Here is a 57671-nt window from a genome sequence, read left to right on the forward strand (position 1 = left end):
TGTAGCAGCGTCGCCAGACGGGGGATCGGTCCGGCCGTTTCCGGGCTGATTTTCATGTCCAGTTTGGCCGCGAAACGTACCGCACGCAGCATCCGCACCGGATCTTCGCGATAACGGGTTTCAGGATCACCGATCAGACGGATGATACCATTTTCCAGGTCGCGCAGGCCGCCGGTGTAATCGCGGACCGTGAAGTCTGCAACACCGTAATACAGGCTGTTAATGGTGAAGTCACGGCGCTGGGCATCATCTTCAATGGTGCCAAAAATATTGTCGCGTAGCAGCATGCCATTAACGGCCTGCTGGGAGACGTTTTTATCGTCAGTCTCTTCATACTGTTCGTGGTGACCACGGAAGGTCGCCACTTCGATGATTTCCGGGCCAAACATGACATGAGCCAGACGGAAACGACGCCCCACCAGACGGCAGTTGCGGAACAGCTTGCGTACCTGATCCGGCGTAGCGTTGGTGGTGATGTCGAAATCTTTAGGTTTTTTATCCAGCAATAAATCACGCACACCGCCGCCAACCAGGAAGGCTTCAAAGCCAGACTTGTTCAGACGGTATAAAACTTTCAGGGCGTTTTCGCTGATATCACGACGAGAAATGTTGTGCTCATCGCGGGGGATAATCGTCATCGCACGGGTTTCACCCGCGTAATCGAATGAGGGGCGCGGTTTCTGTACGTGTTCGGCAGAAGGACGCGGGGCTCGCTGTTCATTGCGGTCGCTGCGCGGGTCGTTATGACGATCACCACGGGTATCGCTGCGTTCGCCACGAGGCGGATAAGATGACGAAGAACGCCGGTTGTTGTTATTGCGGCGTTCGCCTCTGTTCGCGTTGTCTTCCCGGCGGCCGCGATTTTCACGGCGTTGCTCGTTGTCACGGCGTTCGGGGTTTTTTGCCTTCACATTGCCTTCAGCCACAGGAGACGGATCACGACGGGAAGTCTCCTCGCGATGAGGTTCTGCATGAAGCGCGGCTTCGTCATGAACAGCCTTTTCTTCACGAACGACTTTATCTTCACGAACTAGCACCTTACGGCAAAAATTGGCTACTCGGGTAAAAATGGTACACCTCGATAGTGACTGAAAAAAATGGGCGTGACGCAAAAACAGCGGCTAATCATAGCTCACGACAGGCGCTTTGAGAATGCCGAAGTCACATCTGCTGCGCATTAGCGTTCCGGCGCGGTATCGCTGATGGCGTCCAGTGTGTTGTCGCCCAGCGTAATAATAAAGGCAAAGGATAATCCTGCCAGTTTTCCGGCAGCGTTTGTCCTAAAAATTTCAGCGCTTTAATGATAACCGGTCGCGGATCGCCCGCAGGCAGCGCCGGAGCGTGATTCTGCTTGGAAAGCTTATCGCCATCTTCATTCACCGCCAGCGGCAAATGCAGATATCCCGGTTGCGGATAACCCAGATGCCGGTACAGCGAAATCTGGCGCACGGTCGGTTCAATCAGATCCGCACCGCGTACAATGTGATTCACGCCCTGAAAATGGTCATCGACCACTACCGCAAGATTATAGGCAAACAGCCCGTCGCGGCGGCGGATAATAAAATCTTCTTCGGCCAGTTGATGGCTGGCCTGCAAATGCCCCTGAAGGTCATCGTCGAAACCGTACACCGGCAATGTCTGATGCAGGCGGATGGCAGCATTTTCCGGGCTGAGTTTCAGGTCACGGCAGTGGCCGTCATAGGTGCCACCGATCTGCGCAATACGCTGGCGGGTGCAGCTACAGTAATAACTTTTTTGCTGATGGTACAGCCCGTCCAGTACTTCGCGGTAAGCGCGGTGACGTTTTGACTGCCAGACCACTTCACCCTCCCATTCCAGCCCGTAACGTTCCAGCGTTCTCAGGATACGGTCAGCAGAGCCGGGAATCTCACGCGGCGGATCGATATCATCGATGCGCACTAACCAGGTGCCATTTTGCGAGCGGGCATGCAGATAGCTGCCAAGAGCGGCGATCAGGGAACCAAAATGGAGGTCACCGGAAGGTGAAGGGGCGAAACGGCCTGTGTATTTTTTTCGCGGCATAAGAATGGGGGACAGCGTTAAAAGGGAACGCGGTGCATGACGCACCGCGTGGAACCCGGACTTAGCCAGCCATCTGCTTTTCGCGGATTTCTGCCAGAGTCTTACAGTCGATACACAAATCAGCGGTAGGACGGGCTTCAAGACGGCGGATGCCAATCTCAACGCCACAGGAATCGCAATAACCGAAATCCTCGTCTTCCACTTTTTTCAGTGTTTTTTCAATCTTTTTGATCAGCTTACGTTCACGGTCGCGGTTGCGCAGTTCGAGGCTGAATTCTTCTTCCTGAGCGGCACGGTCAACCGGATCAGGGAAGTTTGCGGCTTCGTCCTGCATGTGTGAAACGGTACGATCGACTTCATCCCTGAGCTGATTGCGCCATGCTTCAAGAATCTTTTTGAAGTGAGCCAGCTGAGCGTCGTTCATATACTCTTCGCCCGGCTTCTCTTGATACGGCTGCACCCCAGCGATAGCGAGAATGCTCAAGGACGACGTCTTACGGGTTTGGCCTTCTTGCATGATGCTTCTCCTACATAACACGCACTATGTTCATCCACTTTTCACATTCCGGCATGGCCGCAATGTGCAGGCTTCGAACATTTCGATCCCCAACGGGGGAAAAAATCAGGCCGCTATAAATAACAGAAGGCAACGAGGTTGGCAATTATTCCTCGCAGGTGCTTGACAAGCCTGTGAGGAAAAGCGTATTCGCGACCGGTTTTTTATGCCGCCGACAGGGTATTACAGGGTTATCCGAACGTTTTATGTTCACTGATTGACAGTGTCAGCAGCGGTACTCTTTTTGTGAGGCGGATACCCTCAGCAGAAAGTTCAGCACCGTAGCACATCACTTCAACACCCTTGTTTTGTACATACTTCAGTAAATCGGTATAACGCGGATCAATATGGTGTGCAGCGGATACGCTTTCAATACCTGAATGTAAAACAGCGAAGAAAAGTACTGCCCGCTGCCCTTGCTCTGCCATTGACTGTAACTCGCGTAAATGCTTCTGACCGCGCAGTGTGACTGCATCGGGGAAGAATCCCAGCCCCTCCTGCAACAACGTGACAGATTTCACTTCAATATAGCAGTCAGGTTGATTTTCTGCCTGTAACATCAAGTCTATACGGCTGTTTTCGGCGCCGTATTTTACTTCGGTCATTAATTTACTGTAACCGGATAATTCCGGTATTCGCTGTTCATTGATCGCTTCGCGTACCAGCTGATTGGCCCGCAGCGTATTCACGCAAATCCAGTGTTTTTGTTGGGTTTCGGTCAGTTCCCAGCTGTGCGGATATTTGCGTTTGAGATTGTCCGAAGTGGAATACCAGACGGTGTCGCCGGGTGTTGCACAACCGGTCATCGCGCCGGTGTTGGCGCAATGTAAGGTCAGTTCCGTGCCGTCTGGCGTAATCACGTCGGCGAGAAACCGTTTGTAACGTTTGATCAGCGTGGCAGATTGAAGCGCAGGCTCGAAGTCCATGAAAGTTTCCGTGTGAATGGCTCTTGTGAAAGAGAGTGCTAAAAAAGATCAGCTTTCCTGCGTATCGCACAGCGGCCAGGTTTGCAGGCTGTGGTAACGGGTGCGTCCCCGTTCAAACAGGGATTCGTACAAACTGAATCCGGTAGCGTCCAGTTGCCAGCCGGGCGTGGCCGGAGGAATAGCGACCGGACGGGGCGCGCTGCGATACAGCGACACATGGGGATGAAACGGCAGGGTACTCTGATAACACCCGTTGCGTGCTGCGTGTGATCGCAATACGGAGGCCAGTTGCAACAGCGCATTCGGTGCGCGCTTTGTGCCGATCCACACCACGCCGGACCCCGGCCAGTGGCCGATATCATCCAGTTGCAGGCTGAATTTTTGCGCCTGAATACGCCCGGCAACACTGGTCAGCGCCCGGGCTTTCAGATCACTGATTTCGCCTAAAAATGCCAGCGTAATGTGCAGGCTGGCGGCAGCGACGGGGCGGCCGGTTTCTGGCGGGAAGTTGTCCGCACGCCACGCAATTACCTGCTTTTGCATTTTTGCGGGCAATGATAAGGCGAAAAACAGGCGGCGTTCGGCAGACATAGTGTTTCCTGTGAAGACAAATCACGGCAACATGCCGGATGTGGGGCTAAATGCTACAATGCCCGCCGTTTAAAGTTAACTCTCATGGAGAATTCATTGACTTCTTTGCCGGTCAGCGCCGTACTCGAACCGTTTTTAGCCGCTTTGCAACAGGCGCCGCAAATCCTGCTGCTGGCTCCGACCGGCGCCGGTAAATCGACCTGGCTGCCGTTGCAGTTGCTGAAACAGGCTAACCTGCCGGGCAAGATCCTGTTGCTTGAACCGCGCCGTCTGGCGGCGAAAAACGTCGCCTTTCGCCTGGCACAGCAACTGGGCGAAACGCCGGGGCAGACGGTGGGATATAGCATGCGTGCTGAAAGCAAAACCAGCGCGGCGACCCGCCTTGAAGTGGTGACCGAAGGTATTCTCACCCGCAGGGTACAGGCTGATCCCGAACTGACCGGTGTGTCGATGGTGATCCTCGATGAATTTCATGAGCGCAGTTTGCAGGCCGACCTGGCGCTGGCATTGTTACTCGATGTGCAAAATGCCCTGCGCGACGATTTAAAGATCCTGATAATGTCGGCTACGCTCGACAACCTGCGTTTATCGGATTTGCTGCCGGATGCGCCGGTGATTGAATCCGCAGGCCGCAGTTTCCCGGTGGATCGCCAGTATCTTTCCCTGGCTTCGCATGAACGGCTGGACGAGGGTGTGGCGCGTGTTGTCAGCCGTCTGATGGGCGAAAATCATGGCTCCATGCTGCTGTTTTTGCCGGGTGTAGCGGAAATCACCCGTGTACAAAACCTGCTGACGGGCAGACTGGCGCAGGATGTCGATCTCTGTCCGCTGTACGGCGCGCTGTCATTAGAACAGCAGCAAAAAGCCATTCAGCCTTCGCCTGCCGGACGCCGTAAAGTGGTGCTGGCGACGAACATTGCCGAAACCAGTCTGACCATCGAAGGGATCCGTCTGGTGGTCGACAGCGGCCTGGAGCGCAGCGCCCAATTTGACCCGCGTAGCGGCCTGACACGGCTGGTGACGCAACGAGTCAGCCAGGCCTCGATGACCCAACGTGCGGGTCGTGCAGGGCGTCTGGCGCCGGGCCTCTGCTGGCATTTATTCAGCAAAGATCAGGCTGAACGCGCCAGTCAGCAGGCGGAAGCCGAAATGCTGCAAAGCGACCTGAGCAGCTTCTGGCTGGAGTTATTGCAGTGGGGCTGTCAGGATCCGGCACAGCTACAGTGGCTGGATACGCCGCCCGCTGCCGCGCTGTCTGCCGCAAAAAATCTGTTACAGCAGCTCGGCGCGACCGATGCACAAGGCAAGCTCACCGCTGCCGGGCAACGTATGGCTCAACTCGGCTGCGAGCCGCGACTGGCCGCGATGCTGATTTCTGCCGCCGCACAAAGTCCTGAAGCGCTGGCCACGGCGGCGCTGCTGGCAGCGATGCTCGAAGAACCGCCACGCGGCGGATTGCCGGATATGGATTACTGGTTCAGCCGCCCGCAAGGCAACTGGCAGCGGCGGGCAAAGCAACTGTCGCAGCGCACCGGCGCGAAAAGTGGTGAACCGGATATCGCACTCGCGCCGTGGTTACTGGCGCAGGCGTTCAGTGACCGTATCGCACAGCGGCGCGGCGACGATGGCCGCTATTTACTGGCGAACGGGCTGGGCGCGTCTTTGCCGCAGGATGACGGACTGACCCGTTCGCCGTGGTTAGTTGCCCCGCAGTTATTGCAGGGTAACAACAGCCCGGATGCCCGCATTTTGCTGGCAATGGCTCTGGATATCACGCAACTGCCGTCGCACCTGCCCGCAATTGTGAAAGAGCAGACAGCGGTGGAATGGGATGAAGAAAAAGGCACACTGCGCGCCTGGCGACGCTGGCAGATCGGGCGTCTGGTGCTGAAAGCCAATCCGCTGGCAAAGCCGGACGATGAAGAGCTGCAACAGGCGCTGATCGGCTGGATCCGCACACAAGGTTTGCAGGCGCTGAACTGGTCTGTGGCTGCGGAGCAATTGCGCCTGCGTCTGATCTGCGCCGCAAAATGGCTGCCGGAAGCAGGCTGGCCGGCGGTTGACGAGCAGGCATTGCTCGACAATTTAGAACGCTGGTTACAGCCGTCTTTACAGGGTGTTCGCTCATTAAAATCATTGCAACAGGTTGATTTACATGAGGCTTTGTTAAGGTTGCTTGACTGGCAACAACGTCAGCGTCTGGACAGCGCGTTGCCGACACATTACACCGTACCGACTGGCAGTCGTCTGCCAATCCGTTATCATGCAGACCAGCCCCCGGCACTCTCGGTGAGAATGCAGGAGATGTTCGGCGAACAGTGCAGCCCGCAACTGGCGGAAGGGCGTATTGCGGTGGTGCTGGAACTGCTGTCACCGGCGCAGCGGCCGTTGCAAATCACCGCCGATCTGGCGGCATTCTGGCAGGGTTCGTACCGTGAGGTGCAGAAAGAAATGAAAGGGCGTTACCCGAAACATCCGTGGCCGGACAATCCGGCGGAGGCGCTGCCGACGCGGCGCACCAAAAAGGCTTCTGCGCCATGAAGAAATGTACAGAGAACCCCTTTTTTTCAGACATTTCTTCTGGGCGAAATGTAAAGCGGGGCACAGAGTAAGCGCCTTGCTGCCTGAACTTCAGGCACGAAAATCTATCCTTTTGAAATAACGTGTTTTTTGAAATCAAAAATGAAAATGACTCAGCTAAGCAGAATCATTATGACGAACACAGCAGCGCGTTGGGAGAATGACTAATGTCTGGCGATGATCGCGAGCCGATTGGCCGTAAAGGTAAACCTGCCGGGCGCAAGCCTGCGCGGGCTCGTCCCGTTCGCCGTAGCCGCCGGGATGACGACTACGAAGAATACGAAGAGGAAATCGATGACGAGTATGAGGATGATGATGACGAAGCAGAACGGGGGTCGCGCATGAGTCGTAAAGCCCCGCCACGTAAAGCCAACAAAGGCGGGAAGAAAAGCAAGAAGCGCTGGCTGTTCTGGTTGTTAGTCAAACTGTTTGTCGTCTTCCTGATTTTGCTGGGGATTTACGCGGTTTATCTCAACAAGCAAATTCATGACCGTATTGATGGCGGCAAAGTCTGGCAGTTACCTGCGGCGGTGTATGGCCGTCAGGTCAATCTTGAGCCGGACATGCAAATCAGCAAAGCTGAAATGGTCGGATTGCTGGAAGGCACGCAATATCGCGAAGTCACGCGCATCACCCGCCCGGGCGAGTTTACGGTTCACGCGAATTACATTGATTTGCTGCGCCGCCCGTTTGATTTCCCGGAAGGGAAAGAAGGGCAGGTCAACGCCCGCCTGATGTTTGATGGCAGCAGCCTTTCAGAGATTAAAAACCTGGATAACCAGCGTGATTTCGGGCTGTTTCGCCTTGATCCGCGTCTGATCACCATGTTGCAGGCGTCGAATGCCAACGGGGAACAGCGTCTGTTCGTGCCGCGTTCCGGCTTCCCGGATTTGCTGGTCGATACGCTGCTGGCCACGGAAGACCGCCATTTCTACGAGCATGATGGTATCAACTTCTATTCCATTGGTCGTGCCGTGGTGGCTAACCTGACCGCGGGTCACGCGGTGCAGGGCGGTTCAACACTGACACAACAGCTGGTGAAGAACCTGTTCCTGACCAACGAACGTTCGCTGAGTCGTAAAGCGCGTGAAGCGGTGATGGCCATCCTGCTTGATGCGGATTACAGCAAGGATCGCATTCTCGAGCTGTATCTGAACGAAGTATATCTCGGTCAGAGCGGGTCCGATCAGATCCGCGGTTTCCCGCTGGCGAGCCTGTATTACTTTGGCCGTCCGGTGAATGAACTGAGCCTCGATCAGCAGGCCTTGCTGGTGGGTATGGTAAAAGGTGCCTCGCTGTATAACCCGTGGCGTAACCCGCAGATGGCGTTGCAACGCCGTAATCTGGTGCTGCGTTTACTGGTTGAGCAGAAAGTTATCGATCAGGAACTGTATGACATGCTGAGCGCCCGCCCGCTGGGTGTGCAGCCGAAAGGCGGGGTGATTTCGCCGCAGCCAGCATTTATGCAGATGGTGCGTCAGGAACTGCAGGCCAAACTGGGCGATAAAGTTCAGGACATGTCCGGGGTGAAAATCTTCACCACGCTGGATCCGATTTCTCAGGATGCGGCGGAAAAAGCTGTCGAGGAAGGCATTCCGTTACTGCGTAAGAAAAGCGGTCTGAATGATATCGAGACGGCGATGGTGGTGGTTGACCGCTATACCGGTGAGGTGCGGGCGATGGTCGGCGGCGCGGAAACGCAGTTCGCGGGCTTTAACCGAGCCATGCAGGCGCGACGTCAGGTCGGCTCGCTGGCTAAACCGGCGACCTACCTGACCGCGTTGTCTCAGCCGGATAAATACCGTCTGAATACCATTCTGGCTGACCAGCCGCTGACGCTGAAACTGGCGAACGGCCAGACATGGTCGCCGAAAAACGATGACCATCAGTTCCGGGGCCAGGTTCTGCTGGTGGATGCCCTGGCGCGTTCAATGAACGTCCCGACAGTTAATCTGGGGATGGCCGTTGGCCTCGACAACATCACCAAAACGCTGATTGATTTGGGCATCCCGAAAGAATCGCTGAACCAGACGCCATCCATGCTGCTGGGTGCGATTGCCCTGACGCCGATGGAAGTCGCGCAGGAATACCAGACCATAGCCAGCGGCGGCAATAAAGCGCCACTGTCTGCGGTGCGCTCGGTGATTGCTGAAGACGGCACGGTGCTCTATCAGAGCTTCCCGCAGGCGGTACGGGTGATCCCGCCGCAGGCTGCATATCTGACGTTGTATGCCATGCAACAGGTGGTGCAGGAAGGGACCTCACGCGCCCTGGCGAATAAATTCCCGAAACTGCATCTGGCAGCGAAAACCGGTACCTCGAACGAACTGCGTGACAGCTGGTTTGCCGGCATCGATGGTAACCAGGTGGCGATCACCTGGGTAGGTCGTGATAACAATGGTCCGTCCAAACTGTGGGGGTCCACCGGTGCGCTGGTGCTTTACGGACGCTATCTGGAAAACGGCACACCTCAGCCACTGGATCTGCAAATGCCTGAAGGCATCAGTACGATGAATATTGATGGCAGCGGTAACTTTGTCTGTGGCAACAGCGGTGGCCTGTTGGGCGGAAGTGGTGCAGTGCGTTCAATCCCGGTCTGGACCGATTCGCCTGACGCCATGTGCCAGGCGTCTGTGACTGCTGTTCAGCAACAACAGCAACAGATCCAGCAACAGCAACAAATCCAGCAGCAACAACAATCCGGGCAGCAACAGCCGCAGGATGAGAAGAAAGACAGTAACGGTGTTGCGGGTTGGATCAAGGATATGTTCGGCTCAGGGAATTAATTCCATAAACCTCAAAGGCGCAATGAAAGTTGCGCCTTTTTTATTTGTTATTCTCACTCAAATTAACCCGCCGCGTTTTACATCTTCTGCAAATACGCCACATTCATTCCCGTTTAATTTATAAGAGTTTTTACCCCTGTTTAACATGGGGATATTTTTTATTCGTTCGGGCAATCTATACATTAAATAGGCTTGCAGCCGCGCAAGCATTGAGCATAATATGCGACGGTTATAATAATAATTATCGTTTACATTCCCATTACTCCTCCAGAGATTATGCAATGGTTTCTCAACGTTCGCTTTCAACCTCAGTCCGACAAGGCGCATTCAGGCGCCGGACGCTAGCTTTAACTATCGCCGCTGCGCTCAGCTCTGCCGCGTTTTATGCCGGTGCAGCCACCACCGCGCCTGCGAAAGAAGACACCATCAACGTGACCAGCCAGGCAACGGCTGAAGCGGCACCAGAATCAGCATGGGGGCCGGCGGCCACTATCGCTGCGAAACACAGCGCAACCGGCACGAAAACCGACACGCCGCTGGTGAAGACACCACAATCTGTTTCCGTGGTCACCCGCGAAGAAATGGACATGAAGCAGCCAGGGACCGTGAAAGAGGCGCTGGGCTATACGCCGGGCGTCTTTGCCAGTCGTGGCAGCTCTAACACTATTGACGCCATGGCCATCCGTGGCTTCACCTCGGTCAACACTAACCAGTATCTCGATGGCATCAAACTTCAGGGGGATAACTATTCCGAAGTGTCGATGGATCCGTACATGCTGGAGCGCGTTGAAGTGCTGCGCGGGCCGTCTTCCGTTTTGTACGGTAAGAGCAACCCTGGCGGTGTCGTCAGCATGGTCAGCAAACGCCCGACGACTGAACCGCTGAAAGAAGTGCAGTTCAAAATGGGTACCGATAACCTGTTCCAGACCGGTTTTGATTTCAGCGATGCTATCGATGATGCAGGCGTCTATTCTTACCGTCTGACCGGCGTGGCGCGCAGTCAGGATGCGCAGCAGGAAATGGCAAAAGAGAAACGCTATTCAATCGCGCCGTCTTTCTCATGGCGTCCTGATGATAAAACTGACTTTACCTTCCTGAGCAATTTCCAGAACGATCCGGATGCCGGATTCTACGGATGGTTACCTCGTGAAGGGACTGTGGTGCCGTATTACGACGCCAATGGAAAAGCGCATAAATTACCGACAGACTTCAACGAAGGTGAAGCGGGTAACCGCATGTCCCGTAACCAGAAAATGGTCGGTTACAGCTTCGCCCATCAGTTTGATGATACCTGGACGGTTCGCCAGAACCTGCGTTACACCAAACTCGATACGGAATATAAATCGGTTTACGGCTTCGGCTACCTCGGTAACGGTAACATTACCCGCAGCTATGTTCAGTCCAAAGAGAAGCTGGCGAACTTTGATGTCGATACACAGGCTCAGGCTAAATTCGGCACCGGCGATGTCGGTCACACCGTGCTGGTGGGTGTCGATTACATGCGTATGCGTAATGACATTAATGCCGATTACGGCAGCGCAAGTAATCTGAACCTGGCCAATCCGCAATACGGTAACGGCAATGTTTCGCTCTATTTCCCGTATAAGCTCCTCAACCGTCAGGAACAAACCGGCCTGTACGCGCAGGATCAGGCGGAATGGAACAAGTGGATCCTGACCGTCGGTGGCCGTTACGATTTTGCGAAAAGCTCAACCTACACCCGCACTACCAACAGCGCATCGCAGATTAACGACCAGCAGTTTACCTGGCGTGGTGGTCTGAACTACCTGTTCGACAATGGTATTTCTCCATACTTCAGCTACAGCGAGTCGTTTGAGCCAACGGCAGGCGCGACCAAGCAAGGTCAGCCTTTCGATCCTTCAATGGGTAAGCAGTACGAAGCCGGGATCAAATACATCCCGAACGATCGTCCGGTCAGCCTGACGGCCGCGGTATACCAGCTCACGAAAGACAAAAACCTGACAGCCAATCCGTCTGATGCCGCCTTTAGCGTTCAGTCCGGTGAGATCCGTTCGCGCGGTGTGGAACTGGAAGCCAAAGCCGCGGTGAATGCCAACATCAACGTCACGGCGTCTTACACTTACACCGATGCAAAATACACGCATGACACCAATTTCGAAGGCAAGCGTCCTGTTGAAGTGCCGGCAAATATGGCGTCTTTGTGGGCGGATTACACCTTCCACGAAACCGCGCTCAGTGGTCTGACAGTGGGCTCCGGCGTGCGCTATGTCGGTGCCAGCTCCAGCTTCTACACCGCAAACGGCGTGAATGCATCCAGAGAGAATGAGGCATTCAACGTCTCGTCCTATACGCTGGTCGATGCCACGGTGAAATACGATCTGGGTCGTTTCGGTATGCCGGGTTCTTCTGTTGGTCTGAACATCAACAACCTGCTGGATCGTGAATATGTCGCCAGTTGCTACCGCGATTATGCCTGTTACTGGGGCTCGGATCGTCAGGTGGTCGCAACGGCTACATTCCGCTTCTGATACCCGTCAACGCATCTGCAACCAGAATTATTTAGGGTATCGGTAGCAGTGACGTAGTCAAATCCGGGCACGCTGGTCGTGCCCGTTTCCTGTTCTCAACCAGATGTCGACGTAGAAAATCTTATGCCTGATAACAACGTACATCCTTCTTCCCCGCTGCCAGACAGCGTATTTCGCCTGCAAGATGTCAGCTTTACCGTGCCGGGGAGAACGCTGCTGGCGCCACTGTCGCTGACTTTTCCACAAGGAAAAGTGTGTGGACTGATTGGTCATAACGGGTCGGGAAAGTCGACGTTACTTAAAATGCTCGGGCGGCATCAGTCTGCGACATCCGGAACGATTTATCTCAATGAAACGCCACTGGCACAGTGGGACAGTAAAGCCTTTGCGCGTCAGGTTGCCTACCTGCCGCAGCAGCTTCCTGCCGCAGAAGGTATGACCGTACAGGAACTGGTGGCGATTGGCCGCTATCCCTGGCACGGCGCACTGGGGCGTTTCAAGCCTCAGGACAAAGAAAAGGTTGAAGAAGCTATTGCTCTGGTCGGCCTCAAACCGTTTGCCCGGCGTCTGGTAGACAGCCTCTCCGGCGGCGAACGTCAGCGCGCCTGGCTGGCAATGATGGTGGCGCAGGACAGCCGTTGCCTGCTGCTCGATGAACCAACTTCTGCGCTGGATATTGCCCATCAGAAAGACGTGCTGGCGTTGATCCAGCGTCTGAGCCGTGAAAAAGGCTTAACGGTGATCGCGGTGCTGCATGACCTGAACATGGCCGCACGTTATTGCGATCAGCTGATGGCTTTGCGCGGTGGCGAAATGATTGCACAGGGCGCGCCGCAAGAGATGATGCGCGGCGATGTGCTTGAACAAATTTATGGTATTCCGATGGGTATCCTGCCGCATCCTGCGGGTGGCGCGCCGGTGAGCTTCGTATACTAATATGTCTGATATTTCAAACTTTTCAGGATTAACCCGTCGCCGTCTGTTGCAGATGATGGCGCTTTCCCCGTTGCTGACGTCGCTGCCGACACTGTCGGCAGCGCGTCCTGATCTCAGCCGGATTATTGCCCTTGAATGGTTGCCTGCCGAGTTGCTGATCGCACTCGGCGTGATGCCGCTGGCGATTGCAGATATTCGTAATTACAACACCTGGGTTGTTGAACCGACGCTGGCTCCGGGCGTGATTGATGTCGGTCAGCGTACCGAACCTAATATGGAACTTATTCAGCAACTGAAACCCTCGCTGTTGCTGATCACTTCCGGTTATGGCCCGACCACCCGTCAGCTCGAAACGATCGCGCCGGTGCTGGGCGTTAAAGCCAATGACGGTTCGGCGAAACCGCTAAATCTGGCCATCAGTTCTCTGCATAAACTGGCCGATACCCTCGGGTTACAGCATCGCGCCGAAACGCATTTGCAGTTGTACCGCAACACGCTGACGCAAACCCGCGAGCAACTGAAGCCGGTCGCGCATCAGCCGCTGCTGTTAATCACCTTCATTGATACGCGCCACGTTCTGGTGTTTGGCGTAGGCAGCATGTTCCATGAAGTGATGGGCGAACTCGGGCTGACTAACGCCTGGGCGGGGGAAGGCAGCTTCTGGGGCAGCGTATCGGTGGGCGTTGAGCGCCTGGCCAGCATTAAAAATGCCCGCGTATTGTGTTTCGAACATGACAACACCGACATGATGGATGCCGTGGCGAAAACGCCGCTGTGGAAATCCATGCCGTTCGTACGTGCGGATCAGTTCAGCATCGTGCCCGCCGTGTGGTATTACGGCGCAACCTTCAGCGCGATGCACTTCTGCAAGACGTTAACCCGAACCCTGAGGAAACCGGTATGAATCGCCGTGCGCTCAGCGTTTCGCTGCTCCTGCTGATTCTCCTGACGCTGGCCGCCGGTGCGCTCAGTATCTACAACCTGCATCAGCAACTGCCTTATGCGCAGTGGCGCGGCGCGCTATGGCATCCTGATATCGACAATGTTCAGCAGATGCTTTTTCATTACAGTTTGCTGCCGCGTGTCGTCGTGGCCTTGCTGGCGGGAGCCGGGCTGGGACTGGTCGGTTTGCTGTTCCAGCAGGTGTTGCGCAATCCGCTGGCGGAACCCGCAACACTCGGTGTCTCGGCGGGCGCACAGCTCGGTCTGACGGTGGCCACTTTGTGGGCGCTGCCGGGCGGAATGATCACCCAGCAGTTTGCCGCCATGACGGGCGCGGTGGTTATCGGTGCACTGGTGTTCGGTATTGCCTGGGGCAAACGCATGTCACCGGTCACGCTGATCCTCGCCGGTCTGGTGCTCGGCTTATATTGCAGTGCGGTGAACGGCCTGATCGGCATTTTCAACTATCAGAATCTGCAAAGTTTGTACATGTGGAGCAGTGGTGCGCTGAACCAGCAGGACTGGGATGTGGCGAGTTTCCTGCTGCCACGTGTGATTATCGTCTGGCTGCTGGCATTTTTGTTGCAGCGTCCGATGACGTTGCTGGGGCTGGATGACGGTGTTGCCAAAAATCTCGGCCTCGGGCTGTCAGCGGCGCGTCTTGCTGTGCTGACGCTGGCGATTCTGATGAGTGCGCAACTGGTTAATGCGGTGGGGATTATCGGCTTTATTGGCCTGTTTGCACCGCTTCTGGCAAAAATGTTGGGCGCACGTCGACTGGCTGTACGGCTGGTCATGGCGCCGGTGATCGGTGCGTTGCTGCTTTGGTTTACCGATCAGGTGATGCAAACCATCACCACATTCTGGATGGAAATTCCGACCGGTGCCGCGACGGCGCTGGTGGGTGCGCCGCTGCTGTTATGGCTGCTGCCGCGTCTGCGTAATAACATGGCACCGCCGCCGATGAATCAGGGCGACCACGTGCCTGATGAACGTCAGCATCTGGTGCGCTGGGTGTCACTGGCACTGACCGTGTTGTTCTTCGGCCTGATGGTTGCGCTGATGGCCGGACGTAACGCCACCGGCTGGAGCTGGTCAACCGGTGCCGACCTGCAGGCACTGTTGCCGTGGCGTTTACCGCGCGTGCTGGCAGCGCTGGCGGCAGGCGTGATGCTGGCGTCATCCGGTGTGCTGATTCAAAAACTGACCGGTAATGCAATGGCCAGCCCGGAAGTGCTGGGGATCAGCTCCGGTGCGGCGACGGGTGTGGTGGTGATGATGTTTATCGTGCCGGGCGATGCCTTTGTATGGCTGTTGCCGGCGGGCACGGCCGGTGCGGCGCTGACGCTGCTGGTGATTATGGTCGCCTCGGGGCTGCGAAGTTTTTCGGCCGAACGTATGTTACTGACCGGTATCGCGCTGAGTACCGCATTCACCACGCTGATGACGTTGCTGCTGGCGAGCGGCGATCCGCGCATGGGCGGCTTGCTGACCTGGCTTTCCGGTTCAACCTATTCCGTTTCTGCACAAGCGGCGTGGCGCACGCTGATCCTGGCCGGGGTGCTGATGGTTCTTGTGCCATTCTGCCGCCGCTGGATCAATATTCTGCCACTGGGTAGCGTGACGGCGAAATCGGTCGGAGTGGCGCTGACGCCCACCCGCGTGGCGATCTTACTGCTGGCGGCGGTGATGACGGCAGCGGCGACGCTGACGGTCGGACCGCTGAGTTTTGTCGGGCTGATGGCACCGCATATGGCGCGTATGATGGGATTTCGCAGGGCGATCCCGCAGTGGATGGTCGCCAGCGTGCTGGGCGGGTTGCTGATGGTCTTTGCCGACTGGTGCGGACGTATGATCATCTTCCCGGATCAGATCCCCGCTGGTTTGCTGGCGACGTTTATCGGCGCACCGTACTTTATTTATCTGCTGAGAAAGCAGGCACAATAATAAAAAAGGGCACTCCGGTGAGTGCCCTGAAATCAGCTGATATCGTCTTAAAAATTCACTTTTAAACCGACAGCGGCCTGATAGTTGCTGTAATCATTTTCACCGGCAGAGGCACCCGCCTGACCCCAGACCTGTATGTTTTCTGACGCTTTTCCGCTGAGACCCATCCGCAATCCATAGCGGTTTTCCGGGACATCGCTGCTGAGGGTATCGCCGTTAAAGGTCAGAGAATCTGCATACTGGCCATTTTCCCAATTCACTTCTACATAAGGAACCAGTGCGCTGCTGTCATTGCTGCTACGGTTAGATAAGCGAATAGCCGCGCGACTTTGCAATGCATCATCACTGCCGCCGGTGATACGGCTACCGTTGGTTTCGGTGTGGTTTTCACTGTCATAGCGGTTATAGATAACCTGCGCCTGAGGCTCAACCGTCCATTCACGGGTTGCTGACTGGCCGAAAGCCAGCAGATACCCTGTTTCCAGTGAAGTCTGGATCCCCTGGCTGCGGTAGTTTTCTTTGTCCAACTGGTCGCCCTGAACGCTGTTGTCATACCAGGCATAGTGTGCCCAGCTGTCTACATACCAGCCTTTTTGGTGCTGCGCATCCTGATACCAGGTCGCATAGGTCCCCACGCTATAACCGCTTACTTTACCCGTTGCGCCGTAGTGGTTGCCCTCTGCTTGCGATTGAGTCCTGCTTTCGCCAACACCTGCCATGATGCCTAACTGATACTGGCCACCACTGGCCGTATCGCCGGTAAGAAGCTCAGTTCCCAGTTGCAGTGCGGTACTGTTGATATCCAGGGATAAATCGCCGCCCGCCGCATTAAGCTCAGTCGCATCGCTGTGAATGAACAGCCAGGCCCGCCCGTCCTCACTTTTTTGTGCAGTACCGCGATCATGCTGCTGCAACGTGAACATACGCTGCGCAGCCAGCTGGTTACCGAGATAAGCACCGGTTTCAGGGCGATAGAGCGAAGGTGCCGGTGTCGGGTCCGGCGTCGGCTCAGGCGTGGGGTCAGGAATGGGATCCGGGGTGGGATCAGGAATTGGATCAGGCTCAGGCGTAGGATCGGGATCGGGCGTAGGGTCGGGCTCCGGGGTGGGATCCGGTTCCGGCGCGGTTGCCGAACTCAGATACCAGTCGCCATTCTGGGTATTCTGGAACAGGTTATATTCATATGCCCCGGCAACCGCGCGGTTCGCCAGCGAGAACTGCCCGTCAGAAGTGCCTTCTACACTGATGACTTCCATGCCTTGCAGGCTTTCAGCGCCCATTCCACCGATATTATTGACGGTCAGGAAAGATTGTCCGTAGCTGTTACCTCCGATCACCAGTGTGTCAGTCAGTGATGCATCATCGCCCAGTTCGCTGTTCATCACTACGGTTCCGTTATCGCCCGTATAATCGCCGGTAATGACATAGCGATTACCTACCTGGCCGCCGCCCAGCAACAGTGTGCCGGCATTGTTCATGTTTCCCTGCAACGTTGTTGTGCCAGCGGTGACTGATGCTTTACCGGGCAGGGCGTTATAGGCCATCACCGTTCCGCTGTTATTAATGTCACCCGTAACATTCCCTTGTGAAGCAAACCAGGCACCTTGCGCGACATTTACTTCAGGTGCGGTCAGGGAGCCGGTAGCCTCAACCAGTAATCCGCCGCCGCTATTGATGAGGGCATTTCCCGCCGAGGTGACATTGCCACTCAGGGTCAGTTGTCCGTGGTTAACCAACAATGTTGATTCATCGCTGCCGGTAAGGTTGATATCACCGGACAATGCCCAGTCATTACCGTTCATCGTCAGCGTTTTAAAGCCAGTGCCGGCCGACGTGCCGGTAAAATTGGCATCCTCAGATCCGGTTTCATAAAGCACCAGGGTATTGGTGTCTGCTGTGCTGCTGATAACGTCGCCGTCGAGCACGGATCCGGTGCTAAGTGTCAGGGAATTGCTGCCAGTGCCTGAGAAATTAACCGCTGCTTCTTTCCCTGAGAGGGTGCCGTAATTGGTGATATCGAAACTGGCAGTGTCAGAAATCAGGATGCCTGAATCCAGTTCAGAAGATATCGTGCCCCCGGCCTGGTTGACTATCACCCCATTGGAATTTCCCCTGCCTAACACACCGCCGGTTTTACCTGAGATGAGTCCGGAATTGAGTATCTGGCTTTGCGGATCGCCGTCTGCTGCTGAGTTGAATATCACACCGTAGCCGGTGCTGTTCACCACGCCACCTGCGTTACTGTTATAGTGGCCGCCGTTATAAAAATAAACCGCTGTGCGTGGTTTGCCAGGATTGGACGCTTTTATTGTGCCGCTGTTATTTACGGTTGAAAATTTCTGGAGATAGATAGCATCGGACTGAGATTCAATATAACCAGACTCACTATTATTGACCGTTCCGCTACCTTGCATTCGTACAGCATAATCATTACCGGCAAATTCTGTTCCGGTTGTAGTAATACTTACAGTGTTATTAAGTGTTGAATTATTCCCCTCAAATAAAATACCATTTTTTCCGGTTATTTCAGGCACAATGCTTTCGCTGTCTGACGGTGAAGGCCGTACCATTTCGAAAGTATTCCCGTCACCCGTAACAATGACGGCAGTACCTGTGGGATCGGTAAGGCTTTCTGCAGGCTGGAATAATGTGTCGGTGCCATCGAAAGACGTGGTTGTGAGCAGGGTCGCTCCGCTGTTTGCTTTTACCGGCGCAGAGGCCGCCATTGCCGGAGGAATTCCCTGTGCCAGAAAAAGAGGGAGTGCGGTATAAAGGGCAATTCTGAGTACAGAGATCCGGGATTTAACAGGTATATTCCCTGTCGTCCTGGAAGTTAAATAATTTTTATATACCATGCTGAATACAATTCCTTTGCATCATTCATTTGAAGTGATATTTGAAAAGCCGGAATTGTATCTTTTGGCGGTGGTTAAATAAAATACAGATATTATATATATCACGGGAAGGTATTCCTCCCGTGAATAATAAATTAATTTACATTATTAAAGCTTAGCGAAACAACGACGTGCTGCATCGATGGTGCGCTGAATATCTTCCTGCGTATGGGCGATAGACATAAAACCTGCTTCGAACGCGGAGGGGGCGAGGTAAACACCTTCATCCAACATCAGGTGGAAGAACTTTTTGAAACGTTCAACGTCACATTTCATCACATCCTGATAGCAGGTGACGGTTTCAGCATCGGTAAAGAACAACCCGAACATGCCGCCGACGTGATTCACCGCGAACGGAATATTTTCTTTGCGTGCCGCGTCCAGCAAGCCTTCGGCCAGTTGGGTGGTGCGTTCGGTCAGGGTCTGATGAACGCCCGGCTGTGCGACTTGTGTCAGGCAGGCAATACCGGCAGCCATGGCAATCGGGTTACCGGAAAGTGTTCCTGCCTGATAAACCGGCCCCGTTGGTGCCAGCGCTTCCATCACATCGCGGCGCCCGCCGAATGCGCCCACCGGCATTCCGCCGCCGATGATTTTACCCAGGCATGTGAGGTCAGGCATCACATCATAATAATCCTGCGCACCACCCAGTGCGACACGGAAACCGGTCATGACTTCATCGATGATCAACAGTGCGCCAAATTCATCACAAATTGCCCGCAGACCGGGCAAAAACTCAGGCAATGGCGGTACACAGTTCATATTGCCGGCGACCGGCTCAACAATGATACAGGCGATATCGTCAGGAAATTGTTCGAACGCGGCGCGGACAGAATCCAGATCATTATAGGTACAGGTCAGCGTGTGTTTGGCAAAATCAGCCGGTACGCCTGGTGAGTTTGGCTGGCCGAGGGTCAGCGCGCCGGAACCGGCTTTTACCAGCAGGCAGTCGGCATGGCCATGGTAACAGCCTTCGAATTTGACGATTTTATCGCGATGCGTGAAACCACGCGCCAGACGGATGGCACTCATCGTCGCTTCGGTGCCGGAGTTCACCATGCGCACCATGTCCATGCTGGGCACCAGACCGGTCACCAGTTCGGCCATTTTGACTTCCATCTCGGTCGGTGCCCCAAAGCTCAGACCGCGCTCTGCCGCTTCAATCACCGCATTGCGGATTTCAGCATTGTTATGGCCAAGCACCATCGGTCCCCATGAACCCACGTAGTCGATGTAGGCTTTACCATCAGCATCAAACAGGAAAGCGCCGTCAGCACGCGCGATGAATAAGGGGGTGCCGCCGACGCCGGAGAAGGCACGTACCGGCGAGTTAACACCGCCCGGGATCAGCGCTTGCGCCTGCGTGAACAGACTTTCTGACTTACTCATTATTCGGCTCCTGAATTGCTGGGTTCAATATGTGATGAAATGATTAACGCGCCCATTCTAGTGAACTGAGCGGCGTTATCAAACCGTAAACCGTGCGGCATTTTGTTGCAGATCCTGTCAGGACGGCAATTTGTATGATTAAATCCATTTACCTTCCATAACCTTTTTTGTATTTCGCCTTCCGTGATGAATGAATCAGACACTGAAATTTTAGCGGATTCGCCCGCGCGCGGTCCGCGCAAACGCAGCGAAATCCTGCGCCTTGTATTGCGTCGCGATAAAACGCCGGTCACCATTTTGCTTGTCGCCGCTGTGGTCGGCACGGCCGCCGGTTTACTCGGCGTAGCATTCGAAAAAGCGGTGAACTGGGTGATGGCGGTCCGGCTTTCCGGGCTGGATGTCTTCAGTGATTACTGGATCCTGCTGTGGCCACTGACGTTTGTGTTTTCCGCCGCACTGGCGATGGTCGGGTACTATCTGGTTCGGTGTTATGCGCCCGAGGCGGGCGGTTCAGGGATTCCGGAAATTGAAGGCGCGCTGGAGGAATTAAGGCCGGTACGCTGGTGGCGTGTGATCCCGGTGAAATTTTTCGGCGGCATGGGGACGCTGGGCGCGGGTATGGTGCTGGGAAGGGAAGGGCCAACTGTTCAGATGGGCGCGAATGTCGGGAAAATGATGGTCGATATTTTCCGGCTGCGCAGTGCGGAGGCGCGGCATTCGTTGCTGGCAACCGGTGCGGCGGCCGGTCTTTCGGCCGCATTTAATGCGCCGCTTGCCGGTATTCTGTTTATTCTCGAAGAGATGCGGCTGCAGTTCCGTTACAGCCTGATCTCGATAAAAGCGGTGTTTATCGGCGTGATCATGTCGAGTATCGTTTTCCGTATTTTTAACGGTGACGGCGCGGTGATTGAAGTCGGCAAACTGGCAAGTGCGCCGCTCAACACACTGTGGTTGTATCTGGTGTTAGGCATGGTATTTGGTGTGGTCGGCGTCTGCTTTAACGCCCTTATTTTCCGTACGCAGGATATGTTTGCCCGCGTGCATGGTGGAAATCTGCGTAAAATCCTGCTGATCGGCGGCATGTTGGGAGGATTCTGCGGCCTGCTCGGGCTGGTGCATCAGGAAGCCACCGGGGGCGGATTCGCATTGATCCCGCTGGCGGCGGCAGGAAAATACAGCCTGATGATGTTGCTGGCGATCTTCGTTGTCCGGGTGGTCACGACGCTGTTGTGCTTTGCGTCCGGTGCACCGGGGGGGATTTTTGCCCCGATGCTGGCGCTGGGCACGTTGCTCGGCACCGCATTCGGTACGGCGGCACTGGCGTGGTTCCCGCAATACGGCATTCAGCCTGCCACTTTTGCCATTGCCGGAATGGGCGCGCTATTTGCCGCCAGTGTGCGTGCACCGCTGACCGGTATCGTGCTGGTGCTGGAGATGACCGATAATTATCAGCTGATTTTACCGATGATTATTACCTGCCTGGGGGCGACCCTGCTGGCGCAGTTTTTGGGCGGTAAACCCTTGTATTCCGCCATCCTGACCCGCACCTTACAGAGGCAGGAACGTGAGAATGCCGAAAAAACGCAGGCCGGGGTTACCACTGAAAGCACCAATGAGCAGGACAACGCAGCCAAAAATGCCCATACTTGAAGCATTAACTCAGGTATAAGATAATGAGTATATTATTCAGACAGTCAATCCGGCGGCCTGAACAAATGCGGATTGGGAGTGAGAAATTATGAGTGAAGCATTGTTGAATGAAACAGCCGCGTTGCCGTTACAGTTTACTGAGGCCGCGGCACGTAAGGTGAAAAACCTGATTTCCGATGAGGAAAACCCTAACCTGAAACTGCGTGTGTATATCACCGGGGGCGGTTGTAGCGGTTTCCAGTACGGTTTCACCTTTGACGACAAAATTAATGATGGTGACATGACCATCGAAAAAGCCGGTGTGGCGCTGGTGGTGGACCCGATGAGCCTGCAATATCTGGTCGGCGGTTCGGTGGATTATACCGAAGGGCTGGAAGGTTCACGTTTTGTGGTGACCAATCCGAATGCAAAAACCACCTGTGGTTGTGGTTCCTCTTTCAGCATTTAATTACCCGTTTCAAAGAAAAAGCCCGTTTGCGCATGCAGACGGGCTTTTTTATGCTTAAAACCCCCGTTCAGAAGGGCGCTCAGGTGAGTGAGTATTCACAAGGGGGTTACCATTCAACCGTCACCAGCTTCGAACCGGGGCTAATCCCCGGCACGGCGGTAAGCATTTTTTCGCTGATGTGCGGTTGCATCATCGTCCGGCTGGCGCAGATGACTGAAGTGTGAGTGCGCGCAGCATTAATCTTGCAACTTGGCATGATCGTCAGGCTGACGCCAATCTGGCCGCCCGTCATGCCCGCGACAGCAAACAGCGGGCTCAGTGCGAGCAGCACACTGAGTAAAAGAGCTTTCATTATTGTTATTCCTGCTGGTGTAGATCAACAAAATCAGCCTGGCTGAAAAGGTTATCGGTCTAATTTTCGCGGTCTTTAATCCGAAGTTGTTACGATTCGGAGATAAACCGCTTTTTTGTCGTTGTTCATACCGTTATTTATATTAATTTGCTTGTTTAACAAACAGATAATCGTAAGGCGGGGGTGGCAACGTACGAAGGATGTTACGCCGGATAGAGTAACAGAAGGCGACGAAAAATTATTGATTTCGGTTAATAATACAACAATCCGGGAAGGCGCCTGCGGGTCTGCCCGTTGATACACTTTCATGTTGGTGAGTATTCACCCTTCAGGGATAGCAGCAAGCTGCGGGCAAAGTTGTTGTGCAGCCAGAAGGATACGCGGTCCGGCGCGGCTGAACCAGTCGGGATCCAGGGCGATAACCTGCGCACTGAGCATCGGGCCCCAGTAATCTTCTATCACCTGTTTCTGCGGTTTTCCGCCTGATATAACAATAACCTGAGGATGACGGCTTAAAACCTGTTCCCGGCTGACCTGAGGCCAGGGTACGCGGCTGTCAGCGAAAATATTTTTTGCGCCGCACACGTTAAGCACTTCGCTTTGCATTGTGGTGGCGGCAGCCGTAAACAGCGGCTGGGTGCCGAACTGAATAAAGGCAGAAACCGGTTTTTCGCGGCGATATTTCAGCTTCAGCGCCTGCCATTGCTGACGGAAATCCGCCGCGGCTTGTTTTGCCTTTTCCGGCGAAGGGCTGTACACCGCCAGCTGTTCCAGTGCCTGTACTACCTGTTGAGCATTTTGCGGATCAAGATAGATAACCTGTATCCCCAGCGAAATCAGCTGATCCAGCGGGCGTTGCGGGTTACCGCCCCGCCAGGCGAGGACCAAATCAGGTTTCAGCGTCACAATACGTTCAACGTTGATTCCCTGCCAGTTAGCCACCTGCTCAAGCTTTCTGGCCTGGGGTGGATAATCGGAGTAAGCACTAACTCCGATTATCCGGTCGCCCAGACCGGCGGCAAACGCCAGTTCTGTCAGACTGGGTGCCAGCGTGATCACCCGTTGTGCAGGTGCGGCATTGGCCACCACAGGCAACAGCAGGCCGCTCAGAATGAGGCAGAACCGGCTTATCATTATTCTTCGGAAGCTGCCAGCGCTGTCAGCATCGCATCCACCATCAGAGTGGATTGCTGTGCGGCGACAACCAGGAATTCTTCAAAGCTCAGGTGAGATTCACCATCGGCAACGTCAGAAATCGCGCGAACGACCACGAACGGCGTATCGAAAAGGTGGCAAACGTGACCGATAGCGGCAGCTTCCATTTCGACAGCCGCAACCTGCGGGAAGGTCGCGCGGATACGTGCCAGAGGCGCGGCACCATTGATGAAGGCGTCACCGCTGCAAACCAGGCCGCGGACGGCGTTCAGGTTCAGTTCACGGATGCAGTTCTCTGCCAGTTCAATCAGTGCCGGATCAGCGGTGAACGCAGGCGGACAACCGGCCATCTGGCCCGGTTCGTAACCAAACGCGGTGACATCAGCATCGTGATACCGCACTTCATCAGAGACAACGATATCGCCGACTTTCAGCGTTTTCGCCAGACCGCCGGCGGAACCGGTGTTAATCACCACATCAGGACGGCAATGTTCCAGCAGCAGCGTGGTGCCCATCGCCGCAGACACTTTACCAATGCCGGATTTCAGCAGCGCCACGTCTACGCCGTTTAACTGGCCTGTATAGATTTCGCAGCCCGCACGTTCGATAGTCTGACGGTTGATGATCTTGTCGCGCAGCAGAGTCACTTCCTGCTCCATTGCACCGATAATGCCTACTTTCATATGAATACTCGCAGATGTGTATGGAATGAGCCGCAGCATGTGCGGAATTGTCGGTTTAATCACGAAAACAATGCGCGATAGTCTATCATGGCTAAAGATAAGAAATAATCCGTTTGGGATGCAGGTTATTAATGCAAAAAGTGCGTCGGTTTGATGTGTGAGTGGCTGAAAAGGTGGGAAAACATGTCCGGGATCGATTTTAAAGCGAAATTCAATTTTCAGCGCCCTTTCAGCGCACCGATAGAGGCACGCGATGCCTATGACGTCGTCCGTCAGTTCGAAAGCGATCGCGGACGCATTATCAACTCGGCAGCCATCCGTCGCCTGCAACAGAAGACGCAGGTTTTTCCGCTGGAGAAAAATGCCGCCGTTCGTAGCCGCCTGACCCATTCCCTTGAAGTTCAACAGGTCGGGCGTCACATTGCCAAAGAAATTTTGCATCGTCTGGGCCGGCAGGGAAAACTGGAATATTACGGGCTGGACGAGGTGACGGATCCGTTTGAAAGTGTGGTCGAAATGGCATGTCTGATGCATGACATCGGCAATCCACCGTTCGGTCATTTTGGTGAATCCGCCATCAATAACTGGTTTGCCAGGCGGATGGATACTTCCGGTTGCGGCGAAACGCCGCAGGAAATCGATTCCTGTCTGGTCGCGTGTTTACGCCTGACGTCAGGCGATACTGAACTGAATCAGCTGCGCAGTAAAATCCGCTACGATCTGTCTAATTTTGAAGGCAATGCGCAGGCCATCCGGCTGGTCTTCACTTTGCTGAAACTCAATCTGACCTACAGCCAGACCGCGTGCATTCTGAAATATACCCGCCCTGCGTACTCAATGACCAAACTGGCCTCGCATGATTACCTGATGAAAAAACCGGGTTTTTATCTGGCGGAAGAGCCGTTCATCAATAAACTGCGCAGCGAACTCGGGATGGGTGAATTTAACCGTTTTCCGCTCACCTACATTATGGAAGCGGCCGATGATATTTCTTACTGCATTGCGGATCTGGAAGATGCAGTTGAAAAAAGTATTTTCAGCGTTGAACAGCTTTATCAATATCTGTGTCGCGAGTGGGGCACAATAGAGAAAAATGACTTCTTCGATAAAGTGGTTCGCACCGCTTACGAAAAAATGGATAAAGCGAAAACGTTCCGTAATCCGGTAGATTACTTCTTTATGGAACTGCGTGTTCAGACGGTGAAACAACTGGTGCCCCATGCTGCCCGCAGATTCATTGATCATATAGAAGATATTTATCAGGGCACCTTTAATCATGCATTACTCGAAGATGACAGCCAGGCCAACCGGTTGTTAGAGATTTATAAAGCGGTCGCCTTCAAACAGGTATTCAATCATCACGAAGTGGAGGAGCTGGAATTACAAGGCTATCGGGTGATCAGCGGATTACTGGATATTTACAGCCCGCTGCTGGATATGCCGCTGACCGATTTTACCCGTCTGGTTCAGGAAGACACGCACAAGCAATATCCTATAGAAACCCGTCTGTTGCATAAGGTTTCTGCTAAACATCGTCTGGCTTACAACAATGCTGTGGCGGCTCTGGAAGGGTTACCGGTCGCGGAACATGCCGCGCAGGAGTTTTATTACCGGGCGCGAATGATCCAGGATTATATCAGCGGTATGACTGACCTTTATGCATACGATGAATACAGAAGACTAATGGCGGCTGAGTAATTTTCCCGTCATATTTCGTATGACAGAGGCATTGGCTGTTTTCAGTTATCCGGATCCCTGACTCATGTCAGCTCACCGGGATTTCTGCCCTTGCCGTCTTGCGGTAATACGAATTATTTAGGGTGATAGTTAAGGATTAAATTTAAATGTCTTTAAGTTTCTTTACTGAACTGTCTGAAAGTTCGCCATTTGTAAGCACTGACAATAATTTTTTACCATTGTCCGTTCGACCCTGATGAACTTCACGTTATTAATACTCTCTCAGTATCACGACTACCAAGCAATGCGACTATTTTTGGTTGCCACAATAATTTTAAGAGATCCTGAAAAATGAAAAAATCGAGTTTATTCCTCAGCGCATTAGCGTTAAGCATCGGCATGGCAATGGCCCCGGTTTCTTCTGCACTGGCTGCTGAAACAGCGTCTTCCAGCACCAGTACCACTCAGCTTCCTAGCCTGGCACCTATGCTTGAAAAAGTGATGCCATCCGTGGTGAGCGTTAACGTTGAAGGCAGCGCGCCAGTAAAAACACCGCGTATGGGCCAGCAGTTCCAGCAATTCTTTGGTCAAAATTCACCGCTGTGCCAGGACGGCTCGCCGTTCCAGGGTTCTCCGGTTTGCCAGGGCGGTGGCCAGGGGCCGGACGGTCAGCCTGTGCCTGAACAGAAAGAAGATTTCCGCGCGCTGGGCTCCGGTGTCATCATTGATGCCGACAAAGGTTATGTTGTCACCAACAACCATGTGGTGGATAACGCCACTAAAATCACTGTGCAGCTCAACGATGGCCGCAAGTTCGACGCGAAAGTCATCGGTAAGGATCCGCGTTCTGACATCGCCGTTATTCAGTTAGAAAATGCGAAAAACCTGACGGCGATTAAGATGGCTGATTCCGAACAACTGCGTGTGGGTGATTACACCGTGGCAATCGGTAACCCGTATGGTCTGGGCGAAACCGTGACTTCCGGTATTGTTTCCGCACTGGGTCGTTCCGGCCTGAATATTGAGAACTACGAAAACTTCATCCAGACTGATGCGGCAATTAACCGGGGTAACTCCGGCGGTGCGCTGGTGAACCTCAACGGTGAACTGATTGGCCTTAACACGGCGATCCTGGCCCCGGACGGCGGCAACATCGGTATCGGTTTTGCGATCCCAAGTAACATGGTGAAAAACCTGTCTAAACAAATGATCGAATTTGGTCAGGTGAAACGCGGTGAACTGGGCATCATGGGGACTGAGCTGAACTCCGAACTGGCGAAAGCCATGAAAGTTGACGCACAGCGCGGTGCGTTCATCAGCCAGGTCATGCCGAAATCCGCCGCTGAGAAAGCGGGCATCAAAGCCGGTGACGTGATACTGAGCATGAACGGTAAACCGATCAGCAGCTTCGCCTCGTTCCGTGCTGATATCGGCACCTTGCCAATCGGTACTAAAGTGACGCTCGGCCTGCTGCGTGAAGGCAAACCGATGAACGTTGACGTCACTATCGAGCAAAGCACTCAGACACCGAAAGTGGAATCCGGCAATATTTATACCGGCATCGAAGGGGCTGAACTGAGCAACGGTGCGGCAGGCGATCAGAAAGGTGTGAAAGTCGATGAAGTGAAACCGGGTTCAACGGCGGCGCGCATCGGCCTGAAAAAAGGCGACGTGATCCTGGGTGTGAATCAGCAGAAAGTAACCAATCTGGGTGAGCTGCGTAAAATTCTCGACACCAAGCCAAACGTTCTGGCGCTGGATATTCAGCGTGGCGATACCTCCATTTATCTGCTGGCGCAGTAATTTACGTCTGCAAGACCGCATACAAAGCACGCTCCGGCGTGCTTTTTTTTGCCTGTTTTTCAGTAATACACATAAATTATGCGGATTTTGCCGGGCAGGTTGGGCATTTGCTTAAAACTGTGACGTTACCCGCAACTTCAATAGGCGCTTTCGCTCTTTGGGCATTTGCATAATGTGTGGGCATCACGGCCTGAGTATGCTGTTTTAACAACGATAAAACAGGCAAGGCAGGGGCTCCATGTCGGCGTATCATCTCGATGCAAAGCTGGCGCAACAAATTGTTGCCCGCACAATGCAAATTATTGATAGTAATGTGAATGTCATGGATGGCCGCGGACGGATTATTGGCAGCGGCGACGATCAGCGTCTTGGTGAATTGCACGAAGGCGCTTTGCTGGCGATTTCGCAGGAGCGTATTGTCGATATCGACGAAGGCGTTGCACGGCATTTGCACGGTGTACGTCCGGGTATCAATTTGCCGCTGCGTATCGACGGCCAGATCGTGGGCGTTATCGGTCTGACGGGCAATCCGTCCCAGTTGCGTCAGTATGGCGAGCTGGTATGTATGACGGCGGAAATGATGCTCGAACAGGCGCGCCTGTTGCATATGCTGGCGCAGGACAGCCGTCTGCGTGAAGAACTGGTGCTTAACCTGATCCGTGTGGATGAGCTTTCACCGGCGCTGATGGAGTGGGCGCAGCGTCTGGGCATCGACCTGAACCGGCCACGCGTTGCGGCAGTGGTAGAAGTAGACAGCGGACAGCTTGGTGTGGATTCCGCCATGGCCGAACTGCAGCAGTTGCAAACCTTGCTGACTACGCCGGAGCGCGACAACCTGATCGCTATCGTTTCCCTCACTGAAATGGTGGTGCTGAAACCGGCGCTGAACAGCTACGATCGCTGGGATCCGGACAGCCACCGTCAGCGCATTGATCATCTGCTGTCGCGCATGACCGAAACCGGACGCCTGCGCGTGCGCATTTCCCTGGGTAACTTCTTTACCGGCCCCGGCAGTATCGCCCGTTCTTACCGCACCGCACGCACCACCATGACGGTAGGCAAGCAGCGGATGCCGGAACAGCGCTGTTATTTCTATCAGGATCTGATCTTACCCGTGCTGCTCGACAGCCTGCGTGGCGGCTGGCAGGCCGACGAACTGGTGCGTCCCCTGGCGCGTCTGAAAGCGACGGATGGCAATGGATTACTGCGGCGCACATTGGTGTCGTGGTTCCAGAATAACGTTCAGCCGACTGCGACCTCTAAAGCATTGTATATTCATCGTAATACACTGGAATATCGCCTTAACCGTATCTCGGAATTAACCGGTCTGGATCTGGGTAATTTCGACGATCGTTTATTGCTCTACGTCGCTCTGCAATTAGATAATAACCATCTGTGACAGCCATCACAGCTGTTTCATTTTTTGTGAAACAACTCCCATGTGGCTGGGCATTTGCCTCAGGATAAATGCAACGGGCTGTTTATGCTTGGAAGATTGCCCAATGAGTAAAAGGAACGTTGTTCATATACTGGCTGCGTTCCTTCCTCTCTGAACCCTACAGTTCTGTGAATGGAATGACTTTTATCTCTGTTTAGAGGCGTTGTCATTAATTCCGGAGAACACCATGGAAACTACCGTTTCAGCAGCCAGTGCTGTCAAAAAAAGAACTAACGCGCGGTACTGGATAGTGGTGATGTTATTTATTGTCACCTCATTTAATTACGGCGATCGTGCCACGTTATCCATTGCCGGTTCGGCAATGGCCAAAGATATCGGGCTGGATTCCGTCGGGATGGGTTATATCTTCTCGGCATTTTCCTGGGCTTATGTCATCGGTCAAATACCCGGTGGCTGGCTGCTCGATAAATTCGGTTCGAAAAAAGTCTATTTCTACAGCATTTTCATCTGGTCTTTATTCACCCTGTTGCAGGGCTTTGTTGATGTCTTCAGCGGCTTCGGCATTGTTGTTTCATTGTTTGCCTTACGTTTTCTGGTCGGTCTGGCCGAAGCGCCGTCCTTCCCCGGCAACAGCCGTATCGTCGCCGCCTGGTTCCCGGCTCAGGAACGCGGCACTGCGGTCTCTATTTTTAACTCCGCACAGTACTTCGCCACGGTTATTTTCGCCCCGATCATGGGCTGGCTGACGCATGAGGTGGGCTGGTCACATGTCTTCTTCTTTATGGGCGGCCTCGGCATCATCCTGAGTTTCATCTGGCTGAAAGTGATCCACGATCCGAAAAATCATCCGGGCGTCAATCAGGCCGAACTTGATTACATGGAAGCCGGGGGAGCGCTGATCAATATGGATCAGAAGATCGCCCAAAAAGTCGTCGTCAAAGGCGAAAAAACCTTCCAGCTGAAGCAGTTACTGAAATCCCGCATGATGATTGGCATTTATATTGGCCAGTACTGCATCAACGCGCTGACCTATTTCTTCATTACCTGGTTTCCGGTGTATCTGGTTCAGGCGCGGGGTATGTCGATACTGAAAGCGGGTATGGTGGCTTCGGTACCGGCGATTTGCGGATTTCTCGGCGGTGTGCTGGGCGGGATCATTTCCGACTGGCTGATGCGCAGAACCGGCAACCTGACACTGTCGCGCAAGGCTCCGATTGTGATTGGCATGCTGCTGTCGATGTCGATGATTTTCTGCAACTACGTCGATACCGAATGGATGGTGGTCGGCATTATGGCATTCGCTTTCTTCGGTAAAGGTCTGGGGGCGCTGGGCTGGGCGGTGATGGCCGATACCGCACCGAAAGAAATCAGCGGGCTGAGCGGCGGTTTGTTCAACATGTTCGGTAACGTCTCCGGCATCATCACGCCGATCGCTATCGGCTACATTATCGGGACGACCGGCTCCTTCAACGGTGCACTGATTTATGTCGGCGTCCACGCGCTGCTCGCTGTGGTGAGTTATGTATTTATTGTGGGAAAAATCGAACGTATCCAGCTTCGTCCGTACGCCAGTACAGGCAGCATAAAAGGAGAACTGTGATGAGTACGCAATCCTCACCCGTCATTACTGATATGCAGGTCATTCCGGTGGCCGGGCATGACAGTATGCTGATGAATATCGGTGGCGCACATGGCGCTTACTTCACCCGCAATATCGTTATCCTCACAGACAGCGCCGGGAATACCGGTGTGGGCGAAGCGCCGGGGGGGGAGGTGATTTACCACACGCTGACGGAAGCTATTGCTCAGGTGAAAGGCCAGGAAGTCGCGCGCATGAACCGGCTGGTGCACCAGATCCACATGGGCAATCAGTCGTCTGATTTTGACTCTTTCGGCAAAGGCGCATGGACTTTCGAGCTGCGTGTTAACGCCGTCGCCGCACTCGAAGCCGCACTGCTGGATCTGATGGGCAAATTCCTCGGTGTGCCGGTATGTGAACTCCTCGGGCCGGGCAAACAGCGGGATGAAGTCACGGTGCTCGGTTATCTGTTCTATATCGGTGACCGGCAGAAAACCGATTTGCCTTATCAGACTGGGGAGCGCGTTAACCATGACTGGTATCACCTGCGTCATCAGGAGGCCATGAACAGCGAGGCGGTAGTGCGGCTGGCCGAAGCGGCGCAGGATCGTTATGGCTTCAGGGATTTCAAACTTAAAGGTGGCGTATTGCCGGGCGAGCAGGAGATCGAGGCGGTTAAAGCACTGGCAAAACGGTTCCCGGATGCGCGGATCACCGTCGATCCGAACGGCGCATGGCTGCTGGATGAAGCGATCGGTCTGTGCAAAAACCTGCACGGTATCCTCAGTTATGCCGAAGATCCGTGCGGCGCGGAGCAGGGTTTTTCCGGTCGTGAAGTGATGGCGGAATTCCGCCGCGCCACCGGTTTGCCGGTCGCCACTAACATGATCGCTACCAACTGGCGTGAGATGCAGCACGCGGTCATGTTGCAGTCGGTGGACATTCCGCTGGCGGACCCACACTTCTGGACGATGCACGGTGCGGTGCGCGTCGCTCAACTTTGCGATGAATGGGGCCTGACGTGGGGTTGTCATTCGAATAACCATTTCGATATTTCGCTGGCGATGTTTACTCATGTCGGCGCGTCCGTACCGGGTAAGCCGACGGCAATAGATACGCACTGGATCTGGCAGGAAGGCAGCCAACGCCTGACCAAAGAGCCGCTGCAAATTGTGAACGGGAAAATCAAAGTGCCTGAAAAACCGGGGCTGGGTGTGGAGATCGACATGGATCAAATCCATCGTGCCCACGCGCTGCACCGGACACTGCCGACCGGTGCGCGCAACGATGCCGCCGCGATGCAGTATCTGATCCCCGGCTGGACATTCGATCGTAAGCGCCCGGCACTCGGGCGCGGTTAACGGAATCTGAATTGACTAAGGAGTCAGCATGACCTCTTCATCTACACCTAAAATTGTCTCCATGCAGGTGATCCCGGTCGCCGGGCACGACAGCATGTTGCTTAATCTCAGCGGCGCACATGCCCCTTTCTTCACCCGCAACATCCTGATTCTCAAGGACAGCAGTGGTCACACCGGCGTCGGCGAAGTGCCGGGCGGCGAGAAAATTCGTCAGACGCTGGAGGATTCTGCGTTGCTGGTGATCGGCAAAACTCTGGGCGAATACAAAAATGTGATGACTGCCGTGCGGGAGAAATTTGCCGACCGTGATGCGTCAGGCCGGGGTTTGCAGACCTTTGATTTACGCACCACCATTCACGTCGTGACGGCGATCGAAGCTGCCATGCTTGACCTGCTCGGCCAGCATCTGGGCGTCACCGTGGCTTCATTGCTGGGCGACGGACAACAGCGTGATGAAGTCGAAATGCTTGGTTATCTGTTCTACGTCGGCGACCGTAATAAAACGTCGCTGGGCTATCAGAGCCAGCCGGGCGACAGCTGCGACTGGTATCGCCTGCGCCACGAGGAAGCGCTGACACCGGCGGCGGTAGTGCGTCTGGCGGAAGCCGCGTATGAGAAATACGGTTTTAATGATTTCAAATTAAAAGGCGGCGTGCTGGCCGGGAGCGAAGAGGCCGAAGCCGTGACGGCGCTGGCGCAGCGTTTCCCACAGGCGCGGATCACGCTCGATCCTAACGGTGCCTGGTCGCTGAATGAAGCGATCGCGCTGGGCAAACAACTGCGCGGTGTGCTGGCGTATGCGGAAGATCCGTGTGGCGCAGAGCAGGGCTTCTCCGGGCGTGAGGTGATGGCCGAGTTCCGCCAGGCGACCGGTCTGCCGACGGCCACTAACATGATCGCCACTGACTGGCGTCAGATGGGACATACCATCCAGTTGAAATCCGTCGATATTCCGCTGGCGGATCCGCACTTCTGGACGATGCAGGGGTCGGTTCGCGTGGCGCAGATGTGCCACGAGTGGGGGCTGACCTGGGGTTCGCATTCTAATAATCACTTTGATATCTCGCTGGCAATGTTCACCCAGGTAGCTGCCGCCGCGCCGGGTAAAATTACCGCCATCGACACCCACTGGATCTGGCAGGAAGGCAATCAGCGCCTGACCAAAGAACCGTTGCAGATCAAAGGCGGTAAAGTGCGCGTACCGGAACAACCGGGACTGGGCGTTGAACTGGATATGGATCAGGTGATGAAAGCCCACGAGCTGTACAAAGGCATGGGACTGGGCGCCCGTGACGATGCACAGGGCATGCAGTTCCTGATACCGGACTGGAAGTTCGATCCGAAAAAACCGTGTCTGGTGCGGTGATCGCCGGCCAGATCCCGGCCATTAAAAAAGCCTCTCCCGTGAGAGGCTTTTTGCATTCAGCGCTGCGGATCAGCGACGTGCGTGTGCCGCTGCGGCTTCGATCTGTTCATCGGATGGACGTATACCGGTATACAGCACGAACTGTTCCACGGCCTGTAACGCGGCCACTTCTTCACCGGTAATGATTTTCTTGCCGTGTTCACGGCCATAGCGGATCAGCGGCGTTTCGGTGGCTTGTGCGACGACGACGTCAAAGACGATACTGGCACGATCAATCACGGCCGGTTCAAACGCCAGAGAGTCCGCTTCCGGTGTCCCCGGCATGCCGATGGGTGTGACGTTAACCACCATATCAACGGCCAGATCGCCGACTTCTGCTTTCCATTCGTAACCGTATTCTTCTGCCAGTGCACGGCCGTTGGCTTCGTTACGGGCGATGATATAGCCGGTTTTGAAACCTGCGTCACGAATAGCTGCCACCACGGCTTTACCCATGCCGCCGCTGCCGCGCAGGGCGAAAACGGCGTCGCGCGGCACCTGATGGCTGTCGAGCAGCTTGGCGACTGCGATGTAATCGGTGTTGTAAGCGCGCAGGAATCCATCGTCATTGACAATCGTATTCACTGACTGAATGGCAGTTGCGGAAGGATCCAACTCATCAAGGAAAGGAATGCAGGCTTCCTTGAACGGCATCGAGACTGCGCAGCCGCGAATGCCCAGTGCGCGTACGCCTTTCACTGCGGCTTCGATGTCCTGAGTGGAAAACGCTTTGTAGACGTAATTCAGGTCTAATGCCTGATAAAGGCTGTTATGAAAACGGGTTCCGAAATTGCCCGGACGACCGGAAAGGGACATACACAACTGGGTGTCTTTGTTAATTTCCCGACTCATTTCATTCTCCTTTTAAGATATTCTTAATGACCTTACGGCCTATTAAGCAACCTTAGCTGAAACGATCAGCCCCGACAATCTGCCTCTGTCTCAAATCGGCTGTTATACTTAACGGATGCGTGAACACGGAGGCTGACATGAATTTAGATCTATTTGATCACCCCGATTTTCACCCCAACTGGCGCGAAGAACTGTGTCCGGGTGCAGTGGTATTGCGCGGTGCGGCGCTGGCAGATGATGCGGCGTTGCTGGCGGAGATCGACCGGATCGCCGGGCTGGTGCCTTTTCAGTATCGCGCCACGCCGGGCGGCTATGCGATGTCGGTGGCAATGACCAATTGCGGTGATGTCGGCTGGGTGACGGACAGGGCAGGTTATCGCTATCAGTCCACCTCGCCGGAAAGTCATCAGCACTGGCCGCCGATGCCGGAATTATATCGCCGGCTTGCCGTCAGCGCGGCAGAACAGGCGGGTTTTGCGGGCTTTACGCCGGATGCCTGTCTGATCAACCGTTATCAGCCGGGCGCAAAAATGAGCCTGCATCAGGATAAAGACGAGCACGATTTCGGCCAGCCGATCGTGTCTGTCTCGCTGGGTTTACCGGCTGTTTTCCAGTTTGGTGGCATGCAACGCAGTGATAAAACGCAGCGTGTGCCGCTGTTACATGGTGATATTGTGGTGTGGGGCGGCCCGTCGCGGTTGCGTTATCACGGCGTATTGCCGCTCAAAGCAGGCGAGCATCCGCTGACCGGTCAGTACCGGTTTAACCTGACTTTCAGAAAAGCGACGTAATTCCGTGGGGATCAGGCCGTAAAGCACAGGACTTTGTCCGCATTCTGCTTTACACTGCCGCCCTGCAAAAATGACATGTTGAATAAATAATTACTTAGGCGGTAAGCGATGAACGGCGTAATCACAACCTGGTTTGAAGATAAAGGTTTCGGTTTTATCAAAGATGAAAACGGCGATAACCGTTATTTCCACGTGATTAAAGTTGCCAACCCTGAGCTGATTAAAAAAGATGCGGCAGTCACCTTTGAACCGACCACTAACAACAAAGGGCTTTCCGCCTTTGCGGTGAAAGTTGAGCCGGAGAGCAAATACATCTTTATCGCCGGTGAGCGTATCAAAATCACCAGCATTAAATCATTCCTGGCGTTTAACGAAGAAGTCCCGGCAGAGACGAAAATCGATAAAGAAAACGCCGTGCTGTCCGTCGGATTGCTGATGAACCGTATCCGCCCGCAGGAAGAAGAGAAAAAAGCGGAAACGCGCACCATGAAAAAGCTGCTGATCACCACCTTCCAGAACAGCACCTATGTGTTCACCGAAGATGAAATTGACGTGGATGCCACGGTCAAAACGCTGAAAGCGCTGTAATACCCTTCTCAAACCGGTGCACATCCGTGGCACCGGTTCTGTTATCCCCCCTTTTTTAATACGTCACTGTCACTGTCACCGTATCGCTGTAGTTACCTGCAGGCTGGTTGCTTTGCGCCAGATTCACCGACGCGGTGTACGGAAACGATTGTGATGTACCGGTGCCGGTCGCGCTGCTGTTGGTGGAAGCCGTCCATACCGTACTGTCACCTTTAAATATCTGATATTGCAGATAAGAGGTGGTGCCGCCGACGGTTGAGGCCATCTGCCGGTATTGCCCGGACACCGGCACGCTGCTGGTCAGATTGACGGAATAGCTGGCGTTCAGGGTACAGCGTACGCTGATAGTATTTGCCACGACCGTGGTCAGTCCGGAAGGCAGGGCTGCACTGCCGAAACCGACGTTGGGTGCACTGTCGATATAACAGAAATTGGTGACGTTGAGGGTCAGGTTGATATTCCCTGTCGTGGAGCCGGAGTCTGCCAGACACAGTAAGGTACCAATAGCCACTGAACACATATTCCATGTCCAGGAGAGGGGAACGACATCCGTATAGGTGCCGGCGGCCAGATTGGAAATGGCGGCCGGACGGATGTAGAGAGGTAACGTACTGTTGGGGCCGGAAAATAAGCCTAGCAATCCCAGTGCCGTGGTGCTGCTCCAGGTGATGGTATCGTTCTGATTATAAACGGCACTGCAGCTGGCATCTTTGCACAGGCTGTAGGGCAAGTACTGACCCGTTGTCCCGCTGTAAAGTCTTGGCTGTGAGTTGCTGGGATGCTGAGTCACGCCGATCAGGGCGGTGATGGTATTGGTGCCTGCAATGTTGAGCAGTCCGCCGGTACAGCTTAATCCGCTGCCGCCTGATGTGATCAAGGGTGAGGAACTGACGGCAAAGGAGTTCTGTGTGCCCAGCGTGATGGTGCCTGGTGTGGTAGTACAACCCGCTCTTACCAGCGACGACGCGCCCAGCAATAACATCAGTAGCAATCCGCGATGCATCCTCTGCCTGAACATTCTCATGATTTATCTCCTGCTGTGACTTTCGCTGAGCCACCGGGGCATGCCAGCGGGCCGATCTGCTCAATGCTGTGGTAGTCAGGGTTGAGTGTGAAACTGATCCGGCAGACCGAATGATCTTCCGTCCGGATATTCAGTACGTTGTTTTCCTGTAAGTGCGAGAAATAGGCCAGCCCGTCGTAACCCGTGACGGTGGTTTGTTGCGTATTTTGCTCCGTGACCAGCGTGCCGGGCTTCAGGGGCTGTCCGGCAGCGTCATGCAGGGTGATATTGGCGGACAGCACTTTCTCGACGTTGAATTTCACCACCACGCCGCTGCCCTGTTTCACCGCAATACGATCGTTGACGTTATTGGCGACCACGTCGGCGGGCAGCGGCAGGGTGTCGATTTCTACTTTGGCCGGATAATACGAACTGACGGTCGGGATCAGCAGGTGGCCGTTTCTATCCGTTTTGCCCATTTTCTGATTCTCGTACAGCACCGGAACATCGGCATAATGGTCGGTATCCACCACGATAAAGGCGTCATTGATCTTGTCTGAAAGGAACCAGTCATTGGCCATAAACACCACCGATCCGCTCAGATCCGCCCACCGGGTGTAATCGCCCTGATTGCCGTAGAATCCGCCCTGGATGGTCGCGTAACGGGATTTCCAGGTGGCGTCGGCTTGCCGATACGGATTGTTGCCGCCGCTGTAGGCCAGATTCCAGCCCAGACCGCCGTCGGTTGGCGTGGCTTTACTGGCGCCGGTTTGCTCCTGATAATGACCCGCACTGTCCCGTTGCACACCGGCGTTCAGGTTAATATCGGGGCCAAGCGGAATGATAAATTGCAGCTGTGCGCTGTAGCCGTTATCACCCAGCGTTTTATTGAGCGATAAAAACAGGCTGCTTTGCCCCCACAGCGAGCGGCTGTAGGAAAAATTCACCAGACGGGTATGCGAATTGTCATAGGCTTCGACATCGTAATACCCGATACCCATCGTGCCGTTAGCATGCCCGAACGGCGACGTGCTGAACGTCACCTGATCCGACTGACGGCTTAACCGTGTGTCGCTGGTGTAAGACGTGATGTCCTGATAACCCGCCGTACGTTTTGAGCGCAGTGCTGACAGACTGAATACCGTCGAATAGTAGGAATAGCCCAGCGTGAACTGGTTGCCGTCTTTTTTATCCGTCACGCTTTCGTCGGGCGGAGGGAGCATTTTACCTCCGGCATCGGGCATGCCTGCCGTCGGGTTATCATTAAGCTGTGTCGTTATCTGATTATCACCGCTGACCGGCGGATGATCGGCTTTACTCTGGCTGGCTGAAACACTCAGTGTGCCCCAGGTACCGACCGCGATATCCGCGCCAGCGCCGCCCAGCGCCAGACCCTGTACGGCTTCGGTATGACCGGAAAGCGTCAGATAATTGTTCAGCCCGTAACGGTAAATCCCGCTGAATGCGGCATCCGAATAATCGCCGTTGGTGATGCCATAATTTTTGCGAACGGCCCCGAGTGAGAAATCGAAATCGCTGAGGTTTTTGCGCAGTAAGGTGTTGGAAACATAAAACGGCACGCTGGTCGAAACCTGACGTCCGACCGCATCGGTGGTGACAACCGTCGCTTCACCGGCGCCATTAATATACGGCACGTTGGTCAGGGTAAACGGCCCTGAATTCAGGTTATTACTGCTGGCTTTGTAGCCATTGAGGAACAAATCCACCGTGGTTGGTACCGCCGCCGTACCGCTGTATTGCAGCAACGGATAAGTCACCAGATCCGGCCGGACACCAAAGTTACGGCTGATACGTAAACCGCCCATACGTGCTGAATTACTCCACGTCAGTGAATCGCTGACGAAATCCCCGGCCTGGTAGCTGATCAGGTTTTTCTCGTCTGTGAAACGCCAGAAGGTGTCGTAACGCAGATAGCCATCCTGTGTGGTCTGGCCGCCGTTGCTGCTGTCGATGTTATCAACGTTATAGCGGTAAGTGCCGGTATTGGTGACCAGCCCGAGGCCGCTGAATAAACGTTGCTCCATCCAGGTGGCGATAGTTTTCGCTCCGCCGGGGGAATCGGTGTAGTAGGAATCATAGTTAAACAGCAGGCCGGTGCTGCTTTGCGACGGCGTGTAGTTCATCAGGGGATCACCACTGATATTCTGGTTCGGCAGCCAGGCGTCCGGCACGCTGAGTATCAGCTGCTGGGTGGCCGAATCGTATTTCGCTTTCACGTCCGGCAGTTCACCGACATTAATCAACCCCTGCCGGCCGTTAATATGAATATGATTTTTCGCCAGCACACCCGCTTCCACGAAATACGCGTTATTGCGCCAGGTGACCGGTACGACCTGATTGTCGGTCTGGCCGTTGACCACAATCGACAGATAAAACAGGGCGTCTGTGACCACCGGTGCCGCACGCGGGGCATCGGGCAGTGAAGAATATTCCTGCGCCTGTGCGCTGAAGGTACTCAGGCATAACAGGCACAGGCTTCCCCGAAAATACAGTGGTCGCTGATGACCTTTCCGGAGAAGACGTCTGATTGGCATCCTTTGCAGCTCCTGCTGTTACTGGCCGCGCGCGATGACAATCGGTTGGGTGTTATCCGCTATCTGCGCATTGAGCTGCGCACCCGGCGTCACCCCCGCCGGCACCGGCCAGCGCATTTGCTGCCCCGGCAATACATAACCCATAAAACCGCCGACCAGGGTTTTCACCCCCTGTTTCTGATTGCCGGTGGCGGACCAGAACACGTTGCTCAGCCGCGCATGCACGATGCCGGTATTGCGCACCTGCAAATACGTTTTCCCGTTTTCGGATACCGTACGCCAGCTGAGGATCGGGCGCGTTGCCGTGGAAGGATCACGCTTCACGTCGCTACGATCATGGGTCCACAAACTGCCGCCATCCATAAATAGCGGAAGCAGATAACGCATCTGCAATTGCAGGCCGACCACCGCTTTGTCCTTCCCCTGCGAGGAATCATTCAGCGGGGAAGGGATCTCATCAATAATGATGCGGTACGCCTGCTCGGTATTGGCCGCAACCGGGGTATTGCGGATCAGCCGGATCAACTGACGCTGACCCGGCGGCACGGTAGCGAAAGGCGGGCTGGCGACTACGTTGCTTTGATCGGCGTATTTCTCGTTAAAATTCTCCTGCTTCCAGGCGAGTACGCGCACCTGCAAGGACACCGGTTCCGCGCCACGGTTTTCCAGCCACAGGGCGGATCCGTTCTGATCGGATTCAATAATCTGATAGACCGGCCAGACCAGCACCGAACTGGCAGCCTGTGCGGTCAGGCAAGACAGAAAAGCCCAGGTCAGTGCGGCGGTGGCGAACAGGCGTAAAAGCAATGTCTTCATATTTCTATATCCTGATAATTCAATAGGTTAATGTCACGGTGACCGTGTCGGTATACGTCCCGGCGGAAGGCAGGGGGCTCACAGCGTATAAGCGTGCATAAACCGGATAGGTTTGGGTGGTAGCCGGAAAGCTGGGGATGGACATCACCAGCGCGCCATCGCCCCATACCTGACTGCGGGCGGCGTCGCGAAAAAGCTGGTAGCCGAGCTGATCGGGATTACTGGTGTTTTGCATAAAGCGCCGGGTGGCGGTGCCCCCGTGGATACCGTAATCCATGGCAATACTGACGGAGGCACCCGGCGTACAGGTCACTACCACGGAACCGGCGCCCGTGCTGCTGACCGTATCGACGTTACTGGTGAGGGACGACATAGAACCGAAGTTGATGGTGCCGAGATTGGTGGTCGGGCTGGAAAGTGAGCTGCCAAATACGCAGCCATTGGTGAGAGTGGCTGAAACGGTAAATGTGCTGGTAGCTGTGGCGGCACGCGCTGAACTGCATAACATCAGCGACAATAAAACCAGCGACAATAAAACCAGCGGCAATAATACCCTCACCGGTAATAACGCGGTCGGAACCCGCTGGCGGCCAGGCATCATCACCTCTACCAGGATACGGTGACATTCACCGTATCCTGATAAACACCGGCAGCGGGCGTGGTTTGTGCCGGAACGCGGCCATAGACCGTGCTCCATTGATCCGCGCCGTTACCGGTGCCGCTGACGCCGGTGGTGTTGTCCCACACCGTGGTGCGGGCGGCCGTGGTATAAAGATTGTAAAGCAGGGTGGAAGCGCTGTTGGTGGTGTTCACCATTCGCCGCGCCGTGACCACGCCACTGCTGCCGCCATCCATGACAATTTTGTACGTCACCCCGCTCACGCATTTCACGCGGATCGATCCCGCCAGTTGTGCGCTGGTCGCATTCACCGCGCTGGTGAGCGATGCATAATTGCCAAAATTCAGCGTACCGAAACTGGTGCTGCCGGACGTCGTGGTTCCCGCTTCACAGGCGGGCAGCAACGTGGCACTGATGCCTATTGTTGCCGCCTGACTCAGTGAAATATACCCTTGCATTGACACCAGCAGTGCGGCTGGCAGTAGCAGCAGTACCTTGATGTCCATGATCTTTCCTTCCTTGAACCGAAAGCCAGTCAGAGGCGGAACCGACTCTGATGGAAAAACTCTTACCAGGAAAGAGTGGCAACAACGGTATCGTTATAGGTGCCCGCAGCCGGTGTGGTACTGGTCTGATCGGCAGGCAGCACACGACCGTAAATCGGAATATTTTGCGCCGTGGTGCCTGTCGTGAGCGTAATCGGCGTATTAATCGCGATTTCGGTAGTCCGTGCGGTATCGGAATAGAGGCGGTAAGGAATACTGTTACCGCTGGATGTCATGGTACGCAGCCCGCCGGTTGCCGCCAGTCCGCCGTTCAGTGACAGCGTCGGGGTCAGTCCGGTGCTACAGGTGATCGTGACTGCACCGGTGCCGTTGGCCCCGAATACCGTCCCGTTAATGACGCTGGTCAGATCGGCGTAGTTACCAAAGTTCAGTGTACCCCACTGGTTGGTCCCCCCCGTTGATGTGCCGTTACCGACCGTACAACCGGTGCTGATGGTCAGCTGAACGCCTACCTGTCCTGTTAAAGTACCGGCTGCCTGTGCGCCAGCGGCTAATGTCAGCGTTGCAGCGGCAAGAACGGCCAGCAATAATGATTTTTTTTCGCCCATGATGACTCCCAAAAACAGCTTACACCGTTGTGTATTCATGCAACGTCGTTGCATGTGGAAATCCTCTGGTGATGAATAATTAACGCTAAAAACTGCAAAAAAGCCGGTAAGAAACAGCGTGCAGGCCGGGTGTTATGTTTTCCCTTCACAACGGAGCGGAACCCTGACCTTATGTGCATGATGAAAAACGCCATCATGGTTAAATATAAGTTAATAAATTTACCTTAAGGTAATCTTTTCATTATTCAGGCCAATAAGGATAAAAACTCCATAAATTACAAATTATCGAATTTTTATCCTGTTTATTATTGATTTATGTTGATAATGATTGCCTTGTCTAAACCAAAAAACGCAGCTGTTTAACCTTTCTGGTTGTGGTGTTACCTGCTTGCTGCCCGTCATTGTTTAACAGCGCTACTGATGTTTTATGATGATGTGCTTCAGGAGGGGAAACCGCCGGCGCGTTTTCTGCTTTTTGAACAGGCTGACGCTCGGGGTTTCCCGCGTAGTGCCAGCAACACCACCAGCGCACAGAACAGCGTAATCGCCATCAGACACAACAGTAAGGGATGCAGTGAGGCGGCATAAAGCTGCTGTAGCTGCGGCGTACTGGCCTGCGGGATAAGCTGCTGTGTCACGGAAAGATTACCGGTCGCCAGACGTTGCGCCGCCTGGCTGATAGTTTCTGAGCTGATCGCATCACTGCTGAAATGCGCTGCCAGTGCGTTGCGGGTTAACGCCGACACAATAGCACTGACAATCGCCAGTGAGATGCCTTCTCCCGCCACGCGTGTGGTGCTGAAAATACCGGTTGCCATGCCCGCACGTTCCGTTGGCACGACGCTCACCGACAAGCCATCCATCAGCCCCCACGGCAAACCGGTACCGATGCCGATAACCACCATTGGCGCAATCATGCCTGTCAGATTCTGTGCCAGCACAGCCTGACTGAGCCAGCCCAAACCGGCGGCGGCAATCACTAACCCTGATGTGCATAATACCCCCGCAGAAATCCAGCGCGTCAGCCATGCCGCCAGCATCGGTACAATCAGCATCGGCAGTGAAAGCGCCATCATCATCAGCCCGGCGCGTTCTTCACTCAGACCCGTAACGCCGATAAATAGCATCGGCAAGACCACCAGCAGCACCACAAAACAAAAACCGGTCGCCAGCGGCAATGCCTGTACACCGATAAAACGGATGTAGCGGAAAAGCGATAAATCCAGCATCGGTTTTTTCACCCGTAATTCAATGACCACAAATACTGCGAGTAGCAGTGCCGCGCCACCCAGTTGAGAAAGTACTCGCGTGCTGTGCAGTCCGGATTGGGGAATATCCATCAGCGCCCAGGTCAGTAACGCCAGCATGGCGGTGAAGGAAAGGGTGCCCGGCCAGTCAATGCCGGATGCCTGCGGATTACGCGTTTCGCGCATTTTGGCTGCGCCGGTGATGAGAGAAAGAGCCGCAATGACTGTCGCGGAGAGAAACACCGAACGCCAGCCGAAATGCGCGATCAGCACGCCCGCAAGGAACGGGCCGAAAGCCAGCCCGACGCCAAAACTGCTGCCCATCAGGCTGAAGGCCCGGGTACGTGCTGCGCCATCGAATTCCTGCGCCAGTGCTGCACCCCCCCCTGCCAGCGCACCGGCAGCCGCAATACCCTGCGCGGCGCGCAGTAAATCAATCGCCAGCACACTGCTGCTGAAAGCCTGCAATAAGGATAAAAGTGCAAACAGCGAGACGCCGCTGACGAACACTTTTTTGCGCCCCAGTTCATCGGCCAGCGCCCCGGCGGCCATCAGAAAACAGCCGAAAGTAAGCATAAACGCATTGGTTATCCAGCTCAGCGCCTGCGCGCTGCCGCCGAGTTCACGGGCGATCGCGGGCGTTGCCACCGCGCCGCTGACAAAGTTGAGGGGTAAAATCACTGCCGCCAGACATACGGTAAACAGAACGCGCAGGCTGCCCGCCGGGGGGGTTGTTGAGGGATGCATGGGTTTCTCCAACGAATTAGGGTTAGCGATGATGATAAAATGTCGGTAATGTGACGGAAACAGGCCGTCAGTCCGATGATTGCGGACTAAAACGCTCGTATAAACGGGAGTCAATATGGAAAACCTCAACGGCCTGCTGGCGTTTGTCCGCGCGGCGCAAAGTCAGAGTTTCGCCGCAGCGGCAGAGCGGATGGGCATTTCGGCCTCGGCGGTCGGGAAAAGTGTGGCACGGCTTGAGGAAAAACTCAGCGTACGGCTGTTCAACCGCAGTACGCGGCGCATCAGCCTGACCGATGAAGGTCAGTTGTTTTTTGAGCGCTGTCAGAATATCGTCACGCAACTGGAAGACGCCGAGCAGGAACTGGTACGGATTTCCGCCGTGCCACGCGGTAAATTACGTATCACCGCGCCTGCTATTGGTTACCGCATGTTGTTGCCGCATTTGCCGGAATTTCGCCAGCGTTATCCCGACGTTGAGCTGGATCTGGATTTCAGTGACCGTATGGTGGACGTTATTGATGAAGGATTTGATATCGCCATCCGCAGCGGGGAACTGAACAGTTCGCAGATGATGTCGCGCCGTCTCGGGCCATTCCGTTTTGCCATTGTCGGTGCTCCGCAATATTTTGCCGCGCATCCTGCGCCGCTTACACCTGACGACCTTTATCAACATGCTTGCCTTCGCTACCGGTTTCCGGGCAACGGACAATGGCAGGAATGGGAAATGACCAGCCCGACGCCGCCGGAACTGCCGCTGGCGCTAAGCAGCAATAATCTGGAGTCGATACTGCAGGCGACGGTGCAGGGATTAGGGCTGGCGTATGTACCGGAATTTATCGTGCGGCCGTATCTGGCATCCGGTGAACTGATTTCGGTACTGCCCGCCTATCTGAAAGAAGGTGGGAAGTTTTCGGTAGTCTGGCCAAGCAGCCGCCATATGCTACCGAAAGTACGGGTTTTTATCGATTTCCTGACCGAAAAGCAGGTGCTGGGCTGATCAGTTTCTCTCTCATTGTTTATCCAGCCATTTGCCCATTTCGCCCAGGGCTTCATCAAGGTTTTCACGCCCGAAACCGATACGCAGGAAATCTTCAGATACGGCATTGAGTGCTGAGCCGTAGACCACCGAAGGAATGACCATCACTCCCGCCTGTTGCACCAGTTGCGTAGCAAAAGCTTCTGCGCCTTCCGCGCCGGTATAGCGCACAAACGTCAGCACCCCGGCTTTCGGCAATGATAACTGAAACAAGTGCGGATACCGCGCCAGAAACGCGGTCAGTGAGGCGAGGCGGCGGCGCGAACGTTCCATCACCCGTTCGAGGATCGGAATACGGGCATTGAGTGCTATCGTCGTGAGCACTTCGCCAGGCATGGAATTACAGATCGACAGATACTGCTTCATACGTTCCAGTTCCAGCATCCACGTTTTATCCTGACAGGCTACCCAGCCGATGCGCAGCCCCGGCAAACCGTACGCTTTTGAGGTCACGTTCAGCGAAATACCCCGTTCATAAATATCGGCGAGTTGCGGCAGGCGGTCAGCCGGATCAAACTCTGTCAGCCGGTACACTTCATCCGAAAAAATCCAGATCCCGCGTTCGCGGCACAGGTCGATCAGTTCATCAAGCTGCGCACGGCTTATCAGCGCGCCGGTCGGGTTATGCGGAAAGTTAATGACCAGCACTTTGGTATTAGGGCGCAATGCATCACGGATTTTGCCGGTATCCAGCGCCCAGTCATTATCTGCATCCAGCGCCACGCCGCTGACATCGCACAGCGATAACGGCACACTTTCCAGCGACTGATAATTCGGGGTAATCACCACGGCGTGATCGCCGGATTTGAGCAGCATCTGGAAACTGGCGTAAATCGCTTCGTCTGCACCGGCAAAACTGATGATGTCCTGCGCGGTAATTTTTTGATAGGTCGAGGCGATAGCATCAAGCAGTGCCGGTGTCCCGCGTAACGGCGGATAATCCAGCATCGTCTGCATGAACGGGGCGCGGTGTTCTTTCCCTGCCAGTTCAAAGAGCGTATCGAGGTCCATTGATTCAGGATAGGAAGAGGACAGCGGAAAACGCACCGCATGTTCGAGGCGCGAGAGGTAACTGATCAGACGAAAATCTTCAGGAAAAGACATGGCGTACCTGCTAATGAAAAATCAAAGCGTTCGTTAATGAAAAATCAAAACATCAGCGGCGCTGGCCTTGCGCAAAACGGCGCTCAAGGCGGCTTTGCAGCAGTTCTAACACAATCGACATAATCCAGTATATCGCGGCTGCGGTCGCCAGCATTTCCATATACCGGTAGGTGCTGCGCCCGTAAGATTGTGCCAGAAAGTTCAGTTCCCACAGCCCCATCAGCGAGACCAGCGAGGAATCTTTCAGCATCGAAATAAATATCGAACCGGCGGGCGGGATAATGATGCGCAGCGCCTGAGGAGCGGTGACGTGCACCGCAACCGTCCAGCGTGATACGCCGAGCGCCAGCGCGGCTTCCTGCTGACCGCGCGGGACCGAAAGTACGCCGCTGCGGATGGTTTCCGCCAGGTAGGCACCGTAGTTCATCGACAAAGCGATAATGCCTGAGCTGAGCGCGCCGAGCACAATGCCCGCCTGCGGCAGCGCCAGATAGATAATCAGCACCTGCACCAGCAGCGGCGTACCGCGAAACAGCGAGGCATAAAACGTCGCGCAACCAAACGCCAGCGCATTTTCAGACATCCGTCCGAGCGCGGTAACCAGCCCGATCAACAGACAGAAAAACATTGAGCAGGCAGTGATCATAATGGTCAGCGCTGCCCCCTGAATGAAGCCGTCCGGTGACAGGCGCAGGCCAAGCAGGAACGGCAGTTTCTGGCTAATCAGGCTCCAGTCGAGCCCCATTTTGCTGAACGTGCCGAGCAGCAGGCTGAGCAAAATCAGCCACGTCAGCCCGGTTTTAAATTTAAACGCGTGTGCGTGGTGCCAGCGTTCCGGCGTTTCCACTTTCGGCTGGCTGTCCGGGATTTGTGGCATTACGGTACCTCGTGGGTAATATCTTCACCCAGCCAGTGCTGAGAGATTTTAGCCAGTGTGCCATCGTCGCGCAGCGATTTGATGGTATCGGCCACTTTCTTATCCCATTCCGGATCGCCTTTGTCGGTGGCTACCCAGTTCGGTTCCGCATAAAGCTCGGTGACAATTTTAAACACCGGCGCGCGTTTGATACGGGCATTCGCGGTGGCTAAATCGGATACCACGCCGTCAAGACGCACACCGGGCCCGAGCGCCAGATTCTGGAACGCCACTTCTTCGTCGCTTGGGATCACCTGTACGTTATCGAACGGGAATGCGAGGGGTTTGCTGCCTGGGATCACCAGCGTTTTTTGCAGATACGTTTCGTAAGTCGAACCGATGCCGACGCCAATCTTTTTATTGCTCAGATCAGCCGCCGATTTGATGCGGTCATCTTTCTTATTGACCACTAAGACAGCCGGGGAGTTGTAATACGGTGTCGGGAAATCCAGCACCCTGGCACGTTCGGTGTTTGGCGTCATTGAGCAGATACAGGTATCCCAGCGACCCTGCCATTTTCCGCCGACAATGGTTTCCCAGCCCGGTGCAATGATCTCAAGTTTTACGCCCATCCGCTGCGCCACGGCTTTGGCCACATCAACGTCAAAACCGGCCAGCTGGTTATTATCATCAATAAAACCAAACGGCGGGTAATCGTTAACGATGGCATTACGCAACACACCGGTTTTGGTCACGCGATCCAGCGTCGCACCGGCAAATGAGGCAGCTGAAAACAGGGAGGCGGCAAGCAGAGTCACCACGACAAACGGAGTACGCATAAACAGAGTTTCCTTAAACGTAACCAAATTGAGAGATTATTGTGAAAACCTACACTAAGTTTTAGACGTATAGAAGTCTAAATTAAGCCTTTTCAGACTTACAGTGAACTCTGCGGAAAATCCCCCCAATCACAGTGCATTACTTCAATGCGGAGGTAACTCAGTAATCCCGCCCCGACGTGAGGTTAACTGTAGATGCTGCGGGCACTATCCGGTATGCAGATTTACGCGCAATTTCTTCCAATACCCGGCCGCAGGAGCGTGTTTAAATCGTGTCTCTCCATTGTGCTCAGGGGGCTGACACTAGGTTGACGACATTATTTGGGTCAGCCGCTGCGGCCTGTCAGGTATCCATGGCGGAAAGACCTGGTTTATCCGCAAATGACATAATTGAATACAACCCGTTAACTAAGAGAGTCCCGTAATGATGCCGTTTTCAAATGGATTTTTACTCAGCCTGTCGCTGTGTCTGGACATCGGAATGGCTAATATCGCCATGATGACGCTGGCGATGCAGCGGGGTTATTTTCATGGATTCTGGCTGGGCATCGGCACCTGCATCGGCGACTTAATTTACGCCGTACTGGCGCTGGCCGGGATGACGATGTTGCTGCAATACCAGAGCGTGCGCTGGATGTTATGGGTCGGCGGCTCGCTGATGCTGATGTGGTTTACCTACAAAATGATCCGCGCTGCACTGGCGCCTGCCGGGGACCTGGGCAGCGGTGACAGCACGCAGTCACGTTCTGTTATCCGTAATTTTGGCCGCGGCATTGTACTGGCGATGTCTTCACCGACCGCTATTTTATGGTTTGCCGCTGTCGGTGGTGCGCTGATTTCCCGCATGGGGCAGGGAAGCACGGCGAATGCTTCGTGGTTTCTGGGAGGGTTCTTTATTGCGGGTGTGTGCTGGACGATGGTGATTTGTTTCGTCGGCAGCCTGGGCGGAAAAATGCTCGGCACCAAAATGCTGAAATACTCCTATGTCGCTTCAGCAGTGATCTTCTCTTATTTCGCGCTGTATGTGGTCATCACCGGTTATCGGGAATTCATTTTGGTATAAGCGCCGGCGACGCATGAAGTGACAGTGAATAAAGGTGGGGGGGGATCCCCATCATTTTGCGGAATGTATTAATGAAATGGCTTTGATCATAAAAGCCCAACCGTATCGCCACATCCAGCGCATTATTATTTTTACGCAGCTGATTCCGGGCCTCAAGTAAACGCAACTGCATATGGTATTGCAGTGGTGGCATGCCAATGTGCTGGCGGAACAGGCGGACAAAGTGAAACTTACTCAGTCCGCTGATTTGCGCCAGCGTATCGAGATGGATTTTCCGGGTCAGATGGTCACGCATAAAATCCAGCGCCAGCATAACCGGCCGCAAAGATTGTTCCTGCTCTCTGGCGGGTTCTTCCAGCAACGCCCCCAGCAGCCATAACAAATTCTGTTCCTGATCGTCGTCGTTCAGTGTGCGCCGGTAATGGCACAGCGCGGAAAACAGCGCAGGATTGCTGAGCACGCCTTCGGTTAACACCGGCGCACAGTGATCAGAACGCAGATTGTGATCGACCGATACCTGACGCAGTAAAGATTGCGGAATATGTACGCTGAGGAATTCGACTTTGTCGTTGCCAAACAGCGAAGACTGGACGGTGGCCGGATTATAAATCGTAATATCGCCGCCGCGCACCAGTTCGGTTTTCCCGTGCAACCTGATTTCTTCCGTACCGGTCAGATTGGCACTGATGACATATTCATCATGCGTATGGCGGGGGAATGATGAATTGCTCGCTGTCAGATGCGAGTACTCAATGTCGTTAGCCATCGTCCATTCAGAAATAGAAAGAGACACGTTACACTCCGAAAATCTTTGCTGTGCTGAAAAAGGGGCAGCATCGGTTTTTCTTATAACGAACTTATAACACAAGTTGTTAACCACAAAAGCGGGGAAAATTCATCTTTTGCCGGCAAGGTAAACCGGACAGCAGGCATGCACGGAATGTAATCCAAATGTTAATTAAGAGCCGCAGTCGTTATTTTTCCGGACATGCTACCGATATTTTATAACGGCAATAACGGGGAGTTGTTTTTTGTTTTACAGAATAAAAACAATTAACAAAATCACTGTCAGACGACTTTTGGCAATACGTGCTCGTTTTGGCTGACGGTTTTATTTATTGGCGGTGTTTATTCTTATGCGGCTTGTAAATTCAATACTTAATAAGGCAAAATATGCGCCCCGCAAAACGGGGATGATCCGTTACTGGCTCATTGATACACGCATTCTTCATACCAGAAAACATTCAAATACCAGAGGCCGGGCTAAGTACCGGATAGATATTTACTTTCAGATACCGACAGTCTTGTCGCAAGGAAACATCAATGGTGCAGCACTCTCAATATGCCGCGTTCTCCGTCATGGGAAATCAACATCATGTCGGATAATGCCGTGACAGGTACCACTTCCCGCGTGGAATTACGTAAAACGCTTACGCTGATTCCGGTTGTTATGATAGGCCTGGCCTATATGCAGCCCATGACATTGTTCGATACGTTCGGTATTGTCTCCGGCCTGACGGACGGCCATGTGCCAACGGCGTATGCTTTTGCGCTGATCGCTGTGCTGTTCACCGCGCTCAGTTACGGCAAGCTGGTGCGCCGCTATCCTTCCGCCGGTTCTGCGTATACTTACGCGCAAAAAGCCATCCATCCGGTGGTCGGTTTTATGGTCGGCTGGTCGTCGCTGCTCGATTACTTATTCGCACCAATGATCAATATCCTGCTGGCGAAAATCTATTTTGAAGCGCTGGTCCCGTCAGTGCCGTCGTGGATATTTGTCGTTGTGCTGGTCGGTTTTATGACGCTGTCGAATTTACGCAGCATTAAAACGGTCGCCAATATTAATACGCTGGTGGTTGTCTTGCAGATAGTGCTGATCACGGTGATCACCGGCATGGTGATTTATGGCGTGGGTCACGGCACCGGCTATGGCACGCTGGCCAGTACCCAACCCTTCTGGGGCGAAAATGCGCATACCGTGCCGATGATTACCGGTGCCACCATTTTGTGTTTCTCCTTCACCGGTTTTGATGGCATCAGTAACTTATCGGAAGAAACTAAAGATGCCGAGCGCGTGATCCCGCGGGCGATATTCCTGACGGCATTAATCGGCGGCGTAATCTTTATTGCGGCGACCTATTTTCTGCAACTCTATTTCCCGGATATCTCCAGCTTCAAAGATCCGGACGCTTCACAGCCGGAAATCATGTTGCAGGTGGCGGGCAGGGCGTTCCAGTTTGGTGCGCTGATTTTCTCCAGCATCACCGTGCTGGCCTCCGGTATGGCGGCACACGCGGGCGTTTCGCGCCTGATGTATGTAATGGGCCGCGACGGCGTGTTTCCGAAACGATTTTTCGGCTATATCCATCCGACATGGCGCACCCCGTCTTTCAACGTGTTGCTGGTTGGTGCCATTGCTTTGATGGCGATTAATTTCGATCTGGTCACGGCGACAGCGCTGATTAACTTCGGTGCGCTGGTGGCTTTTACCTTCGTCAACCTGTCGGTCATTTCGCAGTTCTGGATCCGCGAGAAGCGCAACAAAAGCGTTATGGATCATATCCAGTATCTGCTTCTGCCGTTGTGTGGTGCGCTGACTGTCGGCGCCTTGTGGGTGAATCTTGAAGAAGGATCGATGGTGCTGGGGCTTATCTGGGGGGCAATCGGCTTTATCTATCTGGCCTGTATGACCAAAAGTTTCCGCAATCCGGTACCGCAATACGAAGACGTGGCGTAACTCATCACCGATGTGAAAAATGGCTTCTGCGGAAGCCATTTTTGTTTCTGCTACGCCATACCGAGCCCGCGCATCAGCGCCGTGACGGCGGCTGCCGCGACAATAATCACCATCAGCGGCGCTTTTCTCCAGGCTAAAAACAGCGCCACACCGACGCCAATAATCCGCGCGTATCCGGCAAAATGCTGGCCTTCAAACAGGGCTGACGTGGCCGCGACCGCCAGCAGTAAGGTGGTCGCCGCATCCGATAACATTGTCTGCGTGGCGGGGGACAAATTAAGGCGCGAACCCAGCCGGTAACCGGCCACGCGCATCAGAAATGTTCCGGCGGCGAGCACCGCAATTCCCGCCACCATCAGGCTGTGTGAGGTCATTTTCGGTTCCTCCACGCCAGCAATCCGAGCAATGAAAACAGCACCGGCATACCGGCCGGAACAAAAGGCACCGCAGCTACCGCAATGATGGCACCGCCAGTGGCAGGAGTACGCGTTCTCCGGCTGCGCAGCGACGGGAAAATCAACCCCAGTAAAATGGCCGGGAATACGGCATCAAGGCCGATGGCTTTGATATCCGGAATAAACTGCCCAATATAAGCCCCGGCTATCACGCTGACCGGCCAGAACAAGGCGATGCCTGCGCCGCATAACCAGTAAGCCGTTTTACGCTTTTCAGGGGTAGATTGTGAGATGCCAAATACCACACTTTCATCGTTCATGATGTGACAACCCAGCCAGCTCATGGCTTTGCTGCCCACCAGATCTTTCACCGCAATCCCGAACGGTAAATGGCGTGCATTGACCAGTAATCCGGCCGCCGCTGCCGCAAACGGGCTGCCACCCCCGCCGACAATGGCGATAAACAGAAACTCTGATGCCCCCGCCAGCACCAGCAGTGAAAGCATCAGCGGTACCCACAGCGGGAAACCGCCTGCGACCGCCAGCGACCCATAAGAAATCCCCACCAGGCCATCGGCCAGGCACACCAGAAAGATGGCTTTAATCACATCATTTCCCAGCGGTGAAAAGAAACGCGTACGCATAATTCAATCCCATAACGAACAAGTCTCTATTATAATGAACGCATCTGCATCGTTCTTCAAGTCGAACGATCGTTCGTTATACTGATCAGGGTAAGTTTATGCCACAACCTATTAGCGTTATTTCGAAGGGACTGGTTCGCGAGCGCCAGCGGGCCGGGCTGTCACTGGCGGAAGTTGCCCGCCGTGCGGGTATCGCCAAATCGACACTTTCCCAGCTTGAAGCGGGCAACGGTAATCCGAGCCTGGAAACGTTGTGGGCGCTGTGTGTGGCGCTGAATATTCCTTTTGCGCGCCTGATGGAGCCGGAAGTGAATAAAATGCAGGTGATCCGTCGGGGTGAAGGTCCGGCGGTGGTGGCCGAACTGGCGGATTATAAAGCAGTATTACTCGCGACCTGTCCGCCCGCTGCGCGCCGGGATATTTATCTGCTGACCACCCAGCCGGGAGCCGACCGTATTTCCAGCCCGCATCCGCAGGGTTCGGTGGAACACATTATTATCACCCAGGGGCGCGCCCTGGTCGGGCTGGTGGATTCACCGGTAGAACTGAATGCCGGAGATTACATTTCCTATCCTGCCGACGTTGAACATATCTTTCGCGCGCTGGAGCCTGACACCATGGCGGTGCTGGTATCAGAGCAGAGTTGAGGTTTTGTGTTCATGATGGCGTTGTGATCCCGGAAAGGTTATGCGACAGACAGGCGCAATGAAGAGTCTGGTTGCTGAGTGATGAATGTCCTGCAATTTACAGGGAAATTATTTATCGCGAAGGGATTACATGGCTGACATAGCTGATATTGCAACGCGCATTGCCGGGGTTATTCTTTCCCCTGATGCTGTATATGGCCTTATAAAAGATGGCCACAAATTCATAAAAATTATGGTTCGCATGAGAAATAAACTCAATGCAGCATAATAATTGTGTTATCCGCTTTATCCGGTCATTGCGCTGCATTGCTACTAAGATCATCCCCTTCATTATTTTTCACATTTTCGAAGCACTTATTGGCCCGCTGAGCGTTATTGGCTCAATACTCTGCATTATGTTTTTTGAGCCCTGGCCGATGAAGTATGTCTGCATGGGTGTATGGCCGGTGTTCCTCTATTTACTGTCTAAAGCAACAGATAAGCTTACCGGCAGAGATAAGCAGAATAATTAACGCGCTTCTTCGTCACATTGTTTTTTAGCAGCGGTCCGGGTAAAGAAGGTGCGTTAATAATTTTTGCGAGACGTCCTGGAAAACCAGCCGGTGTTTCTTGTCGTGGTTTCGTCACCGTTGTATCTTCTCCCCGCACCTGAAAATCAGGTGCCGGGATTGACCTCCTGCCTGACTTTACTGGTGACACATGACGCGTTAGCGTTTATTGTGTCGCGCGTTTTGCTACACCTTTCAATGGTGGGCTGAGCGAGGGCATCGAAAGATGCGCCGGTGTCCAGTAAGGCCGGTAAGGTCAACCTTGTTCAGCTCACCACCAATGAGATTGACCTCTCGGGTAGTGAGTAAAATTTACTTACCGGAGGCTGCCACGATGGCTACGACCCCAACCCAAGTTCATTCTTTAAAAGCCTTTCCTTTTAATGCCGCCACTGATTTCACTGTGCTGGCTGCGCATTGCGAACAATATGCTGAAGCGCTGTTAGAAAGCGACAATCCGCGGCAACGTCGCAATATTTCTGATGCTCTGGCCACGGCATTGAACAGACTGCAATCCGGCTTGCTCAATCCTGTTCCACCTCATCTGATTAACAGCCTGACGGTAGATGCCCTTCCTGCCTCCGCACCCCGTTTTGAGCCTGATTCTGAACAGCTGGCCGAATACTGTCTCACCCTGACGCAGATATTGATAAACCGTGAGGTCACCGATCAGTCCGAAAAATCCCTGACCGGGCTTCTTTATGATCTGGTCAGTTACTTCGCTGCGGATTTACAGGCACCCCGGTACCTGAGAACGGCGCAGGGTCCGGAGGAACTGGCATGAAAAATCAAGACTGGCACCAGGCCGACATTATTGCTTCGCTTAGAAAACGAAAGACAACGCTTGCCGCCGTTTCGCGTGCCGCCGGACTTGCCTCATCAACGCTGACGAATGCCCTGACGCGTCCGTGGCCGAAAGGGGAAAAGCTGATCGCAGAGGCAATGGGTATTCCGCCAGAAAAAATCTGGCCGAGCCGGTATTTTGATGCAGCCGGTCGTCCGGTAGAAAGGAAAATTCGACAAGTAAAAGGAGAAATGCCGGATGGTTAATCCCGATATCAAAAACGTCATTGGCTTCTTCGGCACGCTATTATCCGTCAGTCGCATTTGCCGTCGGTGCGGGAAATGTGACCCGAAAAATTTTAGCGGTATGGTTGGAAAGGTGTAAACAAGCCGTCCTTTTATCGATCCTTTGTATGCCCAAAAACATCAACCAGCCGGAAGGCTGGTTTTTTATTGGTCATTCGCATCCTTTAATTGCCTGTAAATTCATCATGTTGAAAAGCTTGATTTTTTAATATTTATCCGAGTTATCTGATAGTCACTGGCATTCAAATGTTATGCACCTCAGGCTCCTGCCCGATATTTAGGCCAAAAAAACCATTTATATAAGAATACTCCAAATTTATTTTTACCGTAAAAACATAAAAAAAGTGATTATTTGCCTGAAAATAAAGAGGTAATATGATTAATCCTATGTATTAGGAATTATCTTGGATAAATTGCAGTTTGCCGGGCTGATTAATCGCTATGCACAACTGTGTATAAAAGAGCAATAGGTTAGTTCTTCTGAGTGGTTTTTCAGATAATGACTCAAAAATGAAATATAGATGTTTGGTTTTCGTAAAAAGGTAAATCTGAAATCACACTTAAAAAAGTGAAAAATCCTGTTTTAAATCAAAAATGCAGATAGTTAGGTGAAATAACGGAGTTGTTTAATCGAGAGAGATTCTGTCTGAGAATGTTCTTAGATCTGCGAAGTCATTAACACCAAAAGCGTCGTATACGTCACATTTTGGTTTCTGATTAGGAATAAGCATAAGAATCCGCCTAGAAAACAGGCATGCATTTAACGATAAGAAAGTGTAAATCGATCGGTCAAACCTATTGTTAGGTCTTATTATGAGCGAGAAAAACGATTTGAAGAGTTTCGGCTGCGTATTACTCTACGTACAGATACTGAAAAGTTTTAAATATGTTTTAGAGCGGATCTAAACATTCTTTTTTCTTATCTCTTTCTGAGAGTGCTTTATTCTTCCCCGGATTGACGAGGCAGAATTTGAGCGTTTTTAAAACCACATAATTAGGCGGCCCAATGCCTCGGGTAATAATCTGGAGTGAGTGCCAATTTACCAAGTTGGCGTTAAAAGAAATAATCTCCAAGAAGCTGCCTTACGTTGACCATGTCATCTCTTTTGACCAGAGCAATGGGATGAACTTGTTGGCGAGAGATTACTTAATCATCGATCCGTCAGGCGGTGGCTTCCACAGGTGTTATGAGTTTTTAAGAGAAAATCTGAATATATTGGACCCGGAGAGAATTCTGGTTGTGTCTTCAGCCGTGGATATGTTAATGCTCGAACTTTTACTGAAAAAGGAGTTTAAATTCCTCAAGAAGAAGAGTGAATTGTCAGACGTGGAGACATCGGTCGAGCAATTCATCCGGCTTCAGGGCAGTGCGATTAACAAGCAAGAATTCAATTATAATATTACCAAGATGGAAGAAAAAGTTTTGGTGATGATGATGTCTGGTCTGTCTGTCACCAGCATTTCAAATATTCTAAAGCTCAGTGTTAAAACGATAAGTGTGCATAAATGCAACTCACTAAGAAAAATAGGTGTTGATGCCAGCAGCAGTTCAGCTTTGTTCTTTTTGCACAAACATGCAGTGGGAAACAGAATTGTCCGATAAGAAGAAAACATTTTAAGCCAGCCTTGCACAGTGCAGGTAAGCGCGCCAGACGTTGCTATTTTTCAGGGGTAAGAAATGCGATCACTCAAAAGAAGCCATCCCGGCTTCATGTATGAACCCATCGTGTCCGTCTCGGGAGTGATGCTTGGTTTTGAGCTGGTTAAGAAAAGGAATGCAAGGGAAAGCAACGAAAATTCAGTGCATTACGATTTGCCTCTCTCTGCAGAAGAGAAGGTGAAGAGCTTCTTTGAGCAGGTCACAACAGCCTGTGTCAATGAAAGTATCTTTATCGCCAACGGCTTTTTATTGTCGATCAATATTGACTATGAGATTGCGGTGCATATTGCCAACAATCAGGCGATACAAAAGGTTTTACAGCAGCACAAATATATAAGACTTGAGGTGAGTGAGGATTTTCACGAATTCAGTGCCGGACAGGAACGCCCTGTACTTCAGTCTTTAGCGGCATGCTGTCCTCTATGGCTGGATAATTTTGGCGCCGGTGACACCAGCCTTACGCTTGTGATGAGCGAAAAGTTTGAATATATAAAAATCAGTAAGGTCTTTTTTTGGCAACACCAGGGAACTCAGTCTCTAAGAAAAGTGATCCGCCATCTCCGCCCGTATTGCGGGGGCGTTATTATCAATGGTGTCGAGAATTCGCAGCATATTGAGTACTTAAGCGGCAGTGATATTCTTGCTATGCAAGGTACATTATGGTTGCCATATAGTCAGGATGAATTAGTACAGTCATTTTTTTGAAAAGATTAACTGTTTATAATAACCCCATAATAAGCACGAATAGCTAATTTATGCGGTTATTTTAAAGTTGCGGGGACTTATCGCCTGAAATATTTTGGCGAGGGTAACTTGTGCAAATTACTACCGGAATTATCGTTTGGCAAATTGGTGGCCGTAAACCAGGGGCGGTAGCATAGCTAAAATATATACCGGTGTTAAATTGTACAATAATTATTTTCTATTGATATACTCAAAGAGCCCATTGCTTATTGGGTGAACAATTCGTCTGTCAATTGAAGAGGAGTAATTATGAGAAAAGCCATGCTTTCTGCTATTGCCCTGATGCTGCTGCCGCTATATTCGCAGACAACATCTGCTGCTGAACTCAGCAAAGGGGAAACAGTGGCGGCAGTGGTCGGTACCGG

Annotated in this window: 50 protein-coding genes (2 of these 50 only partly in view); 26 read left to right on the forward strand and 24 right to left on the reverse strand. The window is 53.6% G+C overall.

Going from position 1 to position 57671, the window contains the following annotated elements; genetic code table 11:
• The 5 genes from pcnB to thpR all read right to left on the reverse strand — a co-directional run.
• On the reverse strand, positions 1–638 hold the start of the coding sequence (gene pcnB / locus ACOZIO_RS09950; protein ID WP_205951588.1) for a polynucleotide adenylyltransferase PcnB. Its footprint begins 688 nt before the window's first position; the window shows 638 of its 1326 coding nt (coding positions 1–638); the start codon lies at positions 636–638; its stop codon lies beyond the left edge, outside the window.
• Positions 639–1161: 523 nt separating this feature from the next.
• Positions 1162–2043 carry a tRNA glutamyl-Q(34) synthetase GluQRS gene (gene gluQRS / locus ACOZIO_RS09955; RefSeq protein WP_217139485.1) on the reverse strand — a complete coding sequence of 294 codons (882 nt, stop codon included), beginning with the start codon at positions 2041–2043 and terminating at the stop codon, positions 1162–1164.
• Positions 2044–2104: 61 nt separating this feature from the next.
• Entirely contained in the window at positions 2105–2560 is a 456-nt protein-coding gene (gene dksA, locus ACOZIO_RS09960) for an RNA polymerase-binding protein DksA (RefSeq protein WP_013576943.1), read from the reverse strand.
• A gap of 230 nt (positions 2561–2790) precedes the next feature.
• Positions 2791–3525: a DNA/RNA nuclease SfsA gene (sfsA, locus tag ACOZIO_RS09965; protein WP_129953136.1), complete on the reverse strand. Its 735-nt coding sequence runs from the start codon at positions 3523–3525 to the stop codon at positions 2791–2793.
• Between the two features lie 48 nt (positions 3526–3573).
• Positions 3574–4116, reverse strand: coding sequence for an RNA 2',3'-cyclic phosphodiesterase (gene thpR, locus ACOZIO_RS09970; protein WP_421595235.1), 543 nt, complete (start codon positions 4114–4116; stop codon positions 3574–3576).
• Positions 4117–4200: 84 nt separating this feature from the next.
• Here thpR and hrpB point away from each other — a divergent pair, with 84 nt between their 5' ends.
• The 6 genes from hrpB (at position 4201) to fhuB (ending at position 15817) form a co-directional block, all read left to right on the forward strand.
• Entirely contained in the window at positions 4201–6657 is a 2457-nt protein-coding gene (gene hrpB / locus ACOZIO_RS09975) for an ATP-dependent helicase HrpB (protein WP_421595236.1), read from the forward strand.
• A 206-nt stretch (positions 6658–6863) separates the two neighbouring features.
• Positions 6864–9482 carry a bifunctional glycosyl transferase/transpeptidase gene (mrcB, locus tag ACOZIO_RS09980; protein WP_129953134.1) on the forward strand — a complete coding sequence of 873 codons (2619 nt, stop codon included), beginning with the start codon at positions 6864–6866 and terminating at the stop codon, positions 9480–9482.
• A gap of 281 nt (positions 9483–9763) precedes the next feature.
• Complete coding sequence (gene fhuA / locus ACOZIO_RS09985; RefSeq protein WP_421595237.1) at positions 9764–11992, forward strand: ferrichrome porin FhuA; 2229 nt, start codon at positions 9764–9766, stop codon at positions 11990–11992.
• 123 nt (positions 11993–12115) lie between these two features.
• On the forward strand, positions 12116–12928 hold the full coding sequence (gene fhuC / locus ACOZIO_RS09990; RefSeq protein ID WP_129953327.1) for a Fe3+-hydroxamate ABC transporter ATP-binding protein FhuC: 813 nt from the start codon (positions 12116–12118) through the stop codon (positions 12926–12928).
• A 1-nt stretch (position 12929) separates the two neighbouring features.
• On the forward strand, positions 12930–13832 hold the full coding sequence (gene fhuD / locus ACOZIO_RS09995) for a Fe(3+)-hydroxamate ABC transporter substrate-binding protein FhuD (protein WP_421595238.1): 903 nt from the start codon (positions 12930–12932) through the stop codon (positions 13830–13832).
• The gene (fhuB, locus tag ACOZIO_RS10000; protein WP_129953131.1) at positions 13829–15817 is read left to right on the forward strand and encodes a Fe(3+)-hydroxamate ABC transporter permease FhuB; all 1989 of its coding nucleotides are present in this window, start codon (positions 13829–13831) and stop codon (positions 15815–15817) included. Before fhuD ends, fhuB begins: the two co-directional genes overlap by 4 nt.
• A gap of 47 nt (positions 15818–15864) precedes the next feature.
• On the opposite strand, the gene ACOZIO_RS10005 is transcribed toward fhuB, so the two are convergent.
• Both ACOZIO_RS10005 and hemL read right to left on the reverse strand, forming a co-directional pair.
• Complete coding sequence (locus ACOZIO_RS10005) at positions 15865–18543, reverse strand: autotransporter outer membrane beta-barrel domain-containing protein (RefSeq protein ID WP_165383730.1); 2679 nt, start codon at positions 18541–18543, stop codon at positions 15865–15867.
• Between the two features lie 276 nt (positions 18544–18819).
• Positions 18820–20100, reverse strand: coding sequence for a glutamate-1-semialdehyde 2,1-aminomutase (gene hemL, locus ACOZIO_RS10010; RefSeq protein WP_129953129.1), 1281 nt, complete (start codon positions 20098–20100; stop codon positions 18820–18822).
• Between the two features lie 186 nt (positions 20101–20286).
• Between hemL and clcA the strand changes: the two genes are divergently transcribed.
• Both clcA and erpA read left to right on the forward strand, forming a co-directional pair.
• Positions 20287–21750 (forward strand): H(+)/Cl(-) exchange transporter ClcA, encoded by a 1464-nt coding sequence (clcA, locus tag ACOZIO_RS10015; RefSeq protein ID WP_129953128.1) that lies wholly within the window; start codon positions 20287–20289, stop codon positions 21748–21750.
• Positions 21751–21838: 88 nt separating this feature from the next.
• Positions 21839–22198, forward strand: coding sequence for an iron-sulfur cluster insertion protein ErpA (gene erpA, locus ACOZIO_RS10020; RefSeq protein WP_370278338.1), 360 nt, complete (start codon positions 21839–21841; stop codon positions 22196–22198).
• Between the two features lie 106 nt (positions 22199–22304).
• Here the strand turns inward: erpA and ACOZIO_RS10025 are convergent, their stop codons facing one another.
• The 3 genes from ACOZIO_RS10025 to mtnN all read right to left on the reverse strand — a co-directional run bounded on the left by ACOZIO_RS10025 (position 22305) and on the right by mtnN (position 24388).
• Positions 22305–22550, reverse strand: coding sequence for a hypothetical protein (locus tag ACOZIO_RS10025; protein WP_421595239.1), 246 nt, complete (start codon positions 22548–22550; stop codon positions 22305–22307).
• 321 nt (positions 22551–22871) lie between these two features.
• Complete coding sequence (btuF, locus tag ACOZIO_RS10030; protein ID WP_421595240.1) at positions 22872–23684, reverse strand: vitamin B12 ABC transporter substrate-binding protein BtuF; 813 nt, start codon at positions 23682–23684, stop codon at positions 22872–22874.
• The gene (gene mtnN / locus ACOZIO_RS10035; protein ID WP_129953125.1) at positions 23684–24388 is read right to left on the reverse strand and encodes a 5'-methylthioadenosine/S-adenosylhomocysteine nucleosidase; all 705 of its coding nucleotides are present in this window, start codon (positions 24386–24388) and stop codon (positions 23684–23686) included. Before mtnN ends, btuF begins: the two co-directional genes overlap by 1 nt.
• 183 nt (positions 24389–24571) lie before the next feature.
• Between mtnN and dgt the strand changes: the two genes are divergently transcribed.
• From dgt to gudD, 6 genes are all read left to right on the forward strand, one after another.
• Positions 24572–26086, forward strand: a complete 1515-nt coding sequence (gene dgt / locus ACOZIO_RS10040) for a dGTPase (protein WP_129953124.1) — start codon at positions 24572–24574, stop codon at positions 26084–26086.
• Between the two features lie 330 nt (positions 26087–26416).
• Positions 26417–27868: a serine endoprotease DegP gene (gene degP, locus ACOZIO_RS10045; RefSeq protein ID WP_129953123.1), complete on the forward strand. Its 1452-nt coding sequence runs from the start codon at positions 26417–26419 to the stop codon at positions 27866–27868.
• Positions 27869–28106: 238 nt separating this feature from the next.
• On the forward strand, positions 28107–29267 hold the full coding sequence (locus tag ACOZIO_RS10050; protein ID WP_129953122.1) for a CdaR family transcriptional regulator: 1161 nt from the start codon (positions 28107–28109) through the stop codon (positions 29265–29267).
• Between the two features lie 226 nt (positions 29268–29493).
• On the forward strand, positions 29494–30867 hold the full coding sequence (locus tag ACOZIO_RS10055; RefSeq protein WP_129991353.1) for an MFS transporter: 1374 nt from the start codon (positions 29494–29496) through the stop codon (positions 30865–30867).
• Positions 30867–32207: an enolase C-terminal domain-like protein gene (locus tag ACOZIO_RS10060; RefSeq protein ID WP_129953120.1), complete on the forward strand. Its 1341-nt coding sequence runs from the start codon at positions 30867–30869 to the stop codon at positions 32205–32207. The genes ACOZIO_RS10055 and ACOZIO_RS10060 overlap by 1 nt, the downstream gene beginning before the upstream one ends.
• 28 nt (positions 32208–32235) lie before the next feature.
• A complete protein-coding gene (gene gudD, locus ACOZIO_RS10065) occupies positions 32236–33573 on the forward strand; it encodes a glucarate dehydratase (protein ID WP_129953119.1) in 1338 nt (445 codons plus the stop codon).
• Positions 33574–33642: 69 nt separating this feature from the next.
• Here gudD and ACOZIO_RS10070 read toward each other — a convergent pair whose 3' ends face one another.
• On the reverse strand, positions 33643–34464 hold the full coding sequence (locus tag ACOZIO_RS10070; protein ID WP_129953118.1) for a shikimate 5-dehydrogenase: 822 nt from the start codon (positions 34462–34464) through the stop codon (positions 33643–33645).
• Positions 34465–34601: 137 nt separating this feature from the next.
• On the opposite strand from ACOZIO_RS10070, the gene alkB reads away from it, so the two are divergent.
• Positions 34602–35255: a DNA oxidative demethylase AlkB gene (gene alkB / locus ACOZIO_RS10075; protein WP_129991354.1), complete on the forward strand. Its 654-nt coding sequence runs from the start codon at positions 34602–34604 to the stop codon at positions 35253–35255.
• 108 nt (positions 35256–35363) lie between these two features.
• The gene (locus tag ACOZIO_RS10080; protein WP_129953116.1) at positions 35364–35843 is read left to right on the forward strand and encodes a cold-shock protein; all 480 of its coding nucleotides are present in this window, start codon (positions 35364–35366) and stop codon (positions 35841–35843) included.
• Between the two features lie 55 nt (positions 35844–35898).
• Here the strand turns inward: ACOZIO_RS10080 and ACOZIO_RS10085 are convergent, their stop codons facing one another.
• The 7 genes from ACOZIO_RS10085 to ACOZIO_RS10115 all read right to left on the reverse strand — a co-directional run bounded on the left by ACOZIO_RS10085 (position 35899) and on the right by ACOZIO_RS10115 (position 43944).
• The gene (locus ACOZIO_RS10085; protein WP_129991355.1) at positions 35899–36867 is read right to left on the reverse strand and encodes a Csu type fimbrial protein; all 969 of its coding nucleotides are present in this window, start codon (positions 36865–36867) and stop codon (positions 35899–35901) included.
• Positions 36864–39401 (reverse strand): fimbria/pilus outer membrane usher protein, encoded by a 2538-nt coding sequence (locus ACOZIO_RS10090; RefSeq protein WP_235173309.1) that lies wholly within the window; start codon positions 39399–39401, stop codon positions 36864–36866. Before ACOZIO_RS10090 ends, ACOZIO_RS10085 begins: the two co-directional genes overlap by 4 nt.
• 18 nt (positions 39402–39419) lie before the next feature.
• Positions 39420–40217, reverse strand: a complete 798-nt coding sequence (locus tag ACOZIO_RS10095; protein WP_129991356.1) for a fimbrial biogenesis chaperone — start codon at positions 40215–40217, stop codon at positions 39420–39422.
• Between the two features lie 19 nt (positions 40218–40236).
• Positions 40237–40725 carry a Csu type fimbrial protein gene (locus tag ACOZIO_RS10100; protein WP_240783469.1) on the reverse strand — a complete coding sequence of 163 codons (489 nt, stop codon included), beginning with the start codon at positions 40723–40725 and terminating at the stop codon, positions 40237–40239.
• Positions 40726–40823: 98 nt separating this feature from the next.
• The gene (locus ACOZIO_RS10105) at positions 40824–41342 is read right to left on the reverse strand and encodes a Csu type fimbrial protein (RefSeq protein WP_129953112.1); all 519 of its coding nucleotides are present in this window, start codon (positions 41340–41342) and stop codon (positions 40824–40826) included.
• Between the two features lie 62 nt (positions 41343–41404).
• Positions 41405–42004: a Csu type fimbrial protein gene (locus ACOZIO_RS10110; protein WP_235173307.1), complete on the reverse strand. Its 600-nt coding sequence runs from the start codon at positions 42002–42004 to the stop codon at positions 41405–41407.
• A 386-nt stretch (positions 42005–42390) separates the two neighbouring features.
• Complete coding sequence (locus tag ACOZIO_RS10115) at positions 42391–43944, reverse strand: MFS transporter (protein WP_129991357.1); 1554 nt, start codon at positions 43942–43944, stop codon at positions 42391–42393.
• Positions 43945–44059: 115 nt separating this feature from the next.
• Here ACOZIO_RS10115 and ACOZIO_RS10120 point away from each other — a divergent pair, with 115 nt between their 5' ends.
• On the forward strand, positions 44060–44941 hold the full coding sequence (locus tag ACOZIO_RS10120) for a LysR substrate-binding domain-containing protein (RefSeq protein WP_129953110.1): 882 nt from the start codon (positions 44060–44062) through the stop codon (positions 44939–44941).
• Between the two features lie 12 nt (positions 44942–44953).
• Here the strand turns inward: ACOZIO_RS10120 and ACOZIO_RS10125 are convergent, their stop codons facing one another.
• From ACOZIO_RS10125 to ACOZIO_RS10135, 3 genes are read right to left on the reverse strand one after another with little or no spacing between them, the layout of a single operon-like run.
• On the reverse strand, positions 44954–46084 hold the full coding sequence (locus tag ACOZIO_RS10125; RefSeq protein ID WP_129953109.1) for an aminotransferase class I/II-fold pyridoxal phosphate-dependent enzyme: 1131 nt from the start codon (positions 46082–46084) through the stop codon (positions 44954–44956).
• Between the two features lie 52 nt (positions 46085–46136).
• Positions 46137–46961 (reverse strand): amino acid ABC transporter permease, encoded by an 825-nt coding sequence (locus ACOZIO_RS10130; protein WP_129953108.1) that lies wholly within the window; start codon positions 46959–46961, stop codon positions 46137–46139.
• Entirely contained in the window at positions 46961–47779 is an 819-nt protein-coding gene (locus ACOZIO_RS10135) for a transporter substrate-binding domain-containing protein (RefSeq protein ID WP_129953107.1), read from the reverse strand. The genes ACOZIO_RS10130 and ACOZIO_RS10135 overlap by 1 nt, the downstream gene beginning before the upstream one ends.
• 424 nt (positions 47780–48203) lie before the next feature.
• Between ACOZIO_RS10135 and ACOZIO_RS10140 the strand changes: the two genes are divergently transcribed.
• A complete protein-coding gene (locus ACOZIO_RS10140) occupies positions 48204–48842 on the forward strand; it encodes a LysE family translocator (protein WP_129991358.1) in 639 nt (212 codons plus the stop codon).
• Here ACOZIO_RS10140 and ACOZIO_RS10145 read toward each other — a convergent pair.
• A complete protein-coding gene (locus ACOZIO_RS10145) occupies positions 48829–49635 on the reverse strand; it encodes a helix-turn-helix transcriptional regulator (RefSeq protein WP_129991359.1) in 807 nt (268 codons plus the stop codon). The two genes, ACOZIO_RS10140 and ACOZIO_RS10145, sit on opposite strands and share 14 nt — an antisense overlap.
• Positions 49636–50217: 582 nt before the next feature.
• On the opposite strand from ACOZIO_RS10145, the gene ACOZIO_RS10150 reads away from it, so the two are divergent.
• A complete protein-coding gene (locus tag ACOZIO_RS10150) occupies positions 50218–51579 on the forward strand; it encodes an APC family permease (protein WP_129953323.1) in 1362 nt (453 codons plus the stop codon).
• A 50-nt stretch (positions 51580–51629) separates the two neighbouring features.
• Here ACOZIO_RS10150 and ACOZIO_RS10155 read toward each other — a convergent pair whose 3' ends face one another.
• Positions 51630–51953, reverse strand: a complete 324-nt coding sequence (locus tag ACOZIO_RS10155; protein WP_129991360.1) for an AzlD domain-containing protein — start codon at positions 51951–51953, stop codon at positions 51630–51632.
• Positions 51950–52618 carry an AzlC family ABC transporter permease gene (locus ACOZIO_RS10160; protein ID WP_129953103.1) on the reverse strand — a complete coding sequence of 223 codons (669 nt, stop codon included), beginning with the start codon at positions 52616–52618 and terminating at the stop codon, positions 51950–51952. The genes ACOZIO_RS10155 and ACOZIO_RS10160 overlap by 4 nt, the downstream gene beginning before the upstream one ends.
• A 98-nt stretch (positions 52619–52716) precedes the next feature.
• Here ACOZIO_RS10160 and ACOZIO_RS10165 point away from each other — a divergent pair, with 98 nt between their 5' ends.
• The 7 genes from ACOZIO_RS10165 to ACOZIO_RS10195 form a co-directional block, all read left to right on the forward strand.
• Positions 52717–53265, forward strand: a complete 549-nt coding sequence (locus ACOZIO_RS10165; RefSeq protein ID WP_129991361.1) for a helix-turn-helix domain-containing protein — start codon at positions 52717–52719, stop codon at positions 53263–53265.
• A 130-nt stretch (positions 53266–53395) separates the two neighbouring features.
• Positions 53396–53533: a hypothetical protein gene (locus ACOZIO_RS10170; protein WP_165385178.1), complete on the forward strand. Its 138-nt coding sequence runs from the start codon at positions 53396–53398 to the stop codon at positions 53531–53533.
• Positions 53534–54147: 614 nt separating this feature from the next.
• Complete coding sequence (locus tag ACOZIO_RS10175; RefSeq protein ID WP_129953100.1) at positions 54148–54597, forward strand: hypothetical protein; 450 nt, start codon at positions 54148–54150, stop codon at positions 54595–54597.
• Positions 54594–54863 (forward strand): helix-turn-helix domain-containing protein, encoded by a 270-nt coding sequence (locus ACOZIO_RS10180; protein WP_129953099.1) that lies wholly within the window; start codon positions 54594–54596, stop codon positions 54861–54863. The genes ACOZIO_RS10175 and ACOZIO_RS10180 overlap by 4 nt, the downstream gene beginning before the upstream one ends.
• A 1045-nt stretch (positions 54864–55908) precedes the next feature.
• On the forward strand, positions 55909–56505 hold the full coding sequence (locus tag ACOZIO_RS10185) for a helix-turn-helix transcriptional regulator (RefSeq protein WP_129953098.1): 597 nt from the start codon (positions 55909–55911) through the stop codon (positions 56503–56505).
• 75 nt (positions 56506–56580) lie between these two features.
• Entirely contained in the window at positions 56581–57267 is a 687-nt protein-coding gene (locus ACOZIO_RS10190; RefSeq protein WP_129953097.1) for an EAL domain-containing protein, read from the forward strand.
• 288 nt (positions 57268–57555) lie between these two features.
• On the forward strand, positions 57556–57671 hold the 5' portion of the coding sequence (locus ACOZIO_RS10195; protein ID WP_129953096.1) for a hypothetical protein. It continues 100 nt past the right edge of the window; 116 of the gene's 216 nt are visible here — the first part of the coding sequence; it begins with the start codon at positions 57556–57558; its stop codon lies off the right edge, out of view.

It is taken from the genome of Rahnella sp. PD4, assembly GCF_049199325.1.
Taxonomy (GTDB): domain Bacteria; phylum Pseudomonadota; class Gammaproteobacteria; order Enterobacterales; family Enterobacteriaceae; genus Rahnella; species Rahnella perminowiae.

Excerpts from the sequence above, each read along its gene's own strand:
- fhuA (WP_421595237.1), top strand. The coding sequence starts at position 9,764 with ATGGTTTCTCAACGTTCGCTTTCAACCTCAGTCCGACAAGGCGCATTC.
- ACOZIO_RS10060 (WP_129953120.1), top strand. The coding sequence starts at position 30,867 with ATGAGTACGCAATCCTCACCCGTCATTACTGATATGCAGGTCATTCCG.
- ACOZIO_RS10190 (WP_129953097.1), top strand. The coding sequence starts at position 56,581 with ATGCGATCACTCAAAAGAAGCCATCCCGGCTTCATGTATGAACCCATC.
- ACOZIO_RS10130 (WP_129953108.1), bottom strand. The coding sequence starts at position 46,961 with ATGCCACAAATCCCGGACAGCCAGCCGAAAGTGGAAACGCCGGAACGC.
- ACOZIO_RS10125 (WP_129953109.1), bottom strand. The coding sequence starts at position 46,084 with ATGTCTTTTCCTGAAGATTTTCGTCTGATCAGTTACCTCTCGCGCCTC.
- hemL (WP_129953129.1), bottom strand. The coding sequence starts at position 20,100 with ATGAGTAAGTCAGAAAGTCTGTTCACGCAGGCGCAAGCGCTGATCCCG.
- degP (WP_129953123.1), top strand. The coding sequence starts at position 26,417 with ATGAAAAAATCGAGTTTATTCCTCAGCGCATTAGCGTTAAGCATCGGC.
- gudD (WP_129953119.1), top strand. The coding sequence starts at position 32,236 with ATGACCTCTTCATCTACACCTAAAATTGTCTCCATGCAGGTGATCCCG.
- ACOZIO_RS10085 (WP_129991355.1), bottom strand. The coding sequence starts at position 36,867 with ATGAGAATGTTCAGGCAGAGGATGCATCGCGGATTGCTACTGATGTTA.
- ACOZIO_RS10155 (WP_129991360.1), bottom strand. The coding sequence starts at position 51,953 with ATGACCTCACACAGCCTGATGGTGGCGGGAATTGCGGTGCTCGCCGCC.
- ACOZIO_RS10025 (WP_421595239.1), bottom strand. The coding sequence starts at position 22,550 with ATGAAAGCTCTTTTACTCAGTGTGCTGCTCGCACTGAGCCCGCTGTTT.
- ACOZIO_RS10115 (WP_129991357.1), bottom strand. The coding sequence starts at position 43,944 with ATGCATCCCTCAACAACCCCCCCGGCGGGCAGCCTGCGCGTTCTGTTT.
- ACOZIO_RS10070 (WP_129953118.1), bottom strand. The coding sequence starts at position 34,464 with ATGAGTCGGGAAATTAACAAAGACACCCAGTTGTGTATGTCCCTTTCC.
- ACOZIO_RS10100 (WP_240783469.1), bottom strand. The coding sequence starts at position 40,725 with ATGTTATGCAGTTCAGCGCGTGCCGCCACAGCTACCAGCACATTTACC.
- ACOZIO_RS10080 (WP_129953116.1), top strand. The coding sequence starts at position 35,364 with ATGAACGGCGTAATCACAACCTGGTTTGAAGATAAAGGTTTCGGTTTT.
- mrcB (WP_129953134.1), top strand. The coding sequence starts at position 6,864 with ATGTCTGGCGATGATCGCGAGCCGATTGGCCGTAAAGGTAAACCTGCC.
- ACOZIO_RS10110 (WP_235173307.1), bottom strand. The coding sequence starts at position 42,004 with ATGCAACGACGTTGCATGAATACACAACGGTGTAAGCTGTTTTTGGGA.
- ACOZIO_RS10170 (WP_165385178.1), top strand. The coding sequence starts at position 53,396 with ATGGCTGACATAGCTGATATTGCAACGCGCATTGCCGGGGTTATTCTT.
- ACOZIO_RS10135 (WP_129953107.1), bottom strand. The coding sequence starts at position 47,779 with ATGCGTACTCCGTTTGTCGTGGTGACTCTGCTTGCCGCCTCCCTGTTT.
- gluQRS (WP_217139485.1), bottom strand. The coding sequence starts at position 2,043 with ATGCCGCGAAAAAAATACACAGGCCGTTTCGCCCCTTCACCTTCCGGT.
- ACOZIO_RS10160 (WP_129953103.1), bottom strand. The coding sequence starts at position 52,618 with ATGCGTACGCGTTTCTTTTCACCGCTGGGAAATGATGTGATTAAAGCC.
- ACOZIO_RS10150 (WP_129953323.1), top strand. The coding sequence starts at position 50,218 with ATGTCGGATAATGCCGTGACAGGTACCACTTCCCGCGTGGAATTACGT.
- ACOZIO_RS10175 (WP_129953100.1), top strand. The coding sequence starts at position 54,148 with ATGGCTACGACCCCAACCCAAGTTCATTCTTTAAAAGCCTTTCCTTTT.
- ACOZIO_RS10090 (WP_235173309.1), bottom strand. The coding sequence starts at position 39,401 with ATGCCAATCAGACGTCTTCTCCGGAAAGGTCATCAGCGACCACTGTAT.
- ACOZIO_RS10050 (WP_129953122.1), top strand. The coding sequence starts at position 28,107 with ATGTCGGCGTATCATCTCGATGCAAAGCTGGCGCAACAAATTGTTGCC.
- erpA (WP_370278338.1), top strand. The coding sequence starts at position 21,839 with ATGAGTGAAGCATTGTTGAATGAAACAGCCGCGTTGCCGTTACAGTTT.
- ACOZIO_RS10055 (WP_129991353.1), top strand. The coding sequence starts at position 29,494 with ATGGAAACTACCGTTTCAGCAGCCAGTGCTGTCAAAAAAAGAACTAAC.
- ACOZIO_RS10105 (WP_129953112.1), bottom strand. The coding sequence starts at position 41,342 with ATGGACATCAAGGTACTGCTGCTACTGCCAGCCGCACTGCTGGTGTCA.
- ACOZIO_RS10180 (WP_129953099.1), top strand. The coding sequence starts at position 54,594 with ATGAAAAATCAAGACTGGCACCAGGCCGACATTATTGCTTCGCTTAGA.
- ACOZIO_RS10185 (WP_129953098.1), top strand. The coding sequence starts at position 55,909 with ATGCCTCGGGTAATAATCTGGAGTGAGTGCCAATTTACCAAGTTGGCG.
- dksA (WP_013576943.1), bottom strand. The coding sequence starts at position 2,560 with ATGCAAGAAGGCCAAACCCGTAAGACGTCGTCCTTGAGCATTCTCGCT.
- sfsA (WP_129953136.1), bottom strand. The coding sequence starts at position 3,525 with ATGGACTTCGAGCCTGCGCTTCAATCTGCCACGCTGATCAAACGTTAC.
- thpR (WP_421595235.1), bottom strand. The coding sequence starts at position 4,116 with ATGTCTGCCGAACGCCGCCTGTTTTTCGCCTTATCATTGCCCGCAAAA.
- ACOZIO_RS10120 (WP_129953110.1), top strand. The coding sequence starts at position 44,060 with ATGGAAAACCTCAACGGCCTGCTGGCGTTTGTCCGCGCGGCGCAAAGT.
- mtnN (WP_129953125.1), bottom strand. The coding sequence starts at position 24,388 with ATGAAAGTAGGCATTATCGGTGCAATGGAGCAGGAAGTGACTCTGCTG.
- fhuB (WP_129953131.1), top strand. The coding sequence starts at position 13,829 with ATGAATCGCCGTGCGCTCAGCGTTTCGCTGCTCCTGCTGATTCTCCTG.
- fhuD (WP_421595238.1), top strand. The coding sequence starts at position 12,930 with ATGTCTGATATTTCAAACTTTTCAGGATTAACCCGTCGCCGTCTGTTG.
- ACOZIO_RS10140 (WP_129991358.1), top strand. The coding sequence starts at position 48,204 with ATGATGCCGTTTTCAAATGGATTTTTACTCAGCCTGTCGCTGTGTCTG.
- fhuC (WP_129953327.1), top strand. The coding sequence starts at position 12,116 with ATGCCTGATAACAACGTACATCCTTCTTCCCCGCTGCCAGACAGCGTA.
- ACOZIO_RS10165 (WP_129991361.1), top strand. The coding sequence starts at position 52,717 with ATGCCACAACCTATTAGCGTTATTTCGAAGGGACTGGTTCGCGAGCGC.
- hrpB (WP_421595236.1), top strand. The coding sequence starts at position 4,201 with ATGGAGAATTCATTGACTTCTTTGCCGGTCAGCGCCGTACTCGAACCG.
- dgt (WP_129953124.1), top strand. The coding sequence starts at position 24,572 with ATGTCCGGGATCGATTTTAAAGCGAAATTCAATTTTCAGCGCCCTTTC.
- alkB (WP_129991354.1), top strand. The coding sequence starts at position 34,602 with ATGAATTTAGATCTATTTGATCACCCCGATTTTCACCCCAACTGGCGC.
- btuF (WP_421595240.1), bottom strand. The coding sequence starts at position 23,684 with ATGATAAGCCGGTTCTGCCTCATTCTGAGCGGCCTGCTGTTGCCTGTG.
- ACOZIO_RS10005 (WP_165383730.1), bottom strand. The coding sequence starts at position 18,543 with ATGGCGGCCTCTGCGCCGGTAAAAGCAAACAGCGGAGCGACCCTGCTC.
- ACOZIO_RS10095 (WP_129991356.1), bottom strand. The coding sequence starts at position 40,217 with ATGAAGACATTGCTTTTACGCCTGTTCGCCACCGCCGCACTGACCTGG.
- clcA (WP_129953128.1), top strand. The coding sequence starts at position 20,287 with ATGAATGAATCAGACACTGAAATTTTAGCGGATTCGCCCGCGCGCGGT.